Annotated in this window: 50 protein-coding genes, 1 rRNA gene and 1 pseudogene (1 of these 52 running past the window's edge); 16 read left to right on the top strand and 36 right to left on the bottom strand. The window is 70.2% G+C overall.

The features are described 5' to 3' along the window. The 6 genes in view from tkt to pgl are tightly spaced (at most 33 nt apart) and all read left to right on the top strand, a layout consistent with a single transcriptional unit that may run on beyond the window. A protein-coding gene (gene tkt, locus ABZS69_RS45715; RefSeq protein WP_355384379.1) for a transketolase crosses the window boundary here: on the top strand, nt 1-1,761 show its 3' portion. 348 nt of this gene lie to the left of the window's left edge; 1,761 of the gene's 2,109 nt are visible here — the last part of the coding sequence; the start codon falls outside the window, past its left edge; its stop codon occupies nt 1,759-1,761. Between the two features lie 7 nt (nt 1,762-1,768). Further along, a complete protein-coding gene (tal, locus tag ABZS69_RS45710; protein ID WP_355384376.1) occupies nt 1,769-2,860 on the top strand; it encodes a transaldolase in 1,092 nt (363 codons plus the stop codon). Beyond that, complete coding sequence (locus ABZS69_RS45705) at nt 2,860-4,473, top strand: glucose-6-phosphate isomerase (protein WP_355384610.1); 1,614 nt, start codon at nt 2,860-2,862, stop codon at nt 4,471-4,473. The genes tal and ABZS69_RS45705 overlap by 1 nt, the downstream gene beginning before the upstream one ends. Nucleotide 4,474: 1 nt before the next feature. Further along, nucleotides 4,475-6,100, top strand: a complete 1,626-nt coding sequence (gene zwf / locus ABZS69_RS45700; protein WP_355384373.1) for a glucose-6-phosphate dehydrogenase — start codon at nt 4,475-4,477, stop codon at nt 6,098-6,100. Next, nucleotides 6,101-7,015, top strand: coding sequence for a glucose-6-phosphate dehydrogenase assembly protein OpcA (opcA, locus tag ABZS69_RS45695; RefSeq protein ID WP_355384370.1), 915 nt, complete (start codon nt 6,101-6,103; stop codon nt 7,013-7,015). It abuts the gene before it with no gap. A 33-nt stretch (nt 7,016-7,048) separates the two neighbouring features. Next, nucleotides 7,049-7,822 (top strand): 6-phosphogluconolactonase, encoded by a 774-nt coding sequence (gene pgl, locus ABZS69_RS45690; protein ID WP_355384368.1) that lies wholly within the window; start codon nt 7,049-7,051, stop codon nt 7,820-7,822. A gap of 48 nt (nt 7,823-7,870) precedes the next feature. On the opposite strand, the gene add is transcribed toward pgl, so the two are convergent. Then, nucleotides 7,871-8,884: an adenosine deaminase gene (add, locus tag ABZS69_RS45685; RefSeq protein ID WP_355384365.1), complete on the bottom strand. Its 1,014-nt coding sequence runs from the start codon at nt 8,882-8,884 to the stop codon at nt 7,871-7,873. 99 nt (nt 8,885-8,983) lie between these two features. On the opposite strand from add, the gene ABZS69_RS45680 reads away from it, so the two are divergent. Further along, complete coding sequence (locus ABZS69_RS45680) at nt 8,984-9,730, top strand: class I SAM-dependent methyltransferase (protein WP_355384362.1); 747 nt, start codon at nt 8,984-8,986, stop codon at nt 9,728-9,730. Here ABZS69_RS45680 and ABZS69_RS45675 read toward each other — a convergent pair. From ABZS69_RS45675 to ABZS69_RS45665, 3 genes are read right to left on the bottom strand one after another with little or no spacing between them, the layout of a single operon-like run. Next, entirely contained in the window at nt 9,719-10,294 is a 576-nt protein-coding gene (locus ABZS69_RS45675) for a TetR/AcrR family transcriptional regulator (RefSeq protein WP_355384359.1), read from the bottom strand. The genes ABZS69_RS45680 and ABZS69_RS45675 overlap by 12 nt on opposite strands. Before the next feature lie 11 nt (nt 10,295-10,305). Continuing rightward, complete coding sequence (locus ABZS69_RS45670) at nt 10,306-11,175, bottom strand: oxidoreductase (protein ID WP_355384356.1); 870 nt, start codon at nt 11,173-11,175, stop codon at nt 10,306-10,308. Between the two features lie 55 nt (nt 11,176-11,230). Continuing rightward, complete coding sequence (locus tag ABZS69_RS45665; protein ID WP_355384353.1) at nt 11,231-11,977, bottom strand: hypothetical protein; 747 nt, start codon at nt 11,975-11,977, stop codon at nt 11,231-11,233. Between the two features lie 72 nt (nt 11,978-12,049). On the opposite strand from ABZS69_RS45665, the pseudogene ABZS69_RS45660 reads away from it, so the two are divergent. Next, nucleotides 12,050-12,466: pseudogene (locus ABZS69_RS45660) on the top strand (Clp protease N-terminal domain-containing protein); the annotation flags it as partial. Between the two features lie 177 nt (nt 12,467-12,643). On the opposite strand, the gene ABZS69_RS45655 reads toward ABZS69_RS45660, so the two are convergent. Further along, the gene (locus ABZS69_RS45655) at nt 12,644-13,666 is read right to left on the bottom strand and encodes a GNAT family N-acetyltransferase (RefSeq protein WP_355384350.1); all 1,023 of its coding nucleotides are present in this window, start codon (nt 13,664-13,666) and stop codon (nt 12,644-12,646) included. Between the two features lie 194 nt (nt 13,667-13,860). On the opposite strand from ABZS69_RS45655, the gene ABZS69_RS45650 reads away from it, so the two are divergent. Further along, entirely contained in the window at nt 13,861-15,465 is a 1,605-nt protein-coding gene (locus ABZS69_RS45650; RefSeq protein WP_355384347.1) for an amidohydrolase, read from the top strand. 79 nt (nt 15,466-15,544) lie between these two features. On the opposite strand, the gene ABZS69_RS45645 is transcribed toward ABZS69_RS45650, so the two are convergent. The 5 genes from ABZS69_RS45645 to gap all read right to left on the bottom strand — a co-directional run bounded on the left by ABZS69_RS45645 (nt 15,545) and on the right by gap (nt 19,511). Then, nucleotides 15,545-15,889 (bottom strand): RNA polymerase-binding protein RbpA, encoded by a 345-nt coding sequence (locus ABZS69_RS45645; protein WP_350739960.1) that lies wholly within the window; start codon nt 15,887-15,889, stop codon nt 15,545-15,547. A gap of 74 nt (nt 15,890-15,963) precedes the next feature. Then, on the bottom strand, nt 15,964-16,194 hold the full coding sequence (secG, locus tag ABZS69_RS45640; RefSeq protein WP_185076999.1) for a preprotein translocase subunit SecG: 231 nt from the start codon (nt 16,192-16,194) through the stop codon (nt 15,964-15,966). 99 nt (nt 16,195-16,293) lie between these two features. Next, complete coding sequence (gene tpiA / locus ABZS69_RS45635; protein WP_355384343.1) at nt 16,294-17,076, bottom strand: triose-phosphate isomerase; 783 nt, start codon at nt 17,074-17,076, stop codon at nt 16,294-16,296. Between the two features lie 6 nt (nt 17,077-17,082). Further along, nucleotides 17,083-18,270, bottom strand: a complete 1,188-nt coding sequence (locus tag ABZS69_RS45630; RefSeq protein ID WP_355384340.1) for a phosphoglycerate kinase — start codon at nt 18,268-18,270, stop codon at nt 17,083-17,085. A 236-nt stretch (nt 18,271-18,506) separates the two neighbouring features. After that, the gene (gene gap / locus ABZS69_RS45625) at nt 18,507-19,511 is read right to left on the bottom strand and encodes a type I glyceraldehyde-3-phosphate dehydrogenase (protein WP_355384337.1); all 1,005 of its coding nucleotides are present in this window, start codon (nt 19,509-19,511) and stop codon (nt 18,507-18,509) included. 186 nt (nt 19,512-19,697) lie between these two features. Here gap and ABZS69_RS45620 point away from each other — a divergent pair, with 186 nt between their 5' ends. Then, a complete protein-coding gene (locus ABZS69_RS45620; RefSeq protein ID WP_355384334.1) occupies nt 19,698-20,339 on the top strand; it encodes a hypothetical protein in 642 nt (213 codons plus the stop codon). A 442-nt stretch (nt 20,340-20,781) separates the two neighbouring features. Here the strand turns inward: ABZS69_RS45620 and whiA are convergent, their stop codons facing one another. The 7 genes from whiA to ABZS69_RS45585 form a co-directional block, all read right to left on the bottom strand. Continuing rightward, nucleotides 20,782-21,762: a DNA-binding protein WhiA gene (whiA, locus tag ABZS69_RS45615; RefSeq protein WP_138714326.1), complete on the bottom strand. Its 981-nt coding sequence runs from the start codon at nt 21,760-21,762 to the stop codon at nt 20,782-20,784. 70 nt (nt 21,763-21,832) lie between these two features. Next, nucleotides 21,833-22,801, bottom strand: coding sequence for a uridine diphosphate-N-acetylglucosamine-binding protein YvcK (yvcK, locus tag ABZS69_RS45610; RefSeq protein ID WP_355384330.1), 969 nt, complete (start codon nt 22,799-22,801; stop codon nt 21,833-21,835). Between the two features lie 251 nt (nt 22,802-23,052). Next, nucleotides 23,053-23,919 (bottom strand): RNase adapter RapZ, encoded by an 867-nt coding sequence (gene rapZ / locus ABZS69_RS45605; protein WP_355384327.1) that lies wholly within the window; start codon nt 23,917-23,919, stop codon nt 23,053-23,055. A gap of 82 nt (nt 23,920-24,001) precedes the next feature. Further along, nucleotides 24,002-25,909, bottom strand: a complete 1,908-nt coding sequence (gene uvrC / locus ABZS69_RS45600; RefSeq protein WP_355384607.1) for an excinuclease ABC subunit UvrC — start codon at nt 25,907-25,909, stop codon at nt 24,002-24,004. 109 nt (nt 25,910-26,018) lie between these two features. Then, entirely contained in the window at nt 26,019-26,423 is a 405-nt protein-coding gene (locus ABZS69_RS45595; protein ID WP_355384324.1) for a Rieske (2Fe-2S) protein, read from the bottom strand. Between the two features lie 87 nt (nt 26,424-26,510). Further along, nucleotides 26,511-26,984, bottom strand: coding sequence for a Rieske (2Fe-2S) protein (locus tag ABZS69_RS45590; protein WP_355384321.1), 474 nt, complete (start codon nt 26,982-26,984; stop codon nt 26,511-26,513). Between the two features lie 117 nt (nt 26,985-27,101). Continuing rightward, nucleotides 27,102-27,518 (bottom strand): Rieske (2Fe-2S) protein, encoded by a 417-nt coding sequence (locus tag ABZS69_RS45585; protein ID WP_355384318.1) that lies wholly within the window; start codon nt 27,516-27,518, stop codon nt 27,102-27,104. Between the two features lie 366 nt (nt 27,519-27,884). Here ABZS69_RS45585 and ABZS69_RS45580 point away from each other — a divergent pair, with 366 nt between their 5' ends. After that, nucleotides 27,885-28,622 carry a DUF2306 domain-containing protein gene (locus tag ABZS69_RS45580; protein WP_355384315.1) on the top strand — a complete coding sequence of 246 codons (738 nt, stop codon included), beginning with the start codon at nt 27,885-27,887 and terminating at the stop codon, nt 28,620-28,622. Between the two features lie 123 nt (nt 28,623-28,745). Here ABZS69_RS45580 and uvrA read toward each other — a convergent pair whose 3' ends face one another. After that, nucleotides 28,746-31,586, bottom strand: coding sequence for an excinuclease ABC subunit UvrA (gene uvrA / locus ABZS69_RS45575; protein WP_355384312.1), 2,841 nt, complete (start codon nt 31,584-31,586; stop codon nt 28,746-28,748). A 586-nt stretch (nt 31,587-32,172) separates the two neighbouring features. On the opposite strand from uvrA, the gene ABZS69_RS45570 reads away from it, so the two are divergent. After that, complete coding sequence (locus ABZS69_RS45570) at nt 32,173-32,829, top strand: MBL fold metallo-hydrolase (RefSeq protein ID WP_355384309.1); 657 nt, start codon at nt 32,173-32,175, stop codon at nt 32,827-32,829. 255 nt (nt 32,830-33,084) lie between these two features. Here ABZS69_RS45570 and ABZS69_RS45565 read toward each other — a convergent pair whose 3' ends face one another. From ABZS69_RS45565 to ABZS69_RS45505, 13 genes are all read right to left on the bottom strand, one after another. Beyond that, a complete protein-coding gene (locus tag ABZS69_RS45565; protein WP_355384306.1) occupies nt 33,085-33,360 on the bottom strand; it encodes a hypothetical protein in 276 nt (91 codons plus the stop codon). A gap of 37 nt (nt 33,361-33,397) precedes the next feature. Then, entirely contained in the window at nt 33,398-34,222 is an 825-nt protein-coding gene (pssA, locus tag ABZS69_RS45560) for a CDP-diacylglycerol--serine O-phosphatidyltransferase (RefSeq protein WP_355384303.1), read from the bottom strand. Continuing rightward, nucleotides 34,209-34,850, bottom strand: coding sequence for a phosphatidylserine decarboxylase (locus tag ABZS69_RS45555; RefSeq protein WP_355384300.1), 642 nt, complete (start codon nt 34,848-34,850; stop codon nt 34,209-34,211). Before ABZS69_RS45555 ends, pssA begins: the two co-directional genes overlap by 14 nt. A gap of 108 nt (nt 34,851-34,958) precedes the next feature. Further along, a complete protein-coding gene (locus ABZS69_RS45550) occupies nt 34,959-35,942 on the bottom strand; it encodes a TerC family protein (protein WP_355384297.1) in 984 nt (327 codons plus the stop codon). 177 nt (nt 35,943-36,119) lie between these two features. Continuing rightward, on the bottom strand, nt 36,120-37,199 hold the full coding sequence (locus tag ABZS69_RS45545; RefSeq protein ID WP_355384294.1) for a glycosyltransferase family 4 protein: 1,080 nt from the start codon (nt 37,197-37,199) through the stop codon (nt 36,120-36,122). Between the two features lie 51 nt (nt 37,200-37,250). Then, nucleotides 37,251-38,858 (bottom strand): lipid II flippase MurJ, encoded by a 1,608-nt coding sequence (locus ABZS69_RS45540; protein ID WP_355384291.1) that lies wholly within the window; start codon nt 38,856-38,858, stop codon nt 37,251-37,253. A gap of 73 nt (nt 38,859-38,931) precedes the next feature. Then, the gene (locus tag ABZS69_RS45535; protein WP_355384288.1) at nt 38,932-39,795 is read right to left on the bottom strand and encodes a hypothetical protein; all 864 of its coding nucleotides are present in this window, start codon (nt 39,793-39,795) and stop codon (nt 38,932-38,934) included. A gap of 10 nt (nt 39,796-39,805) precedes the next feature. After that, entirely contained in the window at nt 39,806-40,774 is a 969-nt protein-coding gene (locus ABZS69_RS45530) for a copper transporter (protein WP_355384285.1), read from the bottom strand. Then, a complete protein-coding gene (steA, locus tag ABZS69_RS45525) occupies nt 40,771-41,967 on the bottom strand; it encodes a putative cytokinetic ring protein SteA (RefSeq protein ID WP_355384282.1) in 1,197 nt (398 codons plus the stop codon). Before steA ends, ABZS69_RS45530 begins: the two co-directional genes overlap by 4 nt. 73 nt (nt 41,968-42,040) lie before the next feature. After that, nucleotides 42,041-43,750 carry a DNA repair protein RecN gene (recN, locus tag ABZS69_RS45520; protein WP_355384279.1) on the bottom strand — a complete coding sequence of 570 codons (1,710 nt, stop codon included), beginning with the start codon at nt 43,748-43,750 and terminating at the stop codon, nt 42,041-42,043. Between the two features lie 105 nt (nt 43,751-43,855). Next, nucleotides 43,856-44,755, bottom strand: a complete 900-nt coding sequence (locus ABZS69_RS45515; protein WP_355384276.1) for an NAD kinase — start codon at nt 44,753-44,755, stop codon at nt 43,856-43,858. Next, nucleotides 44,752-45,564, bottom strand: a complete 813-nt coding sequence (locus ABZS69_RS45510) for a TlyA family RNA methyltransferase (protein WP_355384273.1) — start codon at nt 45,562-45,564, stop codon at nt 44,752-44,754. Before ABZS69_RS45510 ends, ABZS69_RS45515 begins: the two co-directional genes overlap by 4 nt. Next, nucleotides 45,561-45,722: a hypothetical protein gene (locus tag ABZS69_RS45505; protein ID WP_192785752.1), complete on the bottom strand. Its 162-nt coding sequence runs from the start codon at nt 45,720-45,722 to the stop codon at nt 45,561-45,563. The genes ABZS69_RS45510 and ABZS69_RS45505 overlap by 4 nt, the downstream gene beginning before the upstream one ends. A gap of 128 nt (nt 45,723-45,850) precedes the next feature. Between ABZS69_RS45505 and ABZS69_RS45500 the strand changes: the two genes are divergently transcribed. Next, the gene (locus ABZS69_RS45500; RefSeq protein WP_355384269.1) at nt 45,851-46,198 is read left to right on the top strand and encodes an SCP2 sterol-binding domain-containing protein; all 348 of its coding nucleotides are present in this window, start codon (nt 45,851-45,853) and stop codon (nt 46,196-46,198) included. A 722-nt stretch (nt 46,199-46,920) separates the two neighbouring features. Here ABZS69_RS45500 and ABZS69_RS45495 read toward each other — a convergent pair. Together ABZS69_RS45495 and ABZS69_RS45490 are read right to left on the bottom strand one after the other, a co-directional pair. Continuing rightward, on the bottom strand, nt 46,921-47,892 hold the full coding sequence (locus tag ABZS69_RS45495) for an HAD-IIA family hydrolase (RefSeq protein WP_355384266.1): 972 nt from the start codon (nt 47,890-47,892) through the stop codon (nt 46,921-46,923). A gap of 1,033 nt (nt 47,893-48,925) precedes the next feature. Next, entirely contained in the window at nt 48,926-49,348 is a 423-nt protein-coding gene (locus ABZS69_RS45490; protein ID WP_355384263.1) for a tetratricopeptide repeat protein, read from the bottom strand. Nucleotides 49,349-49,467: 119 nt separating this feature from the next. Here ABZS69_RS45490 and ABZS69_RS45485 point away from each other — a divergent pair, with 119 nt between their 5' ends. Then, entirely contained in the window at nt 49,468-51,276 is a 1,809-nt protein-coding gene (locus tag ABZS69_RS45485) for a DUF1015 family protein (RefSeq protein ID WP_355384260.1), read from the top strand. A 673-nt stretch (nt 51,277-51,949) separates the two neighbouring features. Here ABZS69_RS45485 and ABZS69_RS45480 read toward each other — a convergent pair. Further along, the gene (locus tag ABZS69_RS45480; protein WP_355384257.1) at nt 51,950-52,369 is read right to left on the bottom strand and encodes a single-stranded DNA-binding protein; all 420 of its coding nucleotides are present in this window, start codon (nt 52,367-52,369) and stop codon (nt 51,950-51,952) included. 110 nt (nt 52,370-52,479) lie between these two features. Between ABZS69_RS45480 and ABZS69_RS45475 the strand changes: the two genes are divergently transcribed. After that, nucleotides 52,480-53,415, top strand: coding sequence for an MBL fold metallo-hydrolase (locus ABZS69_RS45475; RefSeq protein ID WP_355384254.1), 936 nt, complete (start codon nt 52,480-52,482; stop codon nt 53,413-53,415). 646 nt (nt 53,416-54,061) lie between these two features. Here ABZS69_RS45475 and ABZS69_RS45470 read toward each other — a convergent pair. After that, nucleotides 54,062-55,357 (bottom strand): hypothetical protein, encoded by a 1,296-nt coding sequence (locus ABZS69_RS45470; protein ID WP_355384251.1) that lies wholly within the window; start codon nt 55,355-55,357, stop codon nt 54,062-54,064. On the opposite strand from ABZS69_RS45470, the gene ABZS69_RS45465 reads away from it, so the two are divergent. Beyond that, on the top strand, nt 55,301-57,019 hold the full coding sequence (locus tag ABZS69_RS45465) for a hypothetical protein (protein WP_355384248.1): 1,719 nt from the start codon (nt 55,301-55,303) through the stop codon (nt 57,017-57,019). The two genes, ABZS69_RS45470 and ABZS69_RS45465, sit on opposite strands and share 57 nt — an antisense overlap. Nucleotides 57,020-57,583: 564 nt before the next feature. Here ABZS69_RS45465 and rrf read toward each other — a convergent pair. Next, nucleotides 57,584-57,671: ribosomal RNA gene (rrf, locus tag ABZS69_RS45460) — 5S ribosomal RNA — on the bottom strand; the annotation flags it as partial.

Genomic DNA, 57,671 nt, shown 5'->3' with positions numbered 1-57,671 from the left:
ACCGCGGGCGTGGAGACCACGACGGGCCCGCTCGGCCAGGGCCTGGGCAACGCGGTCGGCATGGCGATGGCGGCCCGCCGCGAGCGCGGCCTGTTCGACCCCGACGCCGAGGCCGGCAACTCGCCGTTCGACCACCACATCTGGTGCTTCGTCAGCGACGGCGACATCGAGGAGGGCATCAGCCACGAGGCCAGCTCCCTGGCCGGGCACCAGAAGCTGGGCAACCTCATCGTCGTGTGGGACGACAACCACATCTCCATCGAGGACGACACGCTGATCGCCAAGTCCGAGGACGTGGTCAAGCGCTACGAGGCCTACGGCTGGCACACCGAGAGCGTCGACTGGACCGAGGGCGGCGAGTACGCCGAGGACGTCCAGGCGCTCTACGACGCGCTGCAGGCCGCCAAGGCGGAGACCGACCGGCCGTCGTTCATCCGGCTGCGCACGATCATCGGCTGGCCGGCCCCGAACAAGAAGAACACCGGCAAGATCCACGGCTCGGCCCTGGGCGAGGCGGAGGTCGCCGCCACCAAGGAAGTCCTCGGCATGGACCCGGCCAAGACGTTCGACGTCCCGGCCGCGGTGCTGGAGCACGCCCGGGGCATCGCCCAGCGCGGCCGCACCGAGCACTCCGAGTGGGACAAGGGCTACGCCGAGTGGCGGCTGGCCAACCCCGAGCGGGCCGCGGAGTTCGACCGCATCTCCCAGCGCGAGCTGCCCAACGGCTGGGCCAAGGCGCTGCCGTCGTTCGAGACGGGCGCGTCGATCTCGACCCGCAAGGCCTCCGGCGAGGTGCTCAGCGCGCTGGCGCCGGTGCTGCCCGAGCTGTGGGGCGGCTCGGCCGACCTCGCGGAGTCGAACAACACCACGATGAAGGGCGAGCCGTCCTTCATCCCCGAGGAGTTCCAGACCAAGGAGTTCCCCGGCAACCGCTACGGCCGCACGCTGCACTTCGGCATCCGCGAGCACGCCATGGGCGCCATTCTCAACGGCATCGCCCTGCACGGCGGCACCCGCCCGTACGGCGGCACCTTCCTGGTCTTCTCCGACTACATGCGCCCGTCGGTGCGCCTGGCCGCGCTGATGAAGCTGCCGGTCACGTACGTGTGGACGCACGACTCGATCGGCCTCGGCGAGGACGGCCCCACCCACCAGCCGATCGAGCACCTGTGGGCGCTGCGCGCGATCCCCGGCCTCGACGTGGTGCGCCCGGCCGACGCCAACGAGACCGCCTACGCCTGGAAGACCGTGCTCAAGCACACCGACCGGCCCGCCGCCCTGGCCCTGACCAGGCAGAACCTGCCGGTCTTCGAGGGCACCAACGCCGAGGGCGTGGCGCGCGGCGGCTACATCCTGCGCGAGGCCTCCGACGGCCAGCCCAAGGTCATCCTCATCGCCACCGGCAGCGAGGTGGAGATCGCGCTGGAGGGCCGCGAGCTGCTGGAGGCCAAGGGCATCCCGACGCGGGTCGTGTCGATGCCGTGTGTCGAATGGTTCAAGGGGCAGGACATCGCATATAGGCAGACGGTTCTGCCTTCGTCGAACCGGGCTCGCGTCGCGGTCGAAGCCGGCATCGCGCTCGGCTGGCACGAGTTCGTCGGCGAATGCGGCGAAGTGGTCGGTCTCGAACACTTTGGTGCGTCCGCGCCGTACAAGACTTTGTACGAGTTGTTCGGACTGACGGCCGAGCGCGTCGCGGCGGCGGCACATGCGAGCCTGGCCAAGCTGGGTCAGGAAAAGGGCGAGACGACGGGAAACTGAAGAAAAGATGAGCGAGATCCTCAAGAAGCTGTCCGGCCAGGGCGTTGCCATCTGGCTCGACGACATCAGCCGTGAGCGCCTGCGCACCGGCAACCTCGAACAGCTGATCCGCGAGAAGAACGTCGTCGGGGTGACCTCCAACCCGACGATCTTCGCCAACGCGCTCAGCAAGGGTGACGCGTACGCCGCCCAGCTCCACGACCTCGCCGTACGCGGCGTGGACGTGGGCGAGGCCGTGCGCGCCATCACCACGTACGACATCCGCTGGGCCGCCGACGTGCTGCGCCCCGTCTTCGACGCCTCCGACGGCGTGGACGGCCGCGTGTCGCTGGAGGTGGACCCGCGCCTGGCCCGCGAGACCGAGAAGACGGTCGCCGAGGCCCGGGCGCTGTGGTGGACGGTCGACAGGCCCAACCTGTTCATCAAGATCCCGGCCACGGTCGAGGGGCTGCCCGCGATCACGCAGGCGATCTCGGAGGGCATCAGCGTCAACGTCACGCTGATCTTCTCCCTGGAGCGTTACCGCGCGGTCATGGACGCCTGGCTCGCCGGCCTCGAGGCGGCGCAGGCCAAGGGCCTCAACCTGGCCTCGATCGAGTCGGTGGCCTCGTTCTTCGTCAGCCGCGTCGACACCGAGATCGACAAGCGGCTCGACAAGCTGGGCAAGCCGGAGCTGAAGGGCAAGGCGGGCATCGCCAACGCGCGCCTGGCCTACGCGGCGTACGAGGACGTGATGAACTCCGAGCGCTGGCAGCGCCTGCGCGCGGCGGGCGCCCGTCCGCAGCGGCCGCTGTGGGCCTCTACCGGCGTCAAGAACCCCGACTATTCCGACACCATGTACGTCGACCAGCTCGTCGCCCCCGGCACCGTCAACACGATGCCGGAGAAGACGCTCGACTCGGTGGCCGACCACGCCAACGTCACCGGCGACACGGTGCGCCCCTTCTACGAGCAGGCCTGGAACACCATGGCCGCGCTCAAGGAGGCCGGCATCGACTACGACGACGTCGTGAAGGTGCTGGAGGACGAGGGCGTCGAGAAGTTCGAGGCGTCCTGGAACGAGCTGCTCGAGAGCGTCACCAAGAACCTGGTTCCGTGATGGAGGTTTCCTACCGCGAGGAGGGGGTGGCCTCGGCCGCTTCCTCCGTCGCGGGGCGCCTCGTCGCCGACGGCGTGCCCGCGCGGCTCGCCGCCGGCGACCCCACGCTGTGGGGTGAGGACGCCGAGGCGGAGGCGGCGGTCAGGCTCGGCTGGCTGACCCTGCCCCGCTACTCTCCCGAGCTGCTGCCCGTGCTGGGCGGGCTCGTGGAGCGGGCCCGCGCCGCGGGCCTGACGAACGTGGTGCTGGCCGGGATGGGCGGCTCGTCGCTGGCGGCGGAGGTCATCTGCGCCACCGCCGACGTGCCGCTCACCGTGCTGGACACGACCGACCCCGGGCAAGTGCGGCGCGCGCTGACCGAGCAGCTCGACGCCACGGTCGTGGTCGTGTCCGGCAAGAGCGGCTCGACCGTGGAGACCGATTCCCTGCTGCGGATCTACGAGCGGCTGTTCGAGGACGCCGGCCTGGCGCCCGCCGGCCGCGTCGTGGTCGTCACCGACCCGGGCTCGCCGCTGGAGAAGCGGGCCGTGGCCGCCGGCTACGACCTCGTGCTCGCCCAGCCGGACGTCGGCGGCCGCTTCTCGGCGCTGTCGGCGTTCGGGCTGGTGCCCAGCGCGCTGGCGGGCGCCGACGTGGCGCGGCTGCTGGACGAGGCCGCCGAGGTGCTGCCGCTGCTGTCGCTCGACAGCGGCAACCCCGGGCTCGACCTGGGGGCCGCGCTCGGCGGCGCGGCGCTGGCCGGACGCGACAAGCTGCTGCTGGAGGACCAGCTCTCGGCCATCACCGGGCTGCCCGACTGGATCGAGCAGCTCGTGGCCGAGTCCACCGGCAAGGCGGGCAGGGGCATCCTGCCCGTCGTGGGGGCCGACCCCCACGAGAGCGGCGACGAGCTGGTCGTCGCCATCGAGACCGACGTCGGGGACGTGCGCGTGGACGGCCCGCTGGGCGCGCAGTTCCTGGTCTGGGAGTACGCCACCGCCGTCGCGGGGCTGCTCCTGGAGATCAACCCGTTCGACCAGCCGAACGTGGCCGAGTCGAAGGAGAACACCGCGGCGCTGCTGGCCCTGCCGGACCTGCCGGCCGGGGCGCCCGCGTTCGTGGACGGGCCCGTCGAGGTGTACGGCGCGGTCACGGCCAAGGACCTGCCCGGGGTGTTCTCCGAGCTGCTGAACGTGATCCCGGCGGGCGGCTATCTGGCGATCACGGCCTTTCTGGACCGGATGGCGGCGTTCGACGCCCCGGTGCCCGACGGGGCCGACTTCGAGCAGATGACCGACGCCTGGATGATGGCCGATCCGGCGACGCTGCGGGCGCTGCTCGCGCTGCGTACCGACCGGCCGGTGACGTTCGGGTGGGGGCCGCGCTTCCTGCACTCGACGGGGCAGTACCACAAGGGCGGGCCGCAGAACGGGGTGTTCCTGCAGATCACCGGGGCGGTGGCCGAGGACGTGCCGGTCCCCGGCCGGCCGTACACGCTGGGGCGGCTCCAGCTGGCCCAGGCGCTCGGCGACCTGGGGGCGCTGGAGACCCGCGGACGGCCCGCCGTACGCCTGCATTTGACCGATCGCGCGGCGGGTGTCGCGCGTTTGCTCGCAGCAGCACAGGAGGCTTGAGATGACTGACCCGGCAGCACCCGCGGAGGAGGCCGTCGCTGTCGACAACACGATGGCGGCCACTGTGGCCACCACAGCCGCGGGCACCGCCACCACCGAGGAGGTGGCCGCCGCCAACCCGCTGCGCGATCCGCGCGACAAGCGGCTGCCGCGGGTTGCGGGACCGTGCGTGATGGTGTTGTTCGGCGTGACGGGTGACCTGGCCAAGCGCAAGCTGTTGCCGGCGATTTACGACCTCGGCAACCGGGGGCTGCTGCCGCCCGGCTTCTCGCTGGTCGGCTTCGCCCGGCGCGATTGGAAGGACCAGGATTTCGCCCAGTTGACGCACGACGCCGTCAAGGCGCACGCCAGGACGCCCTTCCGCGAGGAGGTCTGGAAGCAGATCCGCGAGGGCATCCATTTCGTGCCAGGTGAGTTCTCCGACGACGGGGCGTTCGACGCGCTGGCCATGGCGCTGGCGGAGATCGACGAGACCCGGGGCACGGGCGGAAACTACGCGTTCTACCTGTCGGTGCCGCCGAAGTTCTTCCCCGTGGTGGTGGAGCAGCTCAAGCGCACCGGGCTGGCCGACGCCCCCGAGGGGTCGTGGCGCCGGGTGGTCATCGAGAAGCCGTTCGGGCACGACCTCAAGTCGGCCCACGAGCTGAACGAGATCACCACCTCGGCCTTCCCGGAGAGCTCGATCTTCCGGATCGACCACTACCTGGGCAAGGAGACCGTCCAGAACATCATGGCGCTGCGGTTCGCCAACAACCTCTACGAGCCCATCTGGAACCGCGGCTTCGTCGACCACGTGCAGATCACGATGGCCGAGGACATCGGCATCGGCGGCCGGGCCGGCTACTACGACGGCATCGGCGCGGCCCGCGACGTGATCCAGAACCACCTGCTCCAGCTCCTCGCGCTGGTCGCCATGGAGGACCCGACCTCGTTCGACGCCTCGGCGCTGCGGCGGGAGAAGGAGAAGGTGCTCAAGGCCGTGCGGCTGCCGGCCAACCTGGCGCTGAACACGGCGCGCGGCCAGTACTCCGCCGGCTGGCAGGGCGGCGAGAAGGTGGTCGGCTACCTGCAGGAGGACGGCATCTCGCCCGAGTCCACGACCGAGACGTACGCGGCCGTCAAGCTGGAGATCGCCAACCGGCGGTGGGCCGGCGTGCCGTTCTACCTGCGCACCGGCAAGCGGCTGGGCCGTCGCGTGACGGAGGTGGCCGTGGTGTTCCAGCGGGCGCCGCACCTGCCGTTCAGCAAGGACGACACCGAGATCCTGGGCCAGAACGCGCTGGTGGTGCGGGTCCAGCCGGACGAGGGCATCACCGTGCGGTTCGGCTCGAAGGTGCCGGGGACCGCCATGGAGGTGCGCGACGTCTCCATGGACTTCGCCTACGGCGAGTCGTTCCTGGAGTCGTCGCCGGAGGCGTACGAGCGGCTGCTGCTCGACGTGATGATCGGCGACCCGCCGCTCTTCCCGCACCAGCGGGAGGTCGAGCTGTCGTGGAAGATCCTCGACCCGATCGAGGAGTTCTGGGCCACGCAGGGCCAGCCCGAGCCTTACGAGTCCGGCTCGTGGGGGCCGCCGTCGGCCGACGCGATGATGGCCCGCGACGGCCGCGTCTGGAGGAGACTCTAAGTGACCACCTTCATGCTGTCGGACACGACGGCTGGGAAGATCTCGGCGCAGTTCACGCATCTGCGCCACCAGATGGGCGCGCCCGCCATCGGCATGGTTCTGACGCTCGTGGTGGTCTGCGAGGAGCGCCACCAGTACGACGCGCTGCGCGCGGCCACCGACGCGGCCCGCGAGCACCCGTCGCGCATCATCGTCGTGATCAGCCGCGAGCCCGACGAGCCGATCAGGCTGGACGCCGAGCTGCGCATCGGCGAGTCCACGCCGGGCGAGGTCGTGGTCCTGCGCCTGTACGGCGAGCTGACCCAGCACGCCGACTCCGTGGTCAGCCCGCTGCTGCTGCCCGACACCCCGGTCGTGGTGTGGTGGCCGGGCGCGGCGCCGGACGCCCCGTCCAAGGACGCGGTCGGCGCCCTGGCGCAGCGCCGGATCACCGACGCCAGGGGCTTCGACGACGGCGGCGTCAAGTCGCTGGTGACCAGGGCCAAGGGGTACGCCCGCGGCGACACCGACCTGGCCTGGGCCCGGCTGACGCCGTGGCGCAGCCTGCTGGCGGCCGCGTTCGACCAGCCGGTGGGCAAGGTCCGCAAGGGCGTGGTGGAGGCCTCCCCCGGCAACCCGAGCGCGCCGCTGCTGGCCGCGTGGCTGTCGGAGCGGCTCGGAGTCCCGATCAAGGTCGCCGACTCCTCCGGCCCCGGGCTGACGGCCGTGCGCCTGCAGCTCAACGAGGGCGAGCTGGTCGTGGCCAGGCACGACGCCCGCCTGGCCACGCTCTCGCGGCCGGGCCAGCCCGACAGGAACGTGGCCCTGACCCGGCGCCAGACCGCGGAGCTGATGGCGGAGGAGCTGCGCAGGCTCGACCCCGACGAGACCTACGAGGCCGCGGTCAAGCGGTTCGCACGCACGTACAAGGGATGACTTGGGACCTCAGTGGCTGAGAAACTGGTATCTGTGAGCGTTCCCAGCGTGGTCGTCCACCGCGACGCCGACGTCCTGGCCAAGGCCGTGGCGGCCCGGATCATCACCCGGCTGGTCGACGTGCAGTCGGCCAAGGGCTCGGCCTCGCTCGTGCTCACGGGCGGCACGGTCGGCATCGCCACGCTGGCGGCGATCGCCGCGACCCCCGCCCGCGACGCCGTCGACTGGCGCCGGCTGGACGTCTGGTGGGGCGACGAGCGCTTCCTGCCCTCCGGTGACAAGGAACGCAACGAGACCGGCGCCCGGCAGGCGCTGCTCGACCACGTGGACGTCGACCCGGAGCGGGTCCACGTCATGCTCGGCCCCGACGCGGGGCTGACGGCCGAGGAGTCGGCCGAGTCCTACGCGGCCGAGCTGCGCAGGGCGGCCAGGCCGGAGGACCACGGCCCCGTGCCCGGCTTCGACGTGATGCTGCTCGGCATGGGCCCGGACTCGCACGTGGCGTCGCTGTTCCCGGGCATGCCCGCGCTGTACGACACGCGCCCGGTGGTGGCCGTCCACGGCGCGCCGAAACCGCCGCCGACCCGCATCTCGCTGACGCTGCCCGCCATCCAGTCCTCGCGCGAGGTCTGGGTGGTGGCGGCCGGTGAGGAGAAGTCCGGGGCCGTGCGGCTGGCGCTGTCGGAGTCGGGGCACGTCCAGGTGCCCGCCTCGGGCGCCAGGGGGCGGGCGCGGACGCTGTTCCTGCTGGACCGGGCGGCGGCCGGCAAGATCCCGCCGGAGCTGGGGCGCATCTCGTCCCCCTGATCGCAGGACACAGGGCGGGGGCCACGTGGTCCCCGCCCTGTGGCGTTCCTACCGGGCGAGGTCGTCGATCTCCTCGATCAGCGCCCGCTTGCGCTCCTCGGTCAGGTACGACGCCTGGACGCCGTTCCTGGCCAGCTGGGCCAGCTCCGCCTTGCCGAAGCCGAAGGCCCGCGCGGCGGCCCGGTACTCCTCGGCCAGCGTCGTGGCGAACATGGGCGGGTCGTCGCTGTTCAGCGTCACGTACAGGCCCTCCTCCAGCATCCTCGGCAGCGGGTGCGCGGCGAGGTCGGCGACCTGGCCGGTGCAGACGTTCGAGGTCGGGCAGACGTCCAGCGGGAGCTGGGTGTCGCGCAGGTACGCGACCAGGCGCGGGTCGGCGAGGCAGTTGATGCCGTGGCCGATGCGTTCGGCGCCGTAGCCCTCGATGACCTCCCAGATGGTCTCGGGGCCGGACATCTCGCCGCCGTGCGGCACGCTGTGGAGGCCGGCCGCGCGGGCGGCCGAGAACGCAGATCTGTACGCATCCCGATATTTCGGGCGCTCCTGCTCGATGCCGCCGATCCCGAAACCTACCAGCGCGGCGGGAGGTTCCTGGAGCGCGTGCTCCACCGTCACCTTGGCGGCCTCCTCGCCGTACTCGCCGGGGATGTCGAAGATGTACGCCATCTCCACCCCGTGATCGGCCAGCGAACGGGCCGCGGCCAGGTCAAGGGCCTCCGTCACCTCGCGCATGGGCATGCCGACCACGTGGTGCGCGTACGGGGTCACCTGGAGTTCCACGTAGCGGGCGCCCTGCGGGGCCAGGTCGCGCGCCAGGCCGAGGACGAGGGTCGCCACGTCCTCCGGCTCCCTGACGAGCGCGTTGACGGCCCGGTACACCTGGGCGAAGTGCGGGAAGTCGCGGAAGGTGTAGAAGCGCCGCAGCTCCTCCTCGCTGGTGGGGACCGTGCCGCCGGGGTGGCGGCGGGCGAGTTCGAGCACGGTGGGGACCGAGGCCGAGCCGATCAGGTGCACGTGGAGCTCGACCTTGGGGAGCGCGTCGATGAAGGCGTCGATGGTCATGGCGACGACCATACGAGCCATATTTCCTGAAAAAATAGCCTTCACCGGGGAATCTCACACAAGAATGTCAGGTTAGAGGGCTGGGATAGGGTGGGGGCCGTGACCAACGCCGAAGCGTACGATCGCGGCTTCGCTCAGCTGAGCTCCCACACCGTCGGCCCCCTCCTCGACCGGGCGTGCGCGCCCCGCCTGCTCGACGTCGGCTGCGGCACCGGCGTGGTCACCGCGGCGGCGCTCGCGTTAGGCGCCGAGGTCACGGCCGTGGACGCCGATCCCGGCATGCTGCGGCTGACCGCCCGCCGCCACCCGTACGCGACGATCCGCCGGGCCGCGCTCCCCGATCTGCCCTTCGCCGACGAGGAGTTTGACGCCATAGCCGGAAATTTCGTCATCAATCATGTGCCCGACACGGCCAGTGCGCTCAAGGAGCTCCACCGCGTGCTGCGCCCGGGCGGCACCATCGCCCTGACCTGGTGGAAGTCCGACGAAATGACCGCCACGAACGTCTTCGCCGACGCCATCGCCGACGCCGGGGTCCCCTACGAGCCTCCGGCCCGGCCCTTCACCGGCAACGACACCCCGCGGCGCTTCACCGAGCTGCTGGAGGCGGCGGGCTTCGAGGCGGCGGCCGTCGAGCCGGTGCGCTGGCGCCATCAGGTCGACCTCACCGCCTGGTGGGACGACGTCGTGCAGGCGGGCGGGCCCAGGTTCGCGATGATCGCGAGGCAGCCGCGGGAGACCGTCGAGCGGATCAGGGCCTGCTACACCCGGCTGGCGGCCCCGTATGAGCGGGAGGGCTTCCCCGTGTGCGCCTACCTGGCGCACGCCGCCAGGTCAGCCCTTTGACCAGGCGGTCACCAGCGGCACCAGCACCCCGTCGACCGACTCGGCCACGAACTCCGGCCCGAACGGCGGCCCCGCGAAGATCATCCGATGCCAGACCAGCGCCTCGGCGAGCGTGAAGAGCCGCCCGGCGTCGACGGGCCCGGCCAGCTCCCCGCGCTCGGCGGCCCGCTCCAGCAGGGCCTGCACGTCATCGAGGTCCTTCGTCGGCATGTGCGCGCGCAGCGTGCGCGCCAGCTCCTGGTTGGACACCAGCGTCGAGGACAGGCCGATGACGAGCGTGTGCTTGCGCTCCACCGTCTGGCACAGCCCGCGGAAGATGGAGACCAGGTCGCCGCGGAGCGACCCGGTGTCCTCGCCCGCGGGCGCGTCCATGTCGAAGCGCCGGCAGATGACGTCGACCACCAGCTCGGGCTTGCCCGCCCAGCGCCGGTAGATGGTGGCCTTGCTCGCCCTGGCCCGCTTGGCGATCTGGTCGACCGACATCCGGTCGTAGCCGACCTCCGACAGCAGCTCCATCGTGGCGTCGAGAATGGCCCTGTCACGGTCAGGGTCGAGTGGAGCCACGCACACGTCCTTCAGCTGTAGGCGATTTCATCGAATCGTACGCCGGTCAGTTCCGTGGACACGTCCCAGAGCCGCCTGGCGTCCGCTTCCGAGCGCGCTCTCTTCGACGGCGTGAGGCGCTTGAGCGTGGGGCCGATGAACTCGCCGCCGCGGACGTCGGGCGAGGTCGCGGCGTAGAGCGAGGACACCGCCCCGGCCTCCGCCGACTTGAAGAACAGGCCCAGGAGGGGCTGTAGCGGCCCGAGCTTGACGAAGTTCGTGGCGGTGGTGCCCGGGTGGGTGGCGACGCCGATGAGGTTCACACCGGCCCTCTCAGCGCGCTGCTGGAGCTCCAGGGTGAAGAGCAGGTTGGCGAGCTTGGAACGTCCGTAGGCGCCCAGGCGGTTGTATCCGCGCTCCAGAGCGAGATCGTCGAAGTCGATCCTGCCCACGCTGTGCGCGTCGCTGGAGACGTTCACCACGCGGGCGGCGGGGGCGGCCAGCAGGAGCGGCAGCAGCAGGCCGGTGAGCGCGAAGTGGCCCAGGTGGTTGGTGCCGAACTGCATCTCGAAGCCGTCCTTGGTCTCCCGCCTGGGGATCAGGCCGATGCCCGCGTTGTTGACCAGCAGGTCCACCTGGTCGACGCCCTCGGCGAACCGCCTGATCGAGGCCAGGTCCGCGAGGTCGAGCCGGCCGTACTCGACCTGGGCGCCGGGCACCGCCCGCAGGATCTCCCCGACGGTCGCCTCGCCCTTCTCGGGCGAGCGCGCGGCGACGACGACGCGGGCGCCGTGCCTGGCCAGCTCCAGGGCGGTGGGCCGGCCGATGCCGCTGTTGGCGCCGGTCACGATGGCGGTCTTGCCGGTCAGGTCAGGGATGGAGTCGGGGGTCCAGTCGCTCATCGCCACTCCTCAGGTCGGCTCACGGCAGGTGTACGAAACCGTTTCGTACACCACCTTAGCCCAGTCTCCGGCGCGCGTGACGCTCCTCACGCCGGGCGACCTCCAGCCGCTGCTCGCTCTCGGTGAGCCTCTTGCGGGCCTTGGCCAGCTTCCGCTCCAGCTCCGCCACCCGCCCGGCGCGCTCGTCGCGCTCCCGCACGGCGGACTCCAGCGCCGCCTGCCACTCCTGGTGCGCGGCCTCGGCCTCCCGGCGTTCCTCGGCCCTCCTGGCCTCGGCCTCCGCGCGCTTCCTCGCCTCGTCCTCGGGGGGCGCCCGCCTGACGGGCCGCTCGCGCGGGACGGGGGCGGGCGCGAAGCCGCTGTAGCTGAGCGGCTTGACCAGGCGGCCGCCGCGCACCTGCGCGGCCGCGTCGGCGTCCACGATGGCGGACTCCAGCGTCCGGTCCACCTCGGCCGCCGCCGCGGGCGACAGGCCGCCGGCCTGCCTGACGAGCCTGCCCACCCTGCCCATGACGCCGGCCCGGAGCCTGGTCAGCTCGGCCAGCGCGTCGGCGTCCTGCTCCTGCCAGGCCGCGCGCAGCCGCTCGCCCACGTCGAGCAGCTCGGCCAGCTCGCCGGGGTGCTCGCGGGCCACCCGGTTCACGGCCCAGGCGGACACCGTGGGCCTGCGGAGTCCGGCTATCTCGCGGGCGAGCCCCGCCTCACCCGCGTCCTTGGCCGCGCGGGCCTCGGCCGTGCGCGCGGCGGTGAACTCGGACGGCGGCAGCGCATAGAGCCGGCCGGCGACCTCGTCAAGATCCACACAGGACAAATACCCCACATCCGCGGGTTTGTAGCGCATAGTGGAGGCAGTGGCAGTCGAACGGAGGCCCCTGTGTTCGAACGCTTCACCGACCGCGCGCGACGGGTCGTCGTCCTCGCCCAGGAGGAGGCGCGGATGATGAGCCACAACTACATCGGCACGGAGCACATCCTGCTCGGGCTGATCCACGAGGGCGAAGGGCTGGCCTCGCTGGTGCTCGACGGCTGCGGCGTGGAGCTCGACCACGTACGTGCCTTCGTCGAGCGCGAGGTGGGCCACGGCGCCAAGTCGCCCAGCGGGCACATCCCCTTCACGCCGCGCGCCAAGAAGGTCCTGGAGCTGTCGCTGCGCGAGGCCCTGCAGCTGCGCCACAACTACATCGGCACCGAGCACATCCTGCTCGGGCTGATCAGGGAGGGCGAGGGGCTGGCCGCCCAGGCGCTCGTGGACGCGGGCGCGGACCTGGCGGACGTACGGCAGCGCCTGCTCGACCGTGTGGGCCGCGCCTCCAAGGAGCGCCCCACCGAGATGTTCTTCGCCGGCGGCTCAGTGCTGGGCGAGCGGCTCGCCCGCATCGAGGAGAGCCTGGAGCGCATCGAACGCCACCTGGGCATCCGGCCCCAGGCCGGCAAGCCGCAGGAGGAGGAGCCGCCGGGCGAAGAGGGCCTAGGCTGACACCATCGTGCCGACCGGCAGCCTGCCCTCCATCACCCCGGGGTCCTCGGTGTAGCCGAGCGTGGCGCCCAGGGAGATCAGCAGCCTGCGCATCCTGGCGTTGTCGGACAGCAGGGTCGCCTTGACCTCGGCGCAGCCCAGGTCGCGGGCGTTGCGCACGAGCATCTTCGCCATCGCCGCGCCCAGCCCGAGCCCCTGCCAGCGGTCCTCGACCAGGAAGGCCATCTCCGCGATGCCCGGGTCGGGGGTGAACATGAGGTTGGCCATCGCCACGACCTGCCCGTCGTGCCCGGCGACCAGCGAGTGCCCCTTGCTCCTGTCACACAGCCGGTCGAACGTGCGCGCCGGCAGCGCGGGCATCGAGGTGAAGTAGCGGAACCTGCGCGACTCGGGCGAGCACCTGTCGTGCAGGTCGCGCACGGCCTCGCGGTAGATCGAGGTGAGCGGCCTGACCGTGACCTCCACGCCGTCGGACAGCTTGATCGCACGCTCGGCGGCGCTCGCCTCCTCGGCGGGCTGGGCGAGCCTGGCGAAGGAGGCCGCCCTGGCCGCCTCGGTCAGCGTGAACGGCAGCTCCGAGCGGCGCAGCCGCACCGCCCGCCTGGGCGCCACCGGGACGACGAGCTGGGTCGGGTCGGGAAGATCACTCACGGCTTCACCATAGATCCACCTGGCATCGTCCGCGCGCAGCAGCTCGGCCAGGAGCTCGGGCAGCCGCCACGGCATCGAACGCAGCCTGGAGGCCAGCAGCAGCGCCCTGGTGGGCTCGTCGGTCAGCTCGTGGGCGGTGGCGGGGACCACCTGGACGCGGCGGCCGCCGGCCGCCTCCAGCGCCTCGCGCACCGTCTCGGGGCCGGCGGGGATGTCGGCGACGAACTCGTCGACCGTGCCGTCAGCGTCGGACTGCACGCTGAGGCCGAGGATGTTGCCGCCCCTGTCCGCCAGGGCCGCGGCCAGTGAGGCCAGCCGGCCGGGTCGCTCGTCCACCGTGGTACGGATGCGCAAGAATCCCATGGCTTCGAGCATGCCGGGCGGCTGTTACGCAACCGCTACCGATGTGTTTCATCGCGTACTTCATCACGAGATGATGCGATTTTTCACCATATGGGGGGTGCCTACCCCCGCTTGTCGCAGGTCACCGGGCCGGGCGGGAAGATGTACGGCGGGCTCGGTGCGCGCGAGCCGGATCCACCACAGAAAGGAACCCCATGAACATCCTCTTCCGGGGAGGCCGCGTCTTCACCCCGGGCGGCGTGCGAGGCGAGGCCGTGCTGGTGCGCGACGGCGTGATCGCGGCGGTGGGGCCGGAGGGCGAGCTGGCCCGCCAGGCGCCGTCCCACGAGACGGTGGATCTGGACGGCGGCCTGCTGGTGCCCGGCTTCACGGACGCGCACATGCACCCGGTCCAGGCGGGCCTCGAACGCGCGAAGTGCGACTTGTCAGAAGATTTCGGCCTTGACGCGTACATAGCAGTGATAGCCGACTATGCGGCGAAAAATCCGGCTAAAGAGTGGATCGATGGCGGCGGGTGGGACATGTCGGCGTTCCCCGGTGGCCTCCCCCACCGCGAGCAGCTCGACTTCCTCGACCGCCCCGCGTACCTCATCCAGCGCGACCACCACGCCGCCTGGGTCAACACGCGGGCCCTCCGGCTGGCCGGCATCACGAGGGACACGCCGGACCCGGCCGACGGCCGCATAGAGCGCGACGCCGCGGGCGAGCCCACCGGGGTGCTACACGAGGGCGCGATGGACCTGGTCGGCCTGCTCACCCCGCGCCCGACCGCCCAGGACCTGGACGACGCGCTGGAGGACGCGCAGAAGCACCTGTTCTCGCTGGGCATCACCGGCTGGCAGGACGCCATCGTGGGCTCCTACGCCGGCTCCCAGGACCAACTGCCCACCTACCTGGCCGCGGCCCGCTCAGGCAGGCTCAGGGCGCGCGTGGTGGGCGCCCTGTGGTGGGACAGGACGCGCGGCCTCGACCAGATCGAGGAGCTGGTCGAACGCCGTGCCGCCGCCGAGGGCCTCGACCGCTTCACGGCCACCTCGATCAAGATCATGCAGGACGGCATCACGGAGAACTTCACCGCCGCCACCCTGGAGCCGTACTGCCTGTGCGGCGGCACGGGCCTGTCGTACGTGGACCCGTACAAGCTCAAGGAGTACGTCGCCGAGCTGGACCGGCTCGGCTTCCAGGTGCACTTCCACGCCATCGGCGAGCGGGCCGTGCGCGAGGCCCTGGACAGCTTCGAGGGCACGGACCCCGGCAACCGCCACCACATCGCCCACCTGCAGATCATCGAGCCGTCGGACGTGCCGCGCTTCGCCGCCCTGGGCGTCACGGCCAACCTGCAGCCGCTGTGGGCCACGCACCACGCCCAGATGGACGAGCTGACGCTGCCCTACCTCGGGGAGCCGCGCTCGTCGTGGCAGTATCCGTTCGCGGACCTGCTGGCGCACGGCACCCGCTTCTGCGCGGGCAGCGACTGGCCGGTCTCGAACGCCGACCCGCTGCAGGGCATGCACGTCGCGGTGAACCGCACGGAGCCCGGCGGCTCGGTCCACGCCGGCTACCCGACCGCGCAGACCCCGTTCCTGCCCGGCCAGCGCATCGACCTGGCCGCCGCCATGACCGCCTACACGGCGGGCTCGGCCTGGATCAACCGCTCCCCCGCCGGGGCCGTCGAGCCGGGCCGCCCGGCCGACCTGGTGGTGCTCGACCGCGACCCGTTCGAGCTCCCGCCGGGCGAGATCTGGACGACGCGGGCGCGCCTGACGTTCGTGGACGGCGACCCCGTCCACGAGAGCTGAGTCCACGAGCTCGGCTGAGCGGCCTAGGAAACGGCGAAAGGGCCTCGGTGCCCCGAGACCCTTTCGCCGAACCCAGCCACTACCAGGGGGACTTGTTGTTCCTCAGGCGCTCCAGTGCCTCCTCGAGGATCGCCTTGCCGTCCTTGTCGCTCCTGCGCTCCTTCACATAGGCAAGATGCGTCTTGTACGGCTCGTTCTTCGGTGGGGCAGGCGGGGCCGACTCGTCCTGTCCGGCAGGGAGGCCGCAACGGGGGCAGTCCCAATGCTCCGGGACCGCCGCGTCGCTGGCGAAACTGGGGCGCGTCTCGTGCATGTTGGCGCACCAGAACGAGACCCGCACTCTCGGAGCTGCCTCGCCGCGCTCGGCCTCCCCCATAGGGCCGGCGCCGACTCGGCTGCCACGGATCGCGTTGCCACTACCCACGGATGAACTCCTCGCTCGATCGCCCCGCGCGCAGGCACGGGGGGAGAATCACTGTCACGCGTTAACTTGTTTGCTCAGGGCTTCATGAGAAGGCCGAGAGCGATGATGCAGACGAACCAGATCGTGCCGGTGATGATCGTCAGCCGGTCGAGGTTGCGCTCCACCACCGAGGAACCACCGAAGTTCGACGAGAAACCGCCGCCGAACATGTCAGACAGGCCGCCACCCTTGCCCTTGTGGAGCAGCACGAGCAGGATCATGAGACCACTCGCCAGGATGAGGGCGATGGAGATTCCGATTTCCACGGTATGCCTGTTCCTTCAATGCTTTGTTACGCGTGACGATTCAGACTTGCCTTCTGAGGGTACGGCCTGTTGTCAAGTCGCACCCCCAGAACGGCTCAGTTAGCCTGGCATATCGGAGAAACGGCAGATCTTCGCGAACTCCCCGGCATCGATGCTGGCACCGCCCACGAGCGCGCCGTCGACATCGGGTTGAGCCATGATCCCCGCGATATTGCCTGACTTGACCGAACCTCCGTAAAGGATACGGATCCCGGCGGCCACTTCGGTGTCGTAGAGCTCAGCGAGTCTGACTCGCAGCGCGCCACAGACCTCCTGGGCGTCCTCCGGGGTGGCCACCTCGCCGGTGCCGATCGCCCACACCGGCTCGTAGGCCACCACTATCGATTTTGCCTGCTCGGCGCTGATTTTGCGCAGCGCTCCGTCGAGTTGTCCAAGACTGTGCGCGATGTGGCCGCCCTCTTGACGCACCGACAGGCCCTCCCCGACGCACAGGATCGGGGTGAGCGAGTGCCGGTAGGCGGCCTGCACCTTGGCGTTGACCAGGTCGTCGTCCTCGCGGTGGTACTGCCGCCGCTCCGAGTGGCCGATCGTCACGAAGGTGCAGCCGAGCTTGGCCAGCATGGCGCCCGAGATCTCGCCGGTGTAGGCGCCGGCCTCGTGCTGCGACAGGTCCTGGGCGCCGTACACGATCCTGAGCTTGTCGCCGTCGACCAGCGTCTGCACGCTGCGCAGGTCGGTGAACGGCGGCAGGACGGCGACCTCGGTCCTGTCGAAGTCCTTGTCGTTGAGTGCGAAGGCCAGCTTCTGGACCAGCGCGATGGCCTCAAGGTGGTTGAGGTTCATCTTCCAGTTGCCGGCGATGAGCGGCTTGCGCGTGCTCATGAGTGCTCAGTCCTCCAGGGCCGCGAGTCCGGGGAGGGTCTTGCCCTCAAGGTATTCGAGGCTGGCCCCGCCACCGGTGGAGATGTGGGAGAAACCGTCCTCGGGGAGTTCCAGCTTGCGTACGGCCGCCGCCGAGTCGCCGCCGCCCACCACGGTGAAGGCGTCGGAGGCGACCAGCGCCTCGGCCACCGCCCTGGTGCCGCCGGAGAACGCGTCGAACTCGAACACGCCCATGGGCCCGTTCCAGAAGACGGTCCTGGCGTCGGCCAGCTTCGAGGCGAACAGCTCGCGCGTCCTGGGCCCGATGTCGAGCCCCTCCCGGTCGCCCGGGATCGCGGTGGCCTCGACCACGTCGTGCTCCGCGTCCGCCCCGAACGTGACCGCAGCCAGCACGTCGACGGGCAGCACGAGCTCGACGCCGCGCTGGGCGGCCGTGTTGAGGAAGCCGCGCACCTGGTCGAGCTGGTCCTCCTGGAGCAGCGAGTTGCCGACCTCGTAGCCCTGGGCCTTGAGGAACGTGTACGCCATCCCGCCGCCGATCAGCAGCCGGTCGACCTTGGCCAGCAGGTTGGCGATGACACCGAGCTTGTCGGAGACCTTGGCGCCGCCCAGCACCACCACGTAGGGCCGCTCGGGGCTCTCGGTCAGCTTCTTCAGCACCTCGACCTCGGCCACGACCAGCCCGCCCGCCGCGTGCGGCAGCAGCTTGGGCACGTCGTAGACGCTGGCGTGCTTGCGGTGCACCGCGCCGAACCCGTCGCCCACGTAGAGCTCGGCCAGCCCCGCCAGCTTCGCCGCGAACGCGCCCCGCTCGGCGTCGTCCTTGGACTCCTCGCCCGGCTCGTAGCGCAGGTTCTCCAGCAGCGCGACCTCGCCGTCCTGGAGCGTCTCAACCGTGCCCTGGGCGCTGGCGCCGACCACGTCGGTCGCGAACGCCACCTCCTGGCCCAGCAGCTCGCCCAGCCGCGTCGCCACCGGCTTGAGCGAGTATTTCGGGTCGGCCTTGCCCTTGGGCCTGCCCAGGTGGGCGCAGACGACGACCTTGGCGCCACGTTCCACCAGCGCCCTGATCGTCGGCACCGACGCCCGGATGCGGCCGTCGTCGGTGATCGTCTCCCCGTCGAGGGGGACGTTGAGGTCGGCGCGCACGAGCACGCGCCGCCCCTTCACGTCGAGATCCTCGAGCGTGCGCATGCTCATGCTCCCTATTCGTGGCCTCCACTCCGTGGAGGCGGGCTCAGTCGCCTATGTGCCGCCGCGCGTTCACGGCCGCCACTCCCATGAAGGCGGCTCAGCCGCCATCGTGCCGCCGCGCGTTCACGGCCCTCGCTCCGCGGAGGCGGGCCCGGTCGCCCAGGGCCGTTGCCTACCCTGGCGGGACCGGGCGACGGCGCTCCCCACGGATGCGGCGGCTCGGTGACCCGGGCGGCTCAGAGGTCGCGGCCGACCAGCTCGATCAGGTCGGCGAGGCGGTTGGAGTAGCCCCACTCGTTGTCGTACCAGCCGACGACCTTGACCTGGTTGCCGATGACCTTGGTCAGGCCGGCGTCGAAGATGCACGAGTGCGGGTCGGTGACGATGTCGGAGGAGACGATCTCGTCCTCGGTGTAGCTGAGGATGCCCTTGAGCGGCCCCTCGGCGGCGGCCTTGACCGCGGCGTTGACCTCCTCGACGGTGACCTCGCGGCTGACGTCGACGGTGAGGTCGGTGGCCGAGCCGGTGGGGATCGGCACGCGCATGGCGAAGCCGTCGAGCTTGCCCTTGAGCTCGGGCAGCACCAGGCCGATGGCCTTGGCGGCGCCGGTGGAGGTGGGCACCACGTTGAGCGCGGCGGCGCGGGCGCGGCGCAGGTCGCCGTGCGGGCCGTCCTGGAGGTTCTGGTCCTGCGTGTAGGCGTGGATGGTGGTCATCAGACCCTTCTGGATGGTGAAGGTGTCGTGGAGGACCTTGGCCATCGGCGCCAGGCAGTTGGTCGTGCAGGAGGCGTTGGAGATGATCGTGTGGCTGGACGGGTCGTAGCTCGTCTCGTTGACGCCCATCACGATCGTGACGTCCTCGTTCTTCGCCGGAGCGGAGATGATGACCTTCTTCGCGCCGTTCTCGGCGTGCACCTTGGCCTTCGTGGCGTCGGTGAACAGCCCCGTCGACTCCACGACCACGTCCACACCGAGGTCGCCCCAGGGCAGCTTGCCCGGGTCGCGCTCCGCGAAGACCTTGATCGCCTTGCCGTCGACCGTGATCTCGTCACTCGTGGCCTTCACCTCGTAAGGCAGGCGGCCCAGGATGCTGTCGTACTTCAGCAGGTGGGCGAGCGTCGCGGTGCCGGTCAGGTCGTTGACCGCGACGATCTCGATGTCCTTGCCGCTGGCGGCGACAGCGCGCCAGAAGTTGCGACCGATGCGGCCGAAGCCGTTGACGCCTACGCGGATGCTCACGGGAACCGATCTCCTCGAAACCAGATGGCGGGCTGAAACCTCAACCACGAACACTATCGGACCTAAATTGGTTTAGACCACTGCAGGTCCCCGCGTGTGAATCAGCGTTCCGGAGGCACGTTTTGTGAGGTTCGAGTAAAGTGCCCGACTCATCGATGTAAATTCGTGCATTCTCTGGGGGCTGAGATGTCACACAAGCGGTCCGGCCTGCTGCCCGGACTCATTGTAGGCCTGCTATCGGCGCTGGTCAGCGCGGCAGTGCTGGGGGCGGCCGTGCTGTTCCAGACCCGCCTGCCGGCCGCCGTGATCGGCTTCGGCAACGGTCATCCGCTGTCGCTGGCGTCGTCTCTCGTGGTCGCTCTGATCGTCGCCCTCGCGATGGGCGCCGTACGACCCCGCAGCGTCCTCCTGATCCCCATGGCGGCCCTGTACGCGGGCGGCGCCATGGCCGCGGGCCAGATCGCCGGCTCGTCGATCTGGATCGGCTCCACCCTGCGCACCCCGCCCGCCGAACGCGGTCCGGCCGACCTGTCGGACGTCACGCTCGACAACTTCACCGCCGGCCTCCCCTACGCGCCCGCGCTCTACCGGGATCCGCTCTCGGTGTCGTGGGCGGCCTGGCTCTACATCGCCGCAGCCGCCCTCGCCGCACTGTTCCTGCTGACCCTGCGCGTGGTCCGGGTCCGCCGCGCCCACCGCGCCCAGGCCGCCGAGGCGGAGGCGGAGGCATCGGAGCCGGAGTACCGCGCCCCCTTCGAGCCCGCCCAGGCCCCCACCCCAAAGCCGACCACAGACCTGTTCACCCCCCGCAACCCCACCAAGGACTGACAGCCCCCTCCCCAGGATCAACACCCCAGCGCACGCCCGGCGTCAGCACCGGCACCCACCGCCCACGGGGCACCCCTTCAACACACCCGCCCCACGGCAATCACCCGTGCCCTCTGCCACCCGCACCCCACAAGCCGGTGCACCCCTCACGCCCACGCGCCCTCGCCCGGCCCCGCGAGCCGCGACTCCCCACCCCGCTTCACGACCCACGACTCTCGCCCGTCCAGCGACCCGACGAGCGCACCCCGGTCAAGCCCACCCCGGAGCCCGCTCAGAATGCGCGTCGTCACGGCGAGCAGCCCGTGAGCCTTCACGACCGGCCATGACAGACGGCCACCCACGTCGGCGCGTGCGGCCCACCGTGCGCAGCCGTAAAAAATGGGCTTTCAGACCAGCACAAACCGCAGAGCCATCGAGACGAGCGCGCAGCCGCACCGACCGGTCACGGGGCGAGCATGTCGACGGTGAGGTTGGCCTCCGTGTTCGGGATGCCCAGGTCGGAGGCGCGCTTGTCGGCCATGGCCAGCAGCCGCCGGATCCGCCCCGCGATGGCGTCCTTGGTCAGCGGCGGGTCGGCGATCTGCCCCAGCTCCTCCAGAGACGCCTGCTTGTGCTCCACCCGCAGCCGCCCCGCCACCACCAGGTGGTCGGGCGCCTCCTCCCCGAGGATCTCCAGCGCGCGCTGCACCCGCGCCCCCGCCGCCACCGCGGCCCGCGCCGACCGCCGCAGGTTGGCGTCGTCGAAGTTGGCCAGCCGGTTGGCGGTGGCCCGGACCTCGCGGCGCATCCGGCGCTCCTCCCAGGCCAGCACGCTGTCGTGCGCCCCCAGCCGGGTGAGCAGCGCGCTGATGGCGTCACCGTCGCGCACCACCACGCGGTCCACCCCGCGCACCTCACGCGCCTTGGCGTGGATCTTGAGCCGCCGCGCCGAGCCCACCAGGGCCAGCGCCGCCTCCGGCCCCGGGCAGGTGACCTCGAGCGACATCGAACGCCCCGGCTCGGTGAGGGAGCCGTGCGCCAGGAACGCCCCGCGCCAGGCGGCCTCGGCGTCGCAGGCGGCCCCCGCCACCACCTGGCGGGGCAGCCCGCGCACCGGACGACCGTGGTTGTCGATGAGGCCCGTCTGACGGGCGAGCGCCTCGCCGTCGCGATAGACCCGCACGACGTAGCGCGACCCCTTGCGCAGACCGGCGGGCGCGAGCACGAGCACTTCGGCCTTGTGCCCGAACACCTCACCGATGTCCTTGATCAGTCGCCGTGCGGTGGCGTTCGTGTCGAGCTCGGCCTCGATCACGATCCGCCCGCCCACCAGGTGCAGACCGCTGGCGAACCGCAGCAGCGTGGAAACCTCCGCCTTGCGGCAGCACGGCTTCAGCACCGGCAGGCGGCTCAGTTCGTCTTTCACCACACCTGTCATGGCCATGCGTTAGTCCTCTCCCCCATTCAGACCGGCTCAAGCAGTCTCTCGCACCTTGGCGCCACGCCGACCAGGATCAACGCTTCTGGAGGAAAATCTCGTCCAGGACGGAGGCAAGACGTCGTGGGTCATGCCTCGGCGAGCCGTCCGCGGTCGCCACGCCGGCCATCACGAGCCGTGCGCCGAGCGCCGCCGCGGCCTTCTCCAGCGCGCCGGGATCGTCCACCACCCCGGTGTCGGCGAGCACGATGTCGATCGACAGGTCGGGGGCGTGCTGCCTGAGCACCTCCAGGTGCTGCTGGGGGGAGAAGTCGTCCGTCTCACCCGGCTGTGGCGCCAGGTTGAGCGTGACGAGCCGTTTGGCCTTGGTCGCGTGCAGGGCCCTGGCCAGCTCGGGCACCTTGAGATGCGGCAGCACGCTGGTGAACCACGATCCCGGCCCGAACACGAGCCAGTCGGCCTCCAGCACCGCCTCGACCGCCTCGGGGCGCGCGGGCGGGTCCTCGGGCACGAGGGAGATCGCCTGCACCCGTCCGGGCGTCAGCGCGCACGCCACCTGCCCGCGCACGGTCGACCTGACGCCGTCGAGCTCCACCTCGGCCACGATGTCGAGCGGCACCGACGCCATCGGCAGCACCCGGCCGTGCGCGCCCAGCAGCCGCCCGACCCAGTCGAGCCCGGCCACGGGGTCGCCGAGCAGCTCCCACAGGGCCACGATGAGCAGGTTGCCCACCGCGTGCCCGTGCAACTCGCCCTCGCTGCGGAAGCGGTGCTGCACGACCTCGCTCCAGGTGCTGCCCCACTCGTCGTCGCCGCACAGCGCGGCCAGCGCCATCCGCAGATCGCCGGGGGGCAGCACGCCGAGCTCACGGCGCAGCCGCCCGCTGGACCCGCCGTCGTCGGCGACGGTCACCACGGCGGTCAACCGGTCGGTCACCATCCGTAATGCCGACAGGGAAGCGTAAAGCCCGTGCCCGCCGCCCAGGGCCACGACGTGCGGCCCGAACCCCGAGAACGTCCTCGAGTACGTCCCACGCTCCGGCACGGGGTTCCCCTCAACCGGCCGCGCAAGCCGCACGGGGCACACCTCACCCGCACCGTCCTCCGCAACCTCAGAACGCCCCACGCCGGCCCCCTCGGCACCCGGACCCTCAGCACGCCCCGCACCAGGCTCCTCAGAACCTGGCCCCTCAGCACGCCCCGCGCCGGACCCCTCGGCGTCGAACCGGGTCACAGGGCCGGGAAGCCCACCCTCCGCCGGGCGCGGCGAACCTGCTGCTGCGAAGCCTTCATCGGTCACTCCCGCCCCACATCCCGATGGCTCACCTGGACCTCCATCCCGCGGTCGCGCAGGCGGGCGCCGACCTGTTCGGCCATGGCCACGCTGCGGTGCTTGCCGCCCGTGCACCCCACCGCGAGCGTCGCGTAGCTCTTGCCCTCACGCGCATACCCGGCCGCGACCACCTGCAGGACCTCCTCGTACGCGTCGAGGAACTCCTTGGCCCCGGGCTGCCCGAGGACGTAGTCGCGCACGGGCGCGTCGAGCCCGTTCATCGGCCGCAGGTCCGGCACCCAGTGCGGGTTGGGCAGGAACCGGCAGTCGACCACCAGATCGGCGTCGACCGGCAGCCCGTACTTGAACCCGAAGGACACGACGTTGAGCCGCAGCCCGGGCCGGTCCTCGCCGCCGAAGTAGGCGACGATCTTGTTGCGCAGGTCGTGAACGTTGTGCGACGAGGTGTCGATCACCAGGTCGGCGTTGGCCCTGACCTCCCGCAGGATCCCCCGCTCCCGGGTGATCCCGTCGACCAGCCGCCCCTCGCCCTGGAGGGGATGCGGCCTGCGGACGTTCTCGAACCTGCGCACCAGCTCCTCGTCACTGGCCTCCAGGAACACGACCCGCACCCGCACGCCGCGCCCCTCGAGCTCCTCGATGGCCGCGTTGAGATCGGTGGTGAAGGCCAGGCTGCGCACGTCGACGACGGCCGCCACCTTGTCGGCGGCCAGCTTGACCTTGCCCGCCTCCTCCGCCATCGCGAACAGCAGCCCGGGCGGCAGGTTGTCGATGACGAACCAGCCCAGGTCCTCGAGCGCTTTGGCGGCTGTGCTGCGCCCCGCCCCGGACATGCCGGTGACGATGACGAACGCCGGCTCGGTGCTCATTGCCTCTCTCCGTCCCGCACGCCCTGCCTGGGCGCACCACCATAGCGGAGGCACCTGGACACGCCGTGACATGCTGGCGAGATCATGGTGACTCTCCCTTCAGTGTCGACACGATGACCTCGGCGATGGACTGGCCGATGCCGGGAACCTCGCAGATCTCCGCGGCAGTGGCCTCGCGTAGCTTTTTCACGGAGCCGAAGTGTTTGAGCAGCGCCTGCCTGCGCGCCGGCCCGAGGCCGGGCACGCCGTCGAGCGCGCTCTCCTTCACCGTCTTGGACCTCTTGGAACGATGGTAGGTGATGGCGAACCTGTGTGCCTCGTCCCGCACGCGTTGCAGCAGGTAGAGACCCTCGCTTGAACGAGGCATGATCACCGGCTGGTCATCGCCGGGCAGCCACACCTCCTCCAGCCGCTTGGCCAGCCCGCACACGGACACGTCGTCGATGCCGAGCTCGTCGAGCGCCCGCTGCGCGGCGGCCGCCTGGGGGCCCGCACCGTCGACGACCACCAGGTTGGGCGGGTAGGCGAACTTGCGCGGTTTGCCGGTCTCGGGGTCGATGGGGCCGTGGCCGCCGTCGTCGTCGGCGGCGGCCAGCTCGCCGGTGGCCGAGCTCTCCTCCAGGTAACGGCGGAAGCGACGCGTGATCACCTCGTAGATCGAGGCGACGTCGCCCTCCTTGCTCTTGACGGCGAACCGCCGGTATTCGCTCTTGCGCGCCAGCCCGTCCTCGAAGACGACCATGGACGCCACGACGTTCTCGCCCTGCAGGTGGGAGACGTCGTAGCACTCGACGCGCAGCGGCGCCTGGTCGAGGTCGAGCGCGTCGGCGATCTCCTGCAGCGCCTTGCTGCGGGTGGTCAGATCGCTGGCGCGGCGGATCTTGTGCTGTGCCAGCGACTCCTTGGCGTTGCGCTCGACGGTCTCCATCAGCGACTTCTTGTCGCCGCGCTGCGGCACGCGCACCTCGACGCGGGCGCGGCGCTGCTCGGTCAGCAGCTCGGCGACGGCGTCGTTGTCGGGCGGCAGCGCGGGCACGAGCACCTCACGCGGCATCGAGTCGGGGCTCGCCTCGGCATACATCTGCAGCAGGAACTGCTCGACCAGCTCGCCGGGGGAGGTCTCCTCGACCTTGTCGACCACCCAGCCGCGCTGGCCGCGGATGCGGCCGGCGCGCACGTAGAAGACCTGTACGGCGGCTTCGAGCGGATCCTCGGCCAGCGCGATCACGTCGGCGTCCGTGCCCTCGCCGAGCACGACGGCCTGCTTCTCCAGCGCCCGCTGCAACGCCTGGATGTCGTCGCGCAGCCGCGCGGCGCGCTCGTACTCCTGCTCGGAGGCGGCCTCGCGCATCTCCTTCTCGAGGCGCTTGATGAAGCGGCCGGTGTTGCCCGCCATGAAGTCGCAGAAGTCCTCGGCCAGCGCGCGGTGCTCCTCCGGGGTGACCCGGCCGACGCACGGCGCCGAGCACTTGTCGATGTAGCCGAGCAGGCACGGCCGGCCGATCTGACCGGCCCGCTTGAACACCCCCGCGCTGCACGTGCGCACCGGGAAGACCCGCAGCAGCAGGTCGACGGTCTCGCGGATGGCCCACGCGTGCGAATAGGGGCCGAAGTAACGCGTGCCCTTGCGCTTGGCCCCGCGCATGACCTGCACGCGCGGGAAGTCCTCGCCCATGGTGACCGCGAGGTAGGGGTACGACTTGTCGTCGCGGTATTTCACGTTGAAGCGCGGGTCGAACTCCTTGATCCAGGAGTATTCGAGCTGCAGCGCCTCGACCTCGGTGCCGACGACGGTCCAGTCGACGTCGGCGGCCGTGGTCAGCATCGTCTGCGTACGCGGATGCAGCGCCGAGAAGTCAGCGAAGTACGAATTGAGCCGCTGGCGCAGGCTCTTGGCCTTGCCGACGTAGATCACCCGGCCGTGCGCGTCCCTGAACCGGTAGACCCCCGGGGAATCGGGGATGGAACCCGGCTTGGGCCGGAAACTCAAGGGGCTGCCCGCTGATCTCGCCACGTTCAAAGACTAGTAGCCCCCACCGACAAGGTTGCCCGCCGCGCCTTTCCCCAAGGCGCGGCGGGCCTCCCTCAAAGGGGCCCGCCTACGCGAGCGTGATCTGGTCGCCTTCGACCTTGATCTGCTGCGCGGGCAGCGGCTTGTCGGCCGGTCCGTCCGTGACCGAGCCGTCCGCGATAGCGAACTTGCTGTTGTGACACGGGCAGACGATCACCCCGTCCGAGACGCTGCCGACCGTGCACCCGTTGTGCGTGCACACGGCGCTGAACGCCTTGAACTCGCCCGAAGCGGGCTGCGTCACCACGATCTTCTGGTCCTTGAAGATCGTCCCGCCGCCGACGGGGATGTCGGCGGTCTTGGCCAGCGCACCACCGGCCTGGGGCGCGCTGGACTGCGGGGCACCCGACTCGGAGCCGGTGCCGGCGGACTGTGCGGTATCGGTGCCGCCGCCGCAGGCGGTGAGCGCCAGGGCCAGACCGCCCGCTCCCACGCTCGCGAACACTGCACGACGGCTTTGAATGTCCTCTCCCATGCGCTCACCCAACCGCACCTAGGTGAGAAATTCATGAGACGTGATCTACGCGAGCTTGATCTTGTCACCGTCCACGGTGATCTTCTTCTCCTCAAGCGGCTCGCCCGCGGGCCCGTCCTTGACGGAGCCGTCGCTGATGCTGAACTTGCTGCCGTGACACGGGCAGTTGATCGTCTTGTTCGAGACGGTGGCGACCGTGCAGCCCGCGTGGGTGCAGACCGCCGTGAACGCCTTGAACTCCCCGGCCGTCGGCTGGGTGACCACGATCTTCTCGTTCTCGAAGACCTTCCCACCGCCCTCGGGGATGTCAGCGGTGTCGGCCAGCGCCTTGCCTCCGCCGCTCGCGGCCTTCTTCTTCTTCGGGGACGACTCCTCCGTGGGCTCCTCGGCGGTCTCCCCCGCCGGCTCCTCGCTCGCCTCGATCGTCGGCGAACCATAGCTCGCACACGCCGTCAGAACCGCCGCGAGCCCAGCGCCGCCGGCGCCGAGCACCATCGCCCGGCGAGTCGTTTCCGTCATGGTGTGTTCCTCCCAGATTGGCTTTCACTTCAGGTACGGCCAGCGCCCTCGCGCCGGTTCAGCGTGCCCGAGCCCAATCCGGTTCTCTACGCATAAGTACGTGTTCGGACCGCCACTTCAGGCGACCACGATGCCGTCGCCCTCGACCCTGACCTTGTACGAGGTCAGCGGGGCGGTCGCGGGCCCCTTGGTGGCCTTGCCGCTGTCGGCGGCGAACTCGCTGCCGTGGCAGGCGCACCTGATGACGTTGTCCTTGGGGGTGCTGACCGCGCAGCCCTTGTGCGTGCAGATCGAGCTGAACGCCAGGTAGACGCCCTGCGTGGGCTGGGTCACCACGACCTGCAGGTCCTCGATCACCTTGCCGCCGCCCACGGGCACGTCGGCGGTCTTGGCGATGACCTTGCCCTTGAGGCTCGGCTGCGCCTTGGCCCCTGCCCCACCACACCCCGCCAATGCCAGCGCGCACGCCGCGACCCCGGCCGCCCCCAGCATCTCGCGCCGCCCGAACCCCGATTCAGGCCCCGTTTCAGGCATGGCTGCGCCCCGCTCCGTAACCGTCATGATTTGCCGACCCTCCGCGTCGCCGCTGACCCCCTGCAGGTCAGGCCGCTACCATCACTCAACCTTATTGCCGACCCCCCTCGGTCCGGCCTCCGGGTATCGCCCGCCACCGCACACGACAACCCACTCCGCCCACCAGGCGGGCAGGCCGCATATTCCAGCCATCGACACTCCGGTCAGGCGACTCGGCACATTCCGGTGAGGCGCCTCAGCAGTTCCCTAGCCACCGACGGTCAGCGCGGCACCCCCAGCCACCAGCGCCGGCAGCAGACGACCTGGTGCGATCGGCGGTCAGCGGGCGGTAGGCCGACGGTCAGCGCGGGGCCCCACCCTGCCCGTATGACTCTCACGACAGAACGCCCGACCGCACCCCCCGCCAAGCCACGCTGGTGGCGGCGTCCGTGGGTGGCCCCCCTGGCCGTGGTGGCGATCGCGTTCGTCGCGTTCTCCCTGCCGCCGTACCTGTCCATGAACCCGGCCCGGTCCCGCGTGCCCGCCCCCGACTACTTCCCGCCACACTTCGCGGTGCTCTCCCTGCACGTGATCTTCGGCTCGATCGCGATGATCACGTGCTGCCTGCAGATCTGGCCATGGTTCCGCCAGCGCTATCCGCGCGCGCACCGCCGGATCGGCCGCGTGTACGTGTTCGCCGGCTGCCTGCCCAGCGGCGTTCTGGGCCTGATCGTCTCCGTGACCACGCCGTACTTCGGCCCCGTGACGGCCGCCAGCGGCGTCGTGCTCGCGCCCCTCTGGGTGGCCTGCACGCTGGCGGGATGGCGGATGGCCAGGCAGCGCAGGTTCGTCGACCACCGCCGGTGGATGATCCGCAGCTTCGCCCTGACCCTGTCCATCATCACGAACCGCCTCTGGGGCGTCGTGTTCACCATCGCCCTGATGCCCGAGCTGGAGACGACCTTCCACGGCGACGAGACCCTGCTGGCGAGCATGGTGAGCGCGCTGAGCGCGTGGCTGGGCTGGGTGCTGCCGCTGCTGTTCGCCGAGTGGTGGCTGGAACGCGGCGACGCCGCCAAACGCCGCGCCCGAGCCGCCCGCGCAGAACAACACCAAGCAGCCTGAAACGCACACACCCCTCGTCACCACCACCCCGCACGGGGACAGCCACCCCGTAGAAGCAGCCGCCCCGCACGAGGACAACCCCCGTGCGGGGCAAAGGGCTCAGGACCTCAGGACCTCAGCGGCTCAGAAGGCGAGGATCTTCCGCAGGAAGCGGCCCGTGTGACTCTCGTCCACCAGCGCCACCTCCTCCGGCGTCCCGCTGGCGACCAGCGTGCCGCCGCGGGACCCGCCCTCGGGCCCCATGTCGATGATCCAGTCAGCGGTCTTGATCACATCGAGGTTGTGCTCGATCACGATCACCGTGTTGCCACCGTCGACCAGCCGCCCGAGCACTCCCAGCAGCCGCCGGATGTCCTCGAAGTGCAGCCCGGTCGTCGGCTCGTCCAGCACGTAGATCGTCCGCCCCGTCTGCCGGCGCTGCAGCTCCGAGGCGAGCTTGACCCGCTGCGCCTCACCGCCGGACAGCGTGGTGGCCGGCTGCCCGAGCCGTACGTAGCCCAGCCCCACGTCGTTGAGCGTCTGCAGGTGGCGCTTGATCGCCGGGATCGCCTCGAAGAAGCCCAGGGCCTCCTCGATCGGCATGTCGAGCACCTCGGAGATCGTCTTGCCCTTGTAGTGGACCTCCAGCGTCTCCCTGTTGTAGCGGGCGCCGTGGCAGACCTCGCAGGGGACGTAGACGTCCGGCAGGAAGTTCATCTCGATCTTGATGGTGCCGTCGCCCGCGCACGCCTCGCAGCGCCCGCCCTTGACGTTGAAGCTGAAGCGCCCGGGCTGGTAGCCGCGCACCTTGGCCTCGGCGGTGGCCGCGAACAGCTTGCGGACGTGGTCGAACACGCCGGTGTACGTGGCCGGGTTGGAGCGCGGCGTGCGCCCGATCGGCGACTGGTCGACGTGGACGACCTTGTCCACGTGGTCCATGCCGTTGATCCGCGAGTGCCGCCCCGGCACCGTGCGGGCGCCGTTGAGCTCCTTGGCCAGCGCGTTGTAGAGGATGTCGTTGACCAGCGTCGACTTCCCGGACCCCGACACACCCGTGACCGCCGTGAACACGCCCAGCGGGAAGTCGATGTCGACGCCCTTGAGGTTGTGCTCGCGCGCCCCCTTGACCGTGATCTGCCGCTTCCTGTCGCGCTTGCGGCGCTTGGCGGGGATCGCGATGCTCCTGCGCCCGGACAGGTACTGGCCGGTCAGCGACTCCTCGCTGCTCAGGAGGTCCTGGACGGTGCCGGACACGACGACCTGGCCGCCGTGCTCGCCCGCGCCGGGGCCGATGTCGACCACCCAGTCGGCCGCCGCGATGGTGTCCTCGTCGTGCTCGACCACGATCAGCGTGTTGCCCATGTCGCGCAGCCTGATGAGGGTGTCGAGCAGCCGCATGTTGTCGCGCTGGTGGAGCCCGATGGACGGCTCGTCGAGCACGTACAGGACGCCGACCAGGCCGGAGCCGATCTGCGTGGCCAGCCTGATGCGCTGGGCCTCGCCGCCCGCCAGGGTGGCGGCGGCGCGGTCCATGGTCAGGTAGTCGAGGCCGACGTCGAGCAGGAAGCCCATGCGGGCGTTGATCTCCTTGACCACCCGCTCGGCGATCTGCATGTCGCGGTCGGACAGCTTGAGCGCGGCCAGGAACTTCGCGCACTCGCCGATCGACATGCCCGCCACCTCGGCGATCGACTTGTCGGCGACGGTGACGGCCAGCGTGACCGGCTTGAGCCGGGCGCCCTTGCAGGCCGGGCACGGGATCTCCCGCATGTAGCCCTCGAACCGCTCGCGGGTCGAGTCGCTCTCCGCCTCGGCGTGCCGGCGCTGCACCCACGGGATGACGCCGTCGTAGGTGGTGTAGTAGGAGCGCTGGCGGCCGTAGCGGTTGCTGTAGCGTACGTGGACCTGCTCCTCGTGGCCGTACAGCAGCGACTTCTGCGCCTTCTTCGGCAGCTTCTCCCACGGCGTGTCGAGGGTGAACCCGACGGTGTGGCCGAGCGCTTCGATCAGCCTGACGAAGTATTCGCTCGTGTGGCCGCCGGACCAGGGGTGGAGCGCGCCGTCGCCGAGCGTGCGCTCGGGGTCGGGCACCACCAGGTCGGGGTCGACCTCCATCTTCGTGCCGAGGCCCGTGCACTCGGGACAGGCGCCGAACGGGGAGTTGAACGAGAACGAGCGCGGCTCCAGCTCCTCGAACGACAGGTCGTCGTAGGGGCAGTAGAGGTGCTCGGAGTAGAAACGCTCCCGGTTGGGGTCGTCCTCGGGCAGATCGACGAACTCGAGCGTGATCGTGCCGCCGGACAGCTGCAGCGCGGTCTCCACCGAGTCGTTGAGCCTGCGCCGCGCCGACTCCTTGACCGAGAGGCGGTCGACGATGACCTCGATGTCGTGCTTCTCGTACTTCTTCAGCGTGGGCGGCTCCTCCAGCCGCACGATCGTGCCGTCGACCCTCGCCCTGGCGAAACCCTTGGTCTGCAGCTCGCGGAACAGCTCCGCGTATTCGCCCTTGCGGCCCCTGATGACGGGGGCGAGCACCTGGAAGCGGGTGCCCTCCTCCAGGTCCATCACGCGGTCGACGATCTGCTCGGGCATCTGCCTGGCGATCGGCCGCGCGCACACCGGGCAGTGCGGCTTGCCGATGCGCGCCCACAGCAGCCTCAGATAGTCGTAGACCTCGGTGATCGTGCCGACGGTCGAGCGCGGGTTCTTGCTGGTGGCCTTCTGGTCGATCGACACCGCGGGCGACAGGCCCTCGATGAAGTCGACGTCGGGCTTGTCCATCTGGCCGAGGAACTGGCGGGCGTACGCCGACAGCGACTCGACGTAGCGCCGCTGCCCCTCAGCGAAGATCGTGTCGAAGGCCAGGCTCGACTTCCCAGAGCCGGACAGGCCAGTGAAGACGATCAGTGAGTCTCGCGGCAGGTCGAGCGAGACGTCCTTGAGGTTGTGTTCTCGTGCACCACGCACGATCAGGCGGTCTGCCACGGCGATCCCGGAGGTCAAAAGGCGGATAGGTCCACGGGGGATGGTAGACGGGGGCTCCGACAATTTCGGCGGACCGTTGCCCGGCCCCCGAAAATCCGTCCCTCACAGGTTACGGCCATCTCCCACCCTCGCAGGAGCCCTTCCGGATTCAACCAGTTGACCTGCGCCTTTATGCCGCACCCCAGCTCACGAACTATCCAGACAAGACCGCCCTACTCGCACCCCAGCCCGAGCCGGCCCCGGCCTCCCACCGGGCACAATCCCTCCCCCCTGCCCAGCTGAACCAGAAGACACGTGCTCGCCCACACCACCTCAACCTCCTGAGCCGGACGAAGACCGACGTCAAAGTGCCCCAGAAAGATCGTGCTCAAGAACCTGCCGGTCGAGATCGCCGCCAGGTGCCCCGGCCCCGCGGTCGAGGGCGCGCCGGCCGACATGCCGACCTGGCTGACCGGCCGGTCGAGGGGTGAGGGGGTTAGGCTGGTGCCAGTGGGGCAGCCGTGAGCGCAGGCCTTCCGGAGGCACCGCCGTGGCTGACGATGCCGGCCCCCGCTGATCTGCCCACGACACCCCCGAAGGACTACCCATGACCTACACAGGTGACGTCCAGGTCGGCGGCCCCGCCGACGTGCGCGAGTTGCCCGCGCTCACGATCTACAAGCTCGCCGTCGGCCCGTTCGACAACAACGCGTACCTGCTGCGTTGCGCGGAGACCGGCGACGGGCTGCTGATCGACGCGGCCGCCGACGCCGACCGGCTGCTGGCCCTGATCTCCGACCGGCCGGTCGGTTCGATCGTCACGACCCACCAGCACGGCGACCACTGGCAGGCGCTGGAGCAGGTGGCCAAGGTGACCGGGGCCCAGGTGGTCGCCCACCCGCTCGACGCGCCCGCCCTCCCCGTGCCCGCGGGCCGTACGGTCGAGCACGGCGACACCATCACCGTCGGCGCCGTCACCCTGGAGGTCATCCACCTGCGCGGCCACACGCCGGGCTCGATCGCCCTGCTGTACGACGGCGGCGAGGCGGGGCAGCACCTGTTCACGGGCGACTCGCTGTTCCCGGGCGGCGTCGGCAACACGCAGAAGGACCCGCAGCGCTTCACCCAGCTCTACAACGACGTGGTGGAGCGCGTCTTCGACCGCCTCCCCGACGAGACCTGGGTCTACCCGGGCCACGGCAAGGACACCACCCTCGGCACCGAGCGCCCCGCCCTCCCGGAGTGGAAGGCCCGCGGCTGGTGATCCCCCGCGGCCGATCACGGCCGCGCCACCCAAAAACCCATCTTTTACGGCTGCGCTCGGTGGGCCGCACGCGCCGACGTGGGTGACCGTCCGTCATGGCCGGTCGTGAAGGCTCACGGGCCGCTCGCCGTGACGACGCGTCTCCTGGGCCGACTCCGTGGTCAACCCGACCGTCACCGCATCAAGAGAACACAGCCCCGAACCGCCGTCGAAAACGCGCTGCCCGCGTATGGACGGCCGCCCGGCAAGGTGGAGCTACTGGCGGGCGGCCAGGACGTGGACGATGCGGTCGGCCGCGAGGGCGGGATCGTCGGCCAGCCCGACGAGCTCGCCCCAGGACCACCGATAGAACCATCCCTCGGACATCGGCACGCAGTCGACGGTCTCCGCCAGCAGCGCCGTGTCGGGATCACTGATCCGCAACGCGGGCGGATAGGGCCGGAGGATGGCCGTCAGCCCGCGCTGCTCCAGCTCCGTGGCCAGCTTGCCGAGGAAGTACGTGCGCGTGTGCTCGCGCGGCGTAGCCGACATGGCTCCATCAAAGCCGAAGTAAGACGAAAAATCCCGGTCAGTTGTTAATACGTTCGGCTTCGCGGCGCTGCTCCCGCTTGTAGACCAGCACCCGCAGGGGGATCGCCGCCACAAGCGCGATCTGCATGCTCGCGCCGATCTTGATCGGCATGTCGCCGCCCTCGGGCCAGGCCACCCAGAAGGTCAGGAACGCCACGTTCACCATGATCCAGCCCAGGACGCCCGCCAGGAGCTGCCCCTTCGGCTTGGGGTACTCGATCCGGCTGACCATCAGCCACGCCACGGCGAGCACGGCCAGCAGAGACCAGAAGCTCGGCTGGAACAGCAGCACGATGGAGATCACGGTCATGGCCCCCATGGGGATGGGCAGGCCCATGAAGTCGCCGCTCTTGGTCTTGACGCAGGCGAATCTGGCCAGGCGTACGACGCCTGCCACCAGCACGGCCGCCGCCGCCCCGACCACCATCGGGAACGGCACCTGGTCGGTGAACCCGCCCCAGATCACGACCATGAACGCGGGCGCGAACCCGAAGCTGATGACGTCGGCCAGGTTGTCGAGCTCGGCCCCCATCGCGGAGGCGCGGAAGCGCCGGGCGACGAGGCCGTCGAACAGGTCGCACGTCGCGCCGATGAGCAGCAGCACGATGGCGGTGGCGAAGTAGCTCGGAACGGGCGTGAAATGACCACCGGCAACCTTGAGCTGCTGGATCGCGGAATACGCCAGGACGCAGACCGCGAGGAATCCGCAGACCGCGTTGCCCAGCGAGAGGGAGTCCGCGGCGGACAGGCGGAACGCCTTGCCGACGGGACCACGAGGTTCTTCCTCATCCGCCTGCCAACTGCCGGCGTCAGCCGCGGTCAATTCTGGTCACCCCCGCAACCATCTTCTCACCCACGGACACCGCGGGAGAAATCCCATCGGGAAGGTAGATGTCGACGCGCGAACCGAACCTGATGAGCCCGATCCGCTCGGCCTGCGCGACCTTCGCGCCGGTGCTCACGTACGGCACGATCCTGCGCGCCACCGCGCCCGCGATCTGCACCATCTCGATGTCGCCCAGCGTGGTCTCGAAATGCCACACCACGCGTTCGTTCTGGTCGCTGTCCTTGTTGAACGCCGGCAGGAACCCACCTGCCACATGCTGCACGGAGGTGACATTTCCCGCAAGAGGGGCCCGATTGACGTGGACGTTCAGCGGGCTCATGAAGATCGCGACCCTGGTGCGGCCGTCCGGCCACGGGTCGATGCTCTGCACCACGCCGTCTGCGGGCGACAGGACGCGCCCCTCGCCAGGTGTGCGGTCAGGATCGCGGAAGAACCAGAGCATGCCGCCGGTGAGCGCGCCCAGCGGCACTGCCGCGAGCGCCCAGCGCCTGTCTCGGCGCGTCAGCAGCGCGGTGGCGGCCGCCGCGGCCACCGTCGGGAGGAGCCACGGGGAGACCCCGCGTGCGAGCCTGACGCGGCTCGACTTGGCAGAATCGTCTGACACGTACAACCTTTGATGGTGACTGGATTGGGCGCTTTGCCGTGATGTTACAGAACTAGCAACTATTACACGGCACAACTACACAAGCAAAGCGCCTCGAAGCCCGTTTCGCTAGACCTGCTCCGGGTGCGTTTCCTCGCCCTCGCGCGCGTCGATGCGGGCTTTGATCAGGCTGGCCACGGTGGTGATGACCATGGTGGCCCCGATGACCGAGAGCGACACCCAGATGGGAATTTCTGGCGCCCAGGAGACATGGCTGGCGTGCAACGCCTCCAATATCAGCTTAACCCCGATGAACCCCAGGATGAACGCCAAACCGTAGCTGATGTAGACCAGTCGCTGCAGCAGACCGCCCAGCAGGAAGTAGAGCTGGCGCAGCCCCATCAGGGCGAAGGCGTTGGCCGTGAAGACGATGAAGGGGTCCTTGGTGAGCCCGAAGATCGCCGGAATCGAGTCGAGCGCGAACAGCAGGTCGGTGCTCCCAATCGCGACCATCACGATGAGCATCGGGGTCACCATGCGCCTGCCGTCGATCTTGACGGTGACCTTGGAGCCGACGTACCCGTCGGTGGTCGGGAAGGCCCTGCGGACCCACCTCAGCACGACGTTCTCGTTGAACTCCTCTTCCTCACCCTTGAGGTGCTGCCGGACGAGGTTGATCGCGGTGTAGACGAGGAAGGCGCCGAACACGTAGAAGAGCCAGCTGAAGCGCTCCAGCGCCGCGGCCCCGAGCGCGATGAAGATGCCGCGCATCACCAGCGCGAGCAGGATGCCCACGAGCAGCACCTTGTGCTGGTACTGCCGGGGGACGGCGAACCTGCTCATGATGATGAAGAAGATGAACAGATTATCGACGCTCAGGCTGTATTCGGTGATGTAGCCGGCGAAGAACTCACCGGCTTTGCCTCCTCCGACCGTGACCCACAGGAGCACCCCGAACACAACGGCGAGGGCGACATAGAACGTCACCCAGTAGCTGGCCTGCCGCATGGAGAACTCGCGGGCTTCCCCACGGTCGACGATCCACAAGTCGATGGCGAGGACAACAAGGAGACCGCCGATCACGGCGATCCAGGCCCACACGGGTACAGTCACTTTAAGACCCTCCGGCATGCACGACTCATTGCCGGAGGTCTCTCCCGCCCGCTCAAAACCGCGGACCGGCAGCCCCGGGGGCCCCGTGGAGCGGGGCTGCACCGTGATGACGAGGCTGTCGCGAAGGGATACTCCCCTCCCTAACCCAGGCAGTATATGAGAACCGTTCGACGCGGCCTAATCATCCTTTGGATCTTGACCACCGTAAACTGCCAGCACGCTCTCGACGGCGTCGTCGTCCCCGGGCATCTCCCGCCCTCTCCGCGCGGCCGCCGCGGCGAGCGTTTCCGCAGCTCCTGGCGCTAGGAGCGCCTGTACGGCCCCGCGAAACCCCTCGACGTCCCCGGCCGGGACCAAGATCCCAGCATCTCCCAAAATTTCTGGAATCCCACCCACAGCTGAGGCGATCGCCGGAGTCCCCGACATGAGTGCTTCGCGAAGGGTCAGCGGCTGGCCCTCCCACCTGCTCGGCATCACCAGCGCGACGGCGGCGCCGAGCAGGTCGGGAACGTCGTCCCGGTTCCCCAGCAGCACCACGGGCAGCCGCTCGGCCTGGATCCTGCGCTGCAGCTCCCCGCGCAGCGGCCCCTCCCCCGCGACCACGAACATCGGCTGCTCGGACGGCCACGGCCCGGCGGCGAGGTCGAGCAGCGTCTCGAGCCCCTTCTGCTGGGCCAGGCGGGCGATCGTCAGCAGCACCGGCCGGTCGCCCGCGCCCAGCTCGTCCCTGACCTCCTGCGGGGTGCGCCCCGCCGGCCGGAGCCTGGGCGCGGGCACCACGGCGGCCCGCACGTCACGCGCGCCGAGCCGGGCCATGCCCGCGCCGAGGTCCGGCGAGACGACGAGCACGTGATCGGCCCGCCGCGCCACGATGCGCTCCAGCACCCCGTAGACGAACCCGACGAACCCTCCCGCGGTCAGCGCGTTGTGCAGGGTGACCACCAGCCGCGGCCCGCCCGTCTTCCCGAGGGCGACCAGCGCCCCGGCCCGCAGCCCGTGGGCGTGCACGATGTCGGCGCCTCGGGTCAGCCGCCTGATGGCCAGCGCCGTGCGCAGGTCGTTCGCGGGGTGCGGCCGGTCCGAGACGGCCACCGCCGCGAACCGCGCCCCGGCGCCGGTGTAGGAGAACTGCTCCTCGACGCTGGGCGGCCCGATGACGATCACCCGGTGCCCGCGCCGCACCAGCCCCTCGACCAGCATCCGGACATACCGGCCGGTGCCACCGGACGTGGTGCCCAGCACGAAAGCCACCCGCACGATCCGCTCCTTCCTCGCCGCTCCCGGCCGCCGGGCCGTGGAGCGGCACGCTCAGCCCGATCCGCCCCGGCGCAGCAGCCCGGCCACGGCGTCGGCGTCGGCCCGATCGACCAGGGCCACGACCACGGCCCCCACCACCAGCGCGACGACGGCGGCCAGGACGGTGGCCCACACGTTGGGCCAGATGCCGCTCGCCCCGACCAGCTCCACCGTGCCCGCCCCCGCCAGGTAACCCAGGAAACCGCCCGCGGCCGCCGCGGCCACGGCCCGGGCCAGGCCCGCCACCGCGGCGCTCCCGCGGGCGCGGACCACGGACCCGAGCAGCAGCGCGCCGCCCACGCTCATGCCCACGCTCATGCCGAGCGCCAGGCCGCCGATCTTCCAGGGCCCGGGCAGCACCAGCGCGAAACCCGTCTGCGCGACCGTCGCCACCACCCACGCCGTCACGGTCCCGACGGCGACCGCCCGGCCGCGGCCGGCCGCGTAGAGGACCCGGCTCAGGTGCGCGATGAGCCCGTATCCCACCAGGCCCGGCGCGAACAGCGCGATGGCGTGTGCCAGCTCGGCCGGGAACACGTCGGTCTTGGACCCGAGGAACACCACGGCGCCCGGCCACGAGGCGGCGGCCAGCACCCCGGCCGCCAGCCCGGACACCAGCACCACCGCCCGCGTGGTGCGCGCCGCCAGCTCGGCGAACGCCGCCGGCTCGCCGGCCTGCGCGGACAGCCGGGGGAACGCGCTGGTGGCGATGGGCACGGCCAGCACCGCGTACGGCACCAGGTAGATCGCCCACGCGTAGTTGTAGACGGCGATGGCCCCGCTGCCGATCGTTTTGTTCGCCAGCAGCACCACCACGATCATGGCGACCTGCTGGGCGAGGAGCGCGGCGATCCCGGCGAAGGCTAGCCGGCGCACCTGCCCGGCCACCCCGTCAGGGAACCGCAACGTGGGCCGCCACCTCAGCCCCAGCCGGGCCGTGGGCCTGATCACGGCCAGCACCAGGGACAGCACCCCCAGGCTGGTCCCCAGCGACAGCGCCAGCTCGGCCGGGCCTAGCAGCATCTGGGGAACGCTGTCGCCGCCGCTGAGCGGCACGAACAGCAGGTAGGCCACGATGACCACGATGCTGGACACCAGGGGCGCGACCGCCGGCCCGGCGAAGCGCCGGTGCGCCTGCAGCACGCCGTAGAGCACGACGGCGACGCCGTAAAGGGGGATCTGGGGCGCGAAGACGACCAGCATCCGGGTGGCGACCGCCGTGACCGCTCCGATGTCGCACTTTTCGAGGCCCGCGCCGAAGAACAGCCCGATGACCGGCCCGGCGAACAGCGCGGTGAGCACGGCCAGCGGGACGAGCACGACGACCACCCACGTCAGCAGCGCCGAACTGATCCGCGCCACCCGCTCGTCGTCCGGGGGCCGGGCGGCCGCGCCCGCCAGCACCGGGACGACCATCCCGGCCAGCGCCCCGCCGACGACGACCTCGAACACGATGTTGGGGATCTGGTTGGCGGTCATGTAGGCGGTCGCCAGGCAGTTGGTGCCCACCGTCTGCGCGAAGGCGTACTGCTTGGCGAACCCGGCGACGCGGGCCAGCACCGTGATGGCCCCGATGAGCATGGCGCCGCCCGCGACTCCTCGCGCCGTCACCACTGCCACCCGGCCTCCCCAGCCCCGCGTCCGATCGCGCCGACGAGGAACATCCTGGCAGGTCGTACCGACAAACGAGCGGTCACACAGGGTCGACCGGACGGCGGCCGAGCATGTCGAGGGGGTTGAGCACGGGGTTGCCGGCGATGACCTTGGTGAAGCTGACCTTCTCCGCGGCGGCGGTCAGCGCCACCACGGTGCCCAGCAGGACGTAGCGGCCGGGACGGCCCAGCTTGGTGACGGCGGCGAGCCCGAGCAGGGCGCCCAGGGAGTTGGCCCCGGCGTCGCCGAGCATGGCGCGCTCGCCCAGGTCCTCCGGCAGCAGCGCCGCGGCGGCCCCCAGCGGCACGGCGGCCAGCGCCGCCGCGGCGGGCGAGCTGCGGAAGAGGGAGGCGGCCAGCAGCGGCCCGCCGGTCAGCAGGCCCACCTTGATGGCCCGGCCTGGGCGCAGGTCGAAGAGGTTGGCGAGGTTCGCGGCGCCGGCGATGGTGGCACCGTTGACCAGGGTGTCGACCGGCCCCTGCGAGACGAGGGCGGCGGCGCCGAGCCCGGTCGCGCCGATGCCGAGGATCTTGACGGCGCCGCTGGTGACCTCGCCCCGGGTGAGCGCCGTCAGGTGGCCCTTGAAGCCCTTGGACGACGTGGTGCCGTACAGGTCGTCGTAGGCGCCGAGCGCGCCGCTGCCCGCGCCCGCGACGAGCGCGGCCAGGCGCAGACGGCCCGGCAGGCCCGGCGTGAGCGCGGCCGCCGTGCTCGCCCCCGCCACGAACGCGGGGCCCTCCAGCAGCGTGATGGGCTCGCCGCGGTGGTTCTTGCGCGTCCAGCGGCCGCTCAGGTCGGCCGGCCGATTGCGGGTGAACGCGGCGTACGCGACGCGCGCCGCCGCCGCGCCGATCGCGGCACCGGCTATCGCGTAGAGGAGGCCACGGGCCCGGGTGGCAGGCATGTCAGCTCCCTTACTGGGTGGAGGGGGACGGAGTGGCGGTCGTCACCGTGGGCAGCATCGCGGAGGCGCCCTTGCCGATGCCGTACTGGCCGGCGCGACCGTTCAGCTGCTCCCGCAGAGAGTAGACGATCGCGATCCGGCCCGCGGGCATGTCGGCGGTATCGACCGAGCTGACCCGCTTGGAGACGTCGCCGTCGTCGCGCAGAGCGCCGATCGGGTCGCCGGGCGCGGCGGGGGTCGCGACGGCCCCGGCCAGCACCGTGCCCTTGCCCGCCAGGTCGAGCCCGCCCGCCACGGAGACGAGCGCGCCCGACTGGACGTCGGCGGTCTCGCCCTCGTACGGCTTCTCCGGCGCGAGCATGACCGCGAGCGTGGCCCGCTTGATCGGGTCGCCGTCGATGCTGAGCAGCCCGCCGGTCTCGAAGGAGCTGACGACGTCGGCCGTGGCGGGGTTGGGGGTGTTGGCCTGGGCCTGGTCGGGGGTGACGAAGGCGGCCGACAGCAGCGTGGCGGCCCGGTCCCAGGACGTGGCCGTGGCCGGGAAGACCATGTTGGCCGGTTTGAGCTGGTTGACCAGGCCGTCCAGGACGCCGGTGCCCTTCGGGTCGAGGAACTTCTCCGTCAGCGTGACCCGCCCGGTGATCTCCGCGCCCGCCTGCGTGAGCACCTGCTGCGCGGCCTCGCGGACGGTGCTGCTGGAGCCGGGCGTCTCGACGAGGAGCACCCGCTGGCCCGTCAGGTCGCCGGCCACCAGGTCCGGCGTCAGGGCGGTGATGAGCGCGTCGTTGCCGGACTCGCGGCCCTGGAGCGCGTCGAGCTGTGTCCGCAGCTCCTCTTTCGACTTGGTGAGCTGGGCGGCCACCTCCTGCGCCGACTTGACCGCGGGCTCCTGCAGCAACGTGGTGCCCAGCACGATCCCCACCGCGAGCGCCAGGAAGATCGCGACGATGGAGACGAGGTGGTAGCGAAAATCGATCACGAGAAAAGTCCGACCAGCCAGAAGATGAAGGCGTTCCAGGCATCTTGCAGACCGTTCAGCCAGGTCTGGCCGATCGGCGAGAGGAAGAGCGCGACGCTCATCACGATGAGCGCCGTGATCACGAGCAGGAGCAGCTGCGGGGTGGAGATGCGGCTGCGGTAGAGCCTGCTCACGCCCTTGGCGTCGATGAGCTTGCTGCCGATGATCAGCCGGGTGAGGAACGTGCTGGCCATGCCGGAGCGCCCCTTGTCGAGGAACTCCTCCAGCGTGCCATGGGTGCCCACGGCGACGATCAGTTCGGCGCCCTTGTCGTCGGCCAGGAGCATCGCGATGTCCTCACTGGTGCCGGTGGCGGGGAAGATCACTGCCTCGCGACCGAGTTGGTGGACGCGCTCCAGGCCCGGCGCCCTGCCGTCGCGGTAGGCGTGCACGACGAGCTCGGCACCGCAGGTCAGGGCCTTGGTGGAGACGGAGTCGAAGTCGCCCACGATCACGTCGGGCAGATAACCGGCATCCATGAGCGCGTCGGCCCCGCCGTCGACGCCGACGAGGACGGGACGGTATTCGCGGATGTAGGGGCGGAGGGTGGCGATGTCTTCCTTGTAGTGATATCCGCGCACCACGATGAGGACATGCCTGCCCTCCATCGGCGTGCGGATCTCGGGCACGCCGACTCCGTCGATGAGGAGCTTGCCCTCACCGCGTACGTACTCCATGGTGTTGACGGCGAAAGCCTCGATCTGGACGGCGAGCCCCGCGCGGGCCTCGGCCATGGCCGACTCGACGGCCTCGACGGTCTGCTCCTCGCCCTTGCCGACGATGTCGTCGTCGAGGTAGACCACGCCGTCTTTGACGCGGACGACGTCGCCGTCCTTGACGCGCTCGAACAGCTCCTGATTGACGTTGTCGACGAACGGCACGCCCGCCTCGAGCAAAATCTGTGGCCCCAGGTTGGGGTAGCGACCGCTGATGCCGCAGGCGATGTTCACCACCGCCGCGGCACCGCACGCAACGAGCGCCTCCGCGCTGACCCGGTCAACGTCAACGTGGTCGATAATCGCAATTTCCCCGGGCTGGAGGCGCTTTGTCAGCCTCTTGGTCCGCCGGTCGATTCTCGCCACTGCCGTTACACCGGGAAGGTCTCCAACCTTCCGGCCGCGGAGGCCCGGCATCCTGCTTCCCGGAACCTTCATCAAGACCATCCTGCCAGAGCGAAACAGCGCAGAGGCCACGCATTACACGGCGTGTCCGCTATGTCACCCAGGATCACCTGTCTGCCGCGGCCAGACCAAGGAGCTCTTCGGCGTGGGCCCGGCCCAGCTCGGAGTCCTCCAGACCCGCCAGCATGCGGGAAAGCTCGCGTACCCGACCCTCGTGGTCGAGTGTCACCACGCCGCTGCGCACGACGCTGCCGTCGCTCGCCTTCTCGACCACCAGATGCTGGTCGGCGAACGCGGCGACCTGCGGCAGGTGGGTGACCACGATGACCTGCGCGGTGCGGGCCAGCCTGGCCAGCCGGCGCCCGATCTCGACCGCGGCCTTGCCTCCGACCCCCGCGTCCACCTCGTCGAACACGAACGTCGGCACCGGGTCCGCCCCCGCGAACACCACCTCGATCGAGAGCATGACCCGGCTCAGCTCGCCGCCGGAGGCACCCTTGCCGAGCGGCAGCGGCGGCGCGGCGGGATGGGCGGCCATCCGCAGCTCCACCTCGTCGCGGCCCTCGGGGCCGAACTCCTCGCTCTGGCTGAGCTGCACCACGACCCTGGCGTGGGGCATGGCCAGCGCCGTCAGCTCCTCGGTCACGGCCTCGCCGAACCGCTCGGCGGCGGCCTCGCGCACCCTGGTGAGCTCGGCGGCCAGGTCGGTGAGCCGCGCGGTCAGCTCCTCGTGCTCGCGGCTCAGCTCGTCGATGCGCTCGTCGTCGCCCTCCAACTCGGCCAGCCGCGTGGCGGCCTGCTGCGCCCAGGCCAGGACGCCGGCGCTGTCTTCGGCGTATTTCCGGATCAGCCCGGACAGCACGGACCGGCGCTCCTGCACCGCGGCCAGCCGCGCCGGATCGGAATCGATCGACTCCGCGTAGGCCGCCAGGTCGGTCGCCACGTCGGAGATCAGATATCCGGCCTCGGCCAGCCGGTCGGCCACGGAGGCGAGCTGCGGGTCGAAGTCGCGTACGGCCTCCACGGCCGTGCGGGCCTCGCCGAGCAGCGAGACCACGTCGTGCGGGCCTCCCGCCGCCTCCATGGGGTCGCCGAGCAGCGCGGTGTGCGCGGTGGTGGCGGCGCTGCGCAGCGCGTCGGCGTGCGAGAGCCGCTCCTCCTCGCCGCGCAGGTCGGTGTCCTCGCCCGGCTTGGGGTCGACCTTCTCGATCTCCTCCAGGCCGAAGCGCAGCCGGTCGGCCTCCTGCTCCCGCTCCCTGGCCCTGGTGGTCAGCTCCTCGAGCAGCGCACCGACCTGCTTGTGCCGTTTGTACGCCTGCGAGTAGGCCCGCAGCGGCTTGACCAGATCGTTGCCGGCGTAGCGGTCGAGCGCCGCGCGCTGCCTGGCCGGCTGGAGCAGCCGCTGCTGGTCCATCTGCCCGTGCACGGCCACCAGGTCGTCGGCGAGGTAGGTCAGCGTGCCGACGGGCACCGTGCGGCCGCCGAGCCAGGCTCTGGACCGGCCCTCGGCCGAGACGGTGCGCGAGATGATCAGCTCGCCGTCCTCGACCTCGCCGCCGATGTCCTCGACCTGCTGGGAGACGCGCCCGCCCGACTGGATGACCAGCGTGCCCTCGACGCTCGCCCGGTCGGCCCCCGGGCGGATGCGCGAGGGGTCGGCCCGGCCGCCGAACAGCAGCCCGAGCCCGGTCACGACCATCGTCTTGCCCGCCCCGGTCTCGCCGGTGACCACGTTGAAACCTGGCGAAAGCTCGAGGACGGCCTCGTCGATGACGCCGAGCCCCTGGATGCGGACCTCCTCGACCCTTGGTCGCACTGCCCACTCCCGTTCACTGCCGTGTCTGATGGTCACCCGCGTAGTCTCCGAACACGTGTGCCAACGTGTGCCCAGGCGATCCTACGCGGTCCCGCATCCATTGACTCAGGGTCGCACCCTTCCGCGCCAGCCCTGAACAGGTAGCTCGAACTTGGCCACCAACCTGTCGGTGAAGGGCGCGCCGCTGTTCTCCACGCCGTGCAGCCGCGCCAGGCGTACGGGCTCGGCGCCTCTGCGCACCTCGACCCGCGAGCCCGACGGCAACTCGAAGCGGCGCCGCCCGTCGCACCACAGAACCCCGCCCGGTGTGTCGGGCAGGATCTCGACGGCCAGCGTGGAACGCGGCGAGACCACCAGCGGCCTGGCGAACAGCGCGTGCGCGCTGATGGGCACCATGAGCAGCGCCTCCACCTCCGGCCACACGACGGGTCCGCCCGCCGAGAAAGCATAGGCGGTCGAGCCCGTCGGCGTGGCGCAGATCACACCGTCGCACCCCCACCGCGACAGGGGGCGGCCGTCGATCTCGGCGACCACCTCGAGCATGCGCTCCTGCTTCTCGACGGTCACCTCGTTGAGCGCCCACGTGTCGGCGATCACCCGGCCGTTCTGCCGGGCGAGAACGTCGATCGTCATGCGCTCCTCGACGTCGTAGCGGCCCGCCACGACGCTGTCGACGGCCTCGGCCAGGTCGGCCACCTCCGCCTCAGCCAGGAACCCGACATGTCCGAGATTGACCCCCAGCAGCGGCGTACCCGCCGGCTTGGTCAGCTCGGCCGCACGCAGCAGCGTGCCGTCACCGCCGAGCACGATCATGACCTCGGCGTCCTTGACCGCACCCGGGTCTCCGGGCACCGCCTCCACTCCGCCGCAGCCGACCTCGACGTACTCGGACTCCAGCACCCTTACGTTGATACCGGCATCCACCAGCCGGTTGATGACCAGGCGAGCGCTCTCCACTGCGGCGTCACGCCCGGTGTGTACGGCGACCAGCACGGTCCGTTTCATTGCGGCCCTTCCGCGACGGCACGCTGGATCTCGGCTTCGAGGTCGGCGACAGCCGGCTCGCCCTCCCCTTTGCCCAGCCAGAGCAGATATTCGACATTTCCCGATGGTCCCGGCAGCGGGCTGGCGGTCACACCGCGCACCGTCAGCCCCAGCTCCTGGGCCCTGGCGGCAGCATCGCTCACCGAACGCCTGCGCAACTCCGGATCACGCACGACGCCACCCGCCCCGACGAGGTCCTTGCCCACCTCGAACTGCGGTTTTACCAACATCACGAAATCGGCCCGCGGCGCGGCGACCGAGGCCAGAGCGGGCAGCACCAGCCGCAGCGAGATGAACGACAGGTCGCCCACGACCAGCGTGGGCGGCTCGCCGACCATCTCGGCGGTCAGGTCGCGTACGTTGACGCGCTCCATCACCGTTACCCGCTCGTCAGTACGCAGCGACCAGGCCAGCTGGCCGTAGCCCACGTCCACGGCGAGCACGTGGGCGGCGCCGCGGCGCAGCAGCACGTCGGTGAACCCGCCGGTGGAGGCGCCCGCGTCGAGGCAGCGCCGGCCCTCCACCCTCAGACTCTCGAACGCCTCCAGCGCCCCGAGCAGTTTGTGCGCTCCTCGCGAAACATAGTCGGGCCCCTCCTCCGACTCCGCGACCACGATGGCGGAGGCGGTCTCGACCTGAGTGGCGGGCTTGCGCGCCGCCTGGCCCCCGACGCTGACCCGACCGGCCTCGATGAGCTGGGCCGCCTGCTCACGCGACCTGGCCAGGCCGCGGCGCACCAGCTCGCTGTCCAGGCGAATGCGACGGCTCACTGCTCTTCCACTGCGGTGGCCAGCGTGGACTCGAGCCCGGAGAACGCCTCGTCGAAGACCTGCACGTGCTCACTCACCGGCAGCTCGCCAAGGCGGCCCAGACCGGCCACGATGGCATCGACCCGCTCGTCGCCGGTCTCCTCCGGCAGCTCACTCATGACTCGACGGTAACGCCTCCCGCGAGCGCCCGGGACCTTGGCAGGCGTGTCACGCGTTGAAGCTCATACGGGGGTGCTACTGATGTGGAACGCTACCGTCCGCAAAGGGAAATGAAAGGATGCGCATCATGGCAAGCGTCGAGGAGTGCCGGGCGGCACTGGCCAAGCTCGTCGCCCAGTTCGACGAGATCGACGAGCAGGATCGTGCCAAGCACGTGGTCGAGCGGACGGTCAGCTGCCGGGTTCCCGACCTCGACGTGACCTTCTACGGCCGACTGCACTACGGGGGGCTCGACCCGTTCACCGAACATCCACCGGCGGGCGGCAAGCCGGCGGACGTCAAGCTCACGATTGCGAGCAACGACCTGATCGCCCTGGTGGACGGCGAACTGGACCTGGGCCGCGCACTGCTCGGAGGCCGAGTGAAGATCGACGCCAGCTTCGGCGACCTCCTACGCCTCCGCAGACTCCTCTAACGAATCACCCCACCACCAAACTCCTTCAAGGCCATACCCACCCACCGAACCCCTTCAGGCCCGTCCTCACCCACCGTTCAAGGCCGTACCCACCGACTCCCTTCGGGGCCGTACCCACCGATCCCCCTCGGGGCCGTGCCCACCCCGACCACCAGTCTCCCGAACCCACAAACCCCAGCCGCCCCTCAAGGGCGGCTCACCACCCACCCTCGCCCTCGCCCCCGCCCCCGCACCGGCACCCGCACCCGCACCGGCACCGGCACCGGCACCGGCACCGGCACCGGCACCGGCACCCACCGAACCAGCCGACGACCACCACCCGCGACGGACAGGCGATCCTCCCTGACGGAGGACCAAGGCGACGGAGGACCAAGGCGAGGTCGACGATCACAGCCCTCCAACAAGAACTCCGGCCATCACGCCAACCCGCCCCCAACAAACTCGCCGCCCCCACCCGCAACCCTCACCCAGACCAGCCCGCAACATTCCACAAGACCGGCGCGAAACCCCCAGCGACGCTGACGCACATCGCCCAGGGAGACCGGAGAGCATTCCCTCCGCAAGACCAGCGCACAACACTCAACGCGACCGACGCACACACCCTCCACAGGCCGGCGCGCAACGTCCAGGGGGGGCATGGCGAGCGCCCCCTCCACGAGACCGACGCGTAGCACTCAACGCGACCAACGCGGCCTCAACGGGGACCAAGCCCCCCGCGAACCTCAACCCAACCGATCCAGCACGGGCTTCACGGCATCCTCCTCGACCCGCCCCTCACCGGCCCCTGCCCAGGCTGCGTCGCAGGCGGCCCGCAGCCCATCGATCCAGCTCCCCTCACCATCGAGCCGCAGCACGCCGTCCAGCCATCGGGCCCGCCACCCCCCGCAAGCCCCATCCCGCACCTCGGGGTACGCCTCCAGCAACGAACGCAGATCCTCACCGACGTAGGTGGGCCGATGACGCGGCTCCGCCGTCAGCACGTCGACAGCCGTCGCCACCCCGGTCAGAACCAGCAGGCTTTCAACCCCCGCGTTGGAGGCTCCCTCGATATCGGTGTCCAACCGATCCCCCACGACCAGCGGCCGCCGCGCCCCCGTACGGATCATGGACTCCCGATGCAACGGCGGATCAGGCTTACCCGCATAAACCGGCTCAACCCCGGTAGCCGCTGCGATCACCCGAACCATGGCCCCGTTTCCCGGCAACTCCCCCCGCCCCGTGGGCATCGTGCTGTCCCCGTTGGACGCCACGAACAACGCCCCCTGCCGCACTGCCAACGCCCCTTCCGACAACAGCCCGTACGACAGACCGGGCGCGATCCCCTGCACCACGGCGACAGGCGACTCGGCGGCGGTCGAAACCGGCCGAAGCCCTCGATCCCGTATGGCCAGCCGCAACCCGGACCCACCGACGACGAGCACGTTCGACCCAGGCGGCACCCGTTCAGCGACCAGCCGGGCAGCGGCCTGGGCAGAGGTCACCACGTCGTCGGCCGAGGCCGGCGCCCCAAGCTCACGCAGGTGAGCGGCGATGGCGGCAGGCGTACGAGAAGCGTTGTTGGTGACATAGGCCAGCCGCACGCCACGCCGCTGAGCCTCCTCCAATGCCTCCGGCGCCCCCGGCACCGCATGGCTGCCCAGGTAGACCACACCGTCGAGGTCGAGCAGCAAGGTGTCATAGCCGTCGATCAGCACAGCGCCTCTCCCGTTTGACTCTCACGCCGCGTGCGACTTTAGCGCTGCCCTCACACTCACCCTCACAAAGGCCAGCCATTTCCACGCCCCATCTCCCCAAGCCAACAACCCCTCACCCACCCAACCCCTCAACCGCACCCCACTCCCACAACGCACCAAAGGCCCTCCACCACCGACACCCCGGAGCCCCAATCACACCCTCACCCACCAAAGTCCGGCACTACCAACGCCCCCGCTCCCCACCGCACTCACGCCTTCACCGCATCAATCCCCGCCACCACCAACACGCCCAGTTCCCCCAACCTCACACCCTCACCACGCCCAGACCCTCAGCACGCCCTGGCTCCCACCGCACCTCCACCACACCCGATCCCGCCCCCCGCACCCACACCCGTTCCCGCCCTCACACCCACGCCCACGCCCACGCCCACGCCTGGATCCTCACGACACCCAGACCCTCACGCATCCAGATCCTCACCAAATAGGCCCTCACACCACCAGCAGTCCTGACCCCCAACACGCCCACGCGCTCACCGCATCGCCCTCCACGATCAGCACCCCGATCCCCCCACCACATCTGCCCTTCACCCCATCGAAGCGCCCCTTCAGCCCATCGAAGTTCCGCCTCGCCAGTGCATCGTGGTTGCCATCAGCTCCGACACCCTTCGCACGCCGACGGCCCGCATCCCGAGTCAGGCGTCCCACAACCACCAACCCCACCCACAAACCGAAGCAGCCTTCACCCGTGCCCTCGCGCGACGAGACCACTCAACGCCAAACCTCACAGCGCCATGACCTTGCCCGACAACCCAATGCCGCACGAGAACACAAGCACGACAAAAAGGCGCCGGCCACCATGCACTAGCAGGCGGAACCGGGCGCAAGGTTCCGGCCAATACCCAACCTCAAACGGAACGACACAAGACGCAGCTCAACGGACGCACCCACGCCACAACGAGACACGTTCAGAGATCCAAAGAAGAAGACGACCGCAAAGAGGCCGGGACGGCCCCCAACACCCCACGCTCTCCGATTACATTTCGCGCCGAGCCCGCAAGGTAGCGCGAACACTCTTCAAAGCCGAAACATAATGCCGCTCATCCGGCCGCATGGCCACCGCGATGGCCAGGGGCTCCTGCGCCCCCTCCACATCCCCGGTCCGCCACAACGCCAGCCCCAACCCAAAGTAGGCATAATCCTCGGCCGGATTAGCATTCACGATCTGCCGAAAACTAGCGGCAGCCTCCGCGTACTGCCGTGAATTGAACTGCGCCCGAGCCAATGCCTCCAGAATGCTGCGCGATTCAGGCTCTGCCGCAGCGGCACGCTCCAGCAACGCGGCAGCGGCAGCCGGACTGCCCTCTTTGAGCAACCTCACCCCACGCTGATACCAGTCGTAAACACCGCCCCCGGGAGCGCCTGAATTCTCGTTCTGAACATTTCCGTCGTGGGCCATGCGTGGGGACTCCTTCATCGCTGAACGACGGCCCGCTTCGCCCTGCTGCGGAACGGGCACGGGCTGCAACCATGGGGCGACTTCCGGAAGGCACAAGCATTTATGGGAGCATGCCCGGTATGGGGATTCCTGAACTGCCGATGCCGGACGGGCTGGTGCTGCGGCCCTTCCGAGGGGTTCGTTTCGCCGTCGAAGATCCCGCCAGGGTGACCTCCCCACCATACGACCTGATCTCCGACGCCGACGTGGACGCCCTCCTGGACTCCCATCCGAACAACGTCGTCCGCCTCATCCTTCCCCGCTCCCCTCGGAGCGATTCCTCCGCACAACCACCAAACCCCTATCGGCAACAGGAATCAGACCGCACACCCCACGCCCATACCGCGGCCCACCGTCCCTCGGCCGACGGCGAACCGACCACCGCCCAACAGCAAGCGCCCACTCCTGCCACCCCGCCCGACGCCGGGCTCGCAACCCGCTACGCCGGGGCACGGGACACGCTGAGGGCCTGGCTGGACGCGGGTGTCCTGGTGCCGGACGAGGTTCCGGCGCTCTATGTGTACGAGCAGAGCGGACCGAACATCCTGCAACGCGGCTTGATCGGCGACGTGGGCCTGGCCGATCCGGGACAGCGCATCATCCTCCCCCACGAGGACGTCATGCCAGGCCCCATCGCCGACCGGCTCGCCCTCATGAGCACGACCAAGGCCAACCTCGAGCCCATCTTCCTCCTCTACAACGGCGACAACGGCGCGGCCACACGCCTGGTGGACATGGTCGCCTCGACCCGGCTCCCCCTCGTGTCCGCCCACACCGAGGACGGCCTCACACACCGCCTTTGGGCCATCACGGACACATCGGAGATCGACGCGATAAACGCCGACCTCCATGACCGCCAAGCCCTGATCGCCGACGGCCACCACCGGTACGCGACGTACCGCGTACTCCAACGCCAGGAGCACGCCACCCACCGCTCCCACCAACCCGAGCCGGCAATCCCCACCATCGCCCCTCGACCTGAGCCATCAGCCCCTACTGCCTCCGCCCAGCCCGAACCATCAGCCCCCACCATCGCGCATCCAGTCATCGCCGCAGAAGCCCAGCAACCCACCACCGCACCGGGACAACTCCACATCCCGTCCGAAGCCCCGTTGTCTCCCTCGCCCGTCGGGCCGGCGGCTCAGCCGTCTCATCCCGTCATCCCTTCAGTGACACAGTCATCTCCTTCCGCCAAGCACATTGATGAGGAGGAGAAACCACGGACTCCCGGTGTCCCCCGTGCCTCCGACGCCCCCGATGGCCCTGGCGAGCCCGGATCCGAGCGCTCCAGCGGCGGACCTGCAACGCCAGAACCCTTGGTCGGGCCGTGGGACTTCGGGCTGGCGCTGCTCGTCGACTCCACCGCGTACCCGCCCAATCTGCAGGCCATCCACCGCGTCATCCCCGGCCTCCCCCTCTCCGAGGCAACTGCCAAGGCCAGGGGCGCGTGGCAGGTGCACGACTTCGACGACTTGGCGCAGGGTTTGGCCGCCCTGAAGGAGGCTGCGGAGCCTGCCTTCCTGCTCGCCGGTGAGGGCGGCGTGCACCTGCTCACCAACCCCGACCCGGTGCAGCTCGCCCGCGCCATGCCGCCCGACCATTCCGACCGCTGGAACTCTCTCAACACCTCCGTCCTCTCGGAGTTCGTCCTGCCCAAGGTGTGGGGCATGCGCGACGACGAGCAGGCCGTACGCATCGTCCATCACAACACGGACGCCGCAGTGCGACTGGCCATCCGCACCGGCGGCACCGCGGTGCTCCTCAAGCCGCTCGCGGTCGACGACGTGCTGGCCGTTGCAGCGGGCGGCGAACGAGTCCCCCGCAAGTCCACCTCCTTCGGCCCGAAACCCAGGACCGGACTGATCCTCCGTATGTTCGCCATCGACTGACGCAACCGTCTCCTTCCAGTTGCGACCGGTCGGCACAGCCATCCACCAACCGGAAAACCCCTGGGTCGAACGACTCCACTTAATGGGTGCCGGCACTACCGCTGGCCACGCGACGCGTACGCCTCACCTGCCTGGGGGAACCTATGTCCGCGGCGACCAGCCCACCGCGCCGGAGTGAGGACGCCGTTCACGGTCGGGCAGACCTCAAGAGACACGCCTACGTCAGCCCCAACACGAGGACCCCATTCACGGTCCGGCAGACCTCAAAGGAAACCTGCGCCTGCGGCCGCCGACCCCCCGCTCCAACACGAGGACTCCGTCCATGGTTGGGCAGACGTCAAGGGAATGCGCCCACGGCGGCCGGCCCGGCGTCCAGCACGAGGACGCCGTTGACGGTCCGGCAGACCTCTAGGGAACCTGCGCCTGCCAACCCACCCGCCCGGCACGAGGACGCCATCCGCAGCCAGGCAGGCCTCAAGGAACACGCCCGCGCCAGCCAACCACCGCCCCAGCACGAGGACATCGTCCACGGTCGGGCAAGCCTCAAGGGAGGCTACGCCTGCGGCGGCCGGCCTGCTGCCCCGCGCTGGGACGCTGTTAGCGGGTGCGAGAGGCTCGATGGATTTCGCATCGCGCTCGGTGCTCCGTGGCCGTGGCGTGGTGGGTGGGTGGGTCAGCTTGCGGGGGCGAGGTAGACCACTTGGCGGGGGATCAGGGCGGCGAGGCTTCCGTTGGGGCTGTGGGTGGGGTCGTCCGGGAGGTCGATGGGGAGGGGTACGTCGGCTTCGTACGGCCTGGCGGAGCTGACCTCCACCTCGTACCGCCAGATCTTGGCCGCGGACGGGCCGAAGACGCGGCAGCGGAAGGACCCCGTCACCTCCATGTAGTCGCGGGGTTTGAGGCCGCGGACTATTGTCGCCGTCTCCGGGTCGAAGGTGACGCACGGGATGCTGTCCGTCAGGGCGGCCCCGCGTCGGTTACGGCGCCGGCGCACGATGATGCGCCACTTCGCCACGGTGTCGCCGCTGGGCAAGGAGTGCTCCTCGACCCCCGCTGACAGCCGGCCTACCAGCAAGACTTCGTTGCGATCCACTGTCGTCCTCCTAGCGGTGCTCTGGTGGAGATCACTATCTACGATGAAGGGGAGACCGGATCGGCTGGAATGCCGTTCTGGGGACAGCGGCTGGAGGGTCGGGAGTTCCTGTGGAAAACATCACCGCGTTGGGTGGCGACGTCTATGAAATCGACACCAAAATGGCTGGATACACGGGTATCACGGCCGGTTATCTGATTTTGGGTGATCGGCCGTGTCTCGTGGAGACCGGCACCTCGACCTCGGCTCCTGTGGTGCGCGACGCGCTCGCCTCGCTCGGCGTCGGCCCAGAGGACCTGGCCACCGTCGTGGTGACGCACATTCATCTGGACCACGCGGGTGGCGTGGGGGACATCGCCAAGTTCTTCCCGTCCGCGCAGATCGTCGTACACGAGAAGGGCGCCCGCCATCTGGCTGATCCGTCACGGTTGATGGCCAGCGCGCGGATGGTGTGGGGCGACAAGCTCGACACGCTTTTCGGCGAACTGTCCCCCACCGAGGCCGAACGCATCGTGGCCCTCGGCGACACCGGAGCCATCGATCTGGGCAACGGACGTACGCTGAACAGCCACTACTCACCCGGCCACGCGAAACACCACGTGGGCCTGATCGACTCCGCCACCGGCGACCTGTACGTCGGCGACGCGGCTGGCGTCTACCTTCCCGAGACGGGCGATCTCCGCCCGGCCACGCCGCCGCCGGACTTCGACCTGCAGACGGCGCTCGACTCGATCGCGTTGTTCGGGGCGCTTGGGCCGCAGCGGCTGCTGTTCAGCCACTATGGGCCGGTCGATGCGGTACAGGAGACCTTGGAGCGGTCTGCGGAAGAGCTCCGCGTCTGGGTTGATCTGACACGGCAGGCTCATTCTGAGGGGATGGATCTCGACCATGCTGTCGCAATGGTGAGGGATCGCACCAAGGATCGCTATCGCGCGTTGGAGGCTGGTGGCGGAGATGATGGGGCAGCTGAGCAGTTCGAGCTGTTGAGTGGTGCTCCGTCGAATGTGGCGGGCATCCTTCACTGGCTCAACCGCGTCTCGCCGTAGTCGCCTTCTCCGGGAGGTCCGGGGCGACGGGGGCGGGCGGATGCCACCGTCGCCTGATCGTCAAATATGCCCCGAAGTCGTACGGGTGCCGGGCTTCTCGGCCCCATGCGCGTGCGGGCACTCCGCGCTGCTGAACGTGCTCTGTACTCAGCCACTGTTCGTGCGCGGGACTCAGCCGCTGTACGTGCACCGGATTCATCGGCGTCAAGTGCCTAAGATCACGCGTATACATGGCTCCTCACCCGTCAACGCGTGCAGGATTCCTCGTGACGAGACGGGCGCGGGGCTTCAGGTGGTCCGATGCGTCCCCAAATGTGGGCCAGAGCTCTCCGTCCCGTACGCGGGCCGGGCTCCTCGCCGTCAGACGCGTGCGACATTCCTTGCTACCGGGCTCGCCGCCACACGGGTGCGCAGCTTTACACGTGCGAACGCCAGGTCGCCAGACGTGAGCCGGTTCCTCCATGGCATGCGCGTGCTGGGCTTCTCGCCGTTCATCGGCCGGAGGATCCCCCGGTGGTCGGCATGCGTGGGTGTTCGTCGTTCGGTGAAACTCGTGCGCGGCCGCTCGCGCCTCCCCGCCGTACCGGACCGGTTTGACCGTCTTGTGATGACGGTGCCGGTCCGGGTACGGCGGGGACGTGCGGCGTCAGTCGTCGGACTTGCGCTTGGCGTCCGAGGCGGGTTCGTCGGACTCGTCGATGAGCGTGTCGCCGAAATTGGGCTCGATGAACGCCGGAGTGATGCCCGGCGCCTCGACCTGCTTCGCCGCCTCCGGAGCGGTCCGCTGCTCGTCAGCGCCCTCCGGAGTCTCAGCGACCTCCGGAGTGTCGGCGGGACCGGGCTGCTCGGGCGCTTCGGCCGGGGCCGCTTGCGGTCCACGGTCCGATGCGTCCGCAGCCGGGGCCGCTTCTCCCGACTCCTGTACGTCCGCCGGGGCCGCGGCCACTTCTCGCGGCTCCCGGTCCGATGCGTCCGTCGAGGTCGGGGCCGCTTCTTGCGGCTCCTGATCCGATGCGTCCGCTGAGGTCGCGCTCTGCGGCTCCGCCTCCAGAATGTCCCCGAAGGTCGCGCCCTGCGGCTGATCTTCAAGAACGTCGGCCGGAACCGTTTCCTGCGGCTTCTCCCCAACTGGAGCCGTTTCCGGTACGTCGGCGGCGTCGGTCCGCGCCTCGTCCGCTACGTTCTCCGGGGAGTCCAGCAGGTCGCCCGCTTCCGCCAGGGCGGTCGCGTCGTCCACGTCCTCGGCCGCCTCAGCTGCTTCGGCCGCGCCGGCGTCGTCGAAGTCGTCCTCGTAGTCGAAATCTTCCTCGACGTCCTCGATGACGGACCCGGTCAGCTCCGCGTAGCGTTCGGCGGCCTCGGTCTCCCCGTCCTCGTCGAACGCCATCGCCCGTCCGAACCAGTCCGTGGCCGCCTCCTGGTGCCCGGAATCGGCCAGAGCATCCGCGTACGCGAATGCCAGCCGCGCCGACCACGGCCTGGGCTGCGGGTCGCGCAGCTCAGGGAGGCGCTGCAGGGTGATCACGGCGGCGTCGTGCTGGCCCAGGTCGCGGCGGGCACCGGACTCGACGATGGTCAGCTCGATGCGTCCGGCCCGGTCGAGGCGTTCGGCCTCCGGCGAACGTACGAGGTCGAGCGCCCGCTCCGGCCGGCCGAGACCGCGCTCGCAGTCGGCCATGACCGGCAGGTACGCGTCAGATCCCGTCATCCTCCTGGCAGCGCGCAGATCGCTCAGCGCCTCGGAGAAGTGTCCCGCGCGGTAGGCGACGATGCCCGCCGCCTCCCGTACGACGCCGATCCTGGCCGCGAACCGCCGTGCCACCTTCGTGTGCTCGTGCGCCCGGTCGGGGTCGTCGTCCTCGAGCGCCCGCTCGGCGGCGACCAGGTGCCGGCCCACCAGCTCGGCGAGGTCGCCGGGGAGGGAGCGCAGCTCCTCACGCACTTCCTTGTCGAGCTCGTCCGCGGTGATGTCGGGCGCGATCTCGGGCAGCTTCTCGCGCGGGGCCTCGGCCTCGCGGTCGGACCTGCCGTACCTGGCGCGGGTGCCCGAAGAGCCGGAACGCTCGTCGCGGTCGTCCCGCGAGAACGGACGCGAACCTTCGCGACGGGGACCGTAGCCGCCCTCGCGACGGTCGCCACCACCACGCGGGCCACGGTCGCCCTCGCGCCTGTCACCGAATCCGCCCTCGCGGCGCTGGCCCCGATCCTCCCGGAACCCGCCCTCACGGCGGTCGCCGAAGCCGCCTTCGCGGCGCGGACCGCGATCGTCCCGCGAGAACGGACGCGAGCCTTCGCGGCGGGGGCCGTAGCCGCCCTCACGCCGGTCACCGAAACCGCCCTCACGGCGGGGACCACGATCATCCCGATCCCGGAACGGACGGCGCTCGTCACCCTCACGACGCGGACCCCGATCGTCACGGAACCCGCCCTCTCGGCGCGGGCCGCGGTCATCACGGAAGCCGCCCTCACGACGAGGTCCTCGGTCCTCACGGAAGCCACCCTCACGGCGCGGGCCCCGATCGTCACGGAACCCACCCTCACGGCGGTCGCCAGACCGGCCCTCGCCGAAGCCGCCTTCACGCCTGGGCCCGCGGTCCTCCCGGAAGCCGCCCTCACGACGAGGTCCTCGGTCCTCACGGGAGCCGCCTTCGCGACGCGGTCCTCGGTCGTCGCGGAAGCCGCCCTCACGGCGGTCGCCGTACCGGCCCTCGCGCCGCTCGCCGTAACCGCCCTCACGGCGGGGACCACGATCATCCCGATCCCGGAACGGACGGCGCTCGTCGCCCTCGCGGCGCGGACCGCGATCGTCCCGATCCCGGTAGGTACGACGATCGTCACCACGAGGTCCACGATCGTCACCTTCACGCCTGGGGCCGCGGCTGTCGCGGAAGCCACCGTCACGGCGTGGACCGCGATCGTCCCGGAACCCGCCACCCTCACGGCGCGGACCCCGATCGTCACGGAAACCGCCCTCGCCGCGCGGACCCCGGTCCTCCCGGAAGCCACCCTCGCGACGCGGGCCCCGATCGTCACGGAAACCGCCCTCGGCGCGCGGGCCCCGGTCCTCCCGGAAGCCGCCTTCCCGGCGTGGGCCCCGGTCGTCCCGGAAACCGCCCTCACGACGCGGTCCTCGGTCGTCCCGGGAGCCGCCCTCACGGCGGTCGCCGTACCGGCCCTCGCGCCGCTCGCCGTAACCGCCCTCACGACGGGGACCACGATCATCCCGATCCCCGAACGAACGACGCTCGTCACCCTCTCGGCGCGGACCGCGATCGTCTCGGTAGCCGCCGTCGCGTCGCGGCGTTCTGTCTCCACGATCGTAGGAGCGCGGCCTGTCGTCGGAACGGAAGGGACGGTCGCCGCCGGAGTCTCGTCCGCGAGAGCCGTATCCGCCGCTCCCCCTGTCTCCGCTGGAGCGCCTGTCCCCGGAGTCGCCGCGCCCGCGCTGTCCGCCGTCCGATCCGTTATCTCTGTTCACTTCTGGTCCATTTCGTTGGCTCACCCAGCGGACTCACAACGACGGTCCACCGTGGCTGGTCGCCGCCTCTCGGGCCTTACGCGACGAAGGCCACCCGTGGGGGTGGCCCGGTTCCTCCCAGCCTAGCAAGCCGCAGTACGTCCATGAGCCCGGACGCAAGCCGTATATTGACGGGGCCACAAACGCTCGGTCAGCGAGAGTGCTCACTATGTCACCACGCGTCCACGAAATATCCGAGGTCCGACCTCCTTGACGGACGACAAGCGCGATTCGCCGGCTGGATCTGCCTGCCTCATGCCAAGACCTCGCCTGCTGGACCTCGCTTTCAGCGAACATCCGGGGTGGTTGGTGTAGACCGTCATCAAGGTCATTCTGAACGCGGCCCAGAGATCGGCTCGACGGGCTCGGAGGTCAATTGAAATCAGGGTCCTGTCACCGCCTTGCCGAAGCGGTCGATGCCGGCCTCTTATTCCAGGCGAAGGCTCGAATTTCGAAACGATGCACAGCCGCGAGGATGCGTGAAACGGCACACTTACAAAAATGCGTGCTTAGGGCGGCGCGTGCCGCTGAAGGTAACACGGGTGTCGTCAGCTGACCGTGCGGGAGAGCGCCGCACAGCGCCGCACAGACCCGCCCAGACAACAAAAAAAGGGGCCCGACGCACAAGGCGTCGAGCCCCTACAAAAGATTGTCCGGCGGCGACCTACTCTCCCACACCCTCCCGAGTGCAGTACCATCGGCGCAGAGAAGCTTAACTTCCGGGTTCGGAATGTAACCG

Source organism: Nonomuraea sp. NPDC005650 (genome assembly GCF_040605375.1).
Lineage (GTDB): Bacteria > Actinomycetota > Actinomycetes > Streptosporangiales > Streptosporangiaceae > Nonomuraea.
Note: the sequence above shows the minus strand (reverse complement) of the source record. Positions and strands in the feature narration are given on the sequence as shown.

Excerpts from the sequence above, each read along its gene's own strand:
- tal (WP_355384376.1), top strand. The coding sequence starts at position 1,769 with ATGAGCGAGATCCTCAAGAAGCTGTCCGGCCAGGGCGTTGCCATCTGG.
- ABZS69_RS45705 (WP_355384610.1), top strand. The coding sequence starts at position 2,860 with ATGGAGGTTTCCTACCGCGAGGAGGGGGTGGCCTCGGCCGCTTCCTCC.
- zwf (WP_355384373.1), top strand. The coding sequence starts at position 4,475 with ATGACTGACCCGGCAGCACCCGCGGAGGAGGCCGTCGCTGTCGACAAC.
- add (WP_355384365.1), bottom strand. The coding sequence starts at position 8,884 with ATGACCATCGACGCCTTCATCGACGCGCTCCCCAAGGTCGAGCTCCAC.
- ABZS69_RS45670 (WP_355384356.1), bottom strand. The coding sequence starts at position 11,175 with ATGAGCGACTGGACCCCCGACTCCATCCCTGACCTGACCGGCAAGACC.
- ABZS69_RS45655 (WP_355384350.1), bottom strand. The coding sequence starts at position 13,666 with ATGGGATTCTTGCGCATCCGTACCACGGTGGACGAGCGACCCGGCCGG.
- ABZS69_RS45650 (WP_355384347.1), top strand. The coding sequence starts at position 13,861 with ATGAACATCCTCTTCCGGGGAGGCCGCGTCTTCACCCCGGGCGGCGTG.
- tpiA (WP_355384343.1), bottom strand. The coding sequence starts at position 17,076 with ATGAGCACGCGCAAGCCGCTCATCGCCGGCAACTGGAAGATGAACCTC.
- ABZS69_RS45630 (WP_355384340.1), bottom strand. The coding sequence starts at position 18,270 with ATGCGCACGCTCGAGGATCTCGACGTGAAGGGGCGGCGCGTGCTCGTG.
- ABZS69_RS45620 (WP_355384334.1), top strand. The coding sequence starts at position 19,698 with ATGTCACACAAGCGGTCCGGCCTGCTGCCCGGACTCATTGTAGGCCTG.
- whiA (WP_138714326.1), bottom strand. The coding sequence starts at position 21,762 with ATGGCCATGACAGGTGTGGTGAAAGACGAACTGAGCCGCCTGCCGGTG.
- rapZ (WP_355384327.1), bottom strand. The coding sequence starts at position 23,919 with ATGAGCACCGAGCCGGCGTTCGTCATCGTCACCGGCATGTCCGGGGCG.
- ABZS69_RS45590 (WP_355384321.1), bottom strand. The coding sequence starts at position 26,984 with ATGACGGAAACGACTCGCCGGGCGATGGTGCTCGGCGCCGGCGGCGCT.
- ABZS69_RS45585 (WP_355384318.1), bottom strand. The coding sequence starts at position 27,518 with ATGCCTGAAACGGGGCCTGAATCGGGGTTCGGGCGGCGCGAGATGCTG.
- ABZS69_RS45580 (WP_355384315.1), top strand. The coding sequence starts at position 27,885 with ATGACTCTCACGACAGAACGCCCGACCGCACCCCCCGCCAAGCCACGC.
- ABZS69_RS45570 (WP_355384309.1), top strand. The coding sequence starts at position 32,173 with ATGACCTACACAGGTGACGTCCAGGTCGGCGGCCCCGCCGACGTGCGC.
- ABZS69_RS45565 (WP_355384306.1), bottom strand. The coding sequence starts at position 33,360 with ATGTCGGCTACGCCGCGCGAGCACACGCGCACGTACTTCCTCGGCAAG.
- ABZS69_RS45535 (WP_355384288.1), bottom strand. The coding sequence starts at position 39,795 with ATGCCTGCCACCCGGGCCCGTGGCCTCCTCTACGCGATAGCCGGTGCC.
- steA (WP_355384282.1), bottom strand. The coding sequence starts at position 41,967 with ATGAAGGTTCCGGGAAGCAGGATGCCGGGCCTCCGCGGCCGGAAGGTT.
- ABZS69_RS45515 (WP_355384276.1), bottom strand. The coding sequence starts at position 44,755 with ATGAAACGGACCGTGCTGGTCGCCGTACACACCGGGCGTGACGCCGCA.
- ABZS69_RS45505 (WP_192785752.1), bottom strand. The coding sequence starts at position 45,722 with ATGAGTGAGCTGCCGGAGGAGACCGGCGACGAGCGGGTCGATGCCATC.
- ABZS69_RS45500 (WP_355384269.1), top strand. The coding sequence starts at position 45,851 with ATGGCAAGCGTCGAGGAGTGCCGGGCGGCACTGGCCAAGCTCGTCGCC.
- ABZS69_RS45490 (WP_355384263.1), bottom strand. The coding sequence starts at position 49,348 with ATGGCCCACGACGGAAATGTTCAGAACGAGAATTCAGGCGCTCCCGGG.
- ABZS69_RS45485 (WP_355384260.1), top strand. The coding sequence starts at position 49,468 with ATGGGGATTCCTGAACTGCCGATGCCGGACGGGCTGGTGCTGCGGCCC.